The 56,316-nt window shown below is 58.4% G+C and carries 53 protein-coding genes, 2 tRNA genes, 2 riboswitches and 1 other annotated feature (2 of these 58 running past the window's edge); of the genes, 19 read left to right on the top strand and 36 right to left on the bottom strand.

The window, feature by feature from the left end:
* The 6 genes from rlmM to dinB form a co-directional block, all read right to left on the bottom strand.
* On the bottom strand, nt 1-842 hold the 5' portion of the coding sequence (gene rlmM, locus G5533_RS08950) for a 23S rRNA (cytidine(2498)-2'-O)-methyltransferase RlmM (protein WP_005338617.1). 253 nt of this gene lie to the left of the window's left edge; only the first 842 of its 1,095 coding nucleotides appear in the window; it begins with the start codon at nt 840-842; its stop codon lies off the left edge, out of view.
* A complete protein-coding gene (locus G5533_RS08945) occupies nt 835-1,221 on the bottom strand; it encodes a DUF423 domain-containing protein (protein WP_421255610.1) in 387 nt (128 codons plus the stop codon). The genes rlmM and G5533_RS08945 overlap by 8 nt, the downstream gene beginning before the upstream one ends.
* A 51-nt stretch (nt 1,222-1,272) precedes the next feature.
* Nucleotides 1,273-1,902 carry an alpha/beta family hydrolase gene (locus tag G5533_RS08940; RefSeq protein WP_421205917.1) on the bottom strand — a complete coding sequence of 210 codons (630 nt, stop codon included), beginning with the start codon at nt 1,900-1,902 and terminating at the stop codon, nt 1,273-1,275.
* Nucleotides 1,895-2,815, bottom strand: a complete 921-nt coding sequence (locus tag G5533_RS08935; protein WP_005338622.1) for a transcriptional regulator GcvA — start codon at nt 2,813-2,815, stop codon at nt 1,895-1,897. Before G5533_RS08935 ends, G5533_RS08940 begins: the two co-directional genes overlap by 8 nt.
* Before the next feature lie 284 nt (nt 2,816-3,099).
* Entirely contained in the window at nt 3,100-5,241 is a 2,142-nt protein-coding gene (locus G5533_RS08930) for a methyl-accepting chemotaxis protein (RefSeq protein WP_441254706.1), read from the bottom strand.
* Nucleotides 5,242-5,307: 66 nt separating this feature from the next.
* The gene (gene dinB, locus G5533_RS08925) at nt 5,308-6,363 is read right to left on the bottom strand and encodes a DNA polymerase IV (protein WP_227343092.1); all 1,056 of its coding nucleotides are present in this window, start codon (nt 6,361-6,363) and stop codon (nt 5,308-5,310) included.
* 131 nt (nt 6,364-6,494) lie between these two features.
* On the opposite strand from dinB, the gene G5533_RS08920 reads away from it, so the two are divergent.
* Nucleotides 6,495-6,701, top strand: a complete 207-nt coding sequence (locus tag G5533_RS08920; RefSeq protein WP_005338629.1) for a hypothetical protein — start codon at nt 6,495-6,497, stop codon at nt 6,699-6,701.
* A 111-nt stretch (nt 6,702-6,812) separates the two neighbouring features.
* Here the strand turns inward: G5533_RS08920 and G5533_RS08915 are convergent, their stop codons facing one another.
* Complete coding sequence (locus G5533_RS08915) at nt 6,813-7,373, bottom strand: DJ-1 family glyoxalase III (protein WP_227341200.1); 561 nt, start codon at nt 7,371-7,373, stop codon at nt 6,813-6,815.
* Nucleotides 7,374-7,404: 31 nt separating this feature from the next.
* Complete coding sequence (locus tag G5533_RS08910) at nt 7,405-8,358, bottom strand: ketopantoate reductase family protein (protein ID WP_441254705.1); 954 nt, start codon at nt 8,356-8,358, stop codon at nt 7,405-7,407.
* A gap of 201 nt (nt 8,359-8,559) precedes the next feature.
* Between G5533_RS08910 and G5533_RS08905 the strand changes: the two genes are divergently transcribed.
* Nucleotides 8,560-9,042 carry a YajQ family cyclic di-GMP-binding protein gene (locus tag G5533_RS08905; RefSeq protein ID WP_216951900.1) on the top strand — a complete coding sequence of 161 codons (483 nt, stop codon included), beginning with the start codon at nt 8,560-8,562 and terminating at the stop codon, nt 9,040-9,042.
* Nucleotides 9,043-9,139: 97 nt separating this feature from the next.
* Here G5533_RS08905 and G5533_RS08900 read toward each other — a convergent pair whose 3' ends face one another.
* From G5533_RS08900 to G5533_RS08880, 5 genes are all read right to left on the bottom strand, one after another.
* Nucleotides 9,140-9,982: a nucleoside-specific channel-forming Tsx family protein gene (locus tag G5533_RS08900; RefSeq protein WP_216951901.1), complete on the bottom strand. Its 843-nt coding sequence runs from the start codon at nt 9,980-9,982 to the stop codon at nt 9,140-9,142.
* A gap of 156 nt (nt 9,983-10,138) precedes the next feature.
* Nucleotides 10,139-11,518 carry an AmpG family muropeptide MFS transporter gene (locus G5533_RS08895; protein ID WP_421205914.1) on the bottom strand — a complete coding sequence of 460 codons (1,380 nt, stop codon included), beginning with the start codon at nt 11,516-11,518 and terminating at the stop codon, nt 10,139-10,141.
* Between the two features lie 174 nt (nt 11,519-11,692).
* Nucleotides 11,693-12,268: a peptidylprolyl isomerase gene (locus G5533_RS08890; RefSeq protein WP_216954445.1), complete on the bottom strand. Its 576-nt coding sequence runs from the start codon at nt 12,266-12,268 to the stop codon at nt 11,693-11,695.
* Between the two features lie 2 nt (nt 12,269-12,270).
* Nucleotides 12,271-12,855, bottom strand: a complete 585-nt coding sequence (locus tag G5533_RS08885) for a YajG family lipoprotein (protein WP_005349692.1) — start codon at nt 12,853-12,855, stop codon at nt 12,271-12,273.
* A gap of 17 nt (nt 12,856-12,872) precedes the next feature.
* Nucleotides 12,873-14,006: a methyltransferase gene (locus tag G5533_RS08880; protein ID WP_227341205.1), complete on the bottom strand. Its 1,134-nt coding sequence runs from the start codon at nt 14,004-14,006 to the stop codon at nt 12,873-12,875.
* A 203-nt stretch (nt 14,007-14,209) separates the two neighbouring features.
* Here G5533_RS08880 and G5533_RS08875 point away from each other — a divergent pair, with 203 nt between their 5' ends.
* From G5533_RS08875 to nqrM, 9 genes are all read left to right on the top strand, one after another.
* Entirely contained in the window at nt 14,210-14,524 is a 315-nt protein-coding gene (locus G5533_RS08875) for a BolA family protein (RefSeq protein ID WP_227341207.1), read from the top strand.
* Nucleotides 14,525-14,971: 447 nt separating this feature from the next.
* Entirely contained in the window at nt 14,972-16,315 is a 1,344-nt protein-coding gene (locus tag G5533_RS08870; protein ID WP_005349684.1) for a Na(+)-translocating NADH-quinone reductase subunit A, read from the top strand.
* A gap of 3 nt (nt 16,316-16,318) precedes the next feature.
* The gene (locus tag G5533_RS08865; protein WP_005338642.1) at nt 16,319-17,548 is read left to right on the top strand and encodes an NADH:ubiquinone reductase (Na(+)-transporting) subunit B; all 1,230 of its coding nucleotides are present in this window, start codon (nt 16,319-16,321) and stop codon (nt 17,546-17,548) included.
* Nucleotides 17,538-18,326: a Na(+)-translocating NADH-quinone reductase subunit C gene (locus tag G5533_RS08860; RefSeq protein WP_005358609.1), complete on the top strand. Its 789-nt coding sequence runs from the start codon at nt 17,538-17,540 to the stop codon at nt 18,324-18,326. Before G5533_RS08865 ends, G5533_RS08860 begins: the two co-directional genes overlap by 11 nt.
* Nucleotides 18,319-18,951: an NADH:ubiquinone reductase (Na(+)-transporting) subunit D gene (locus tag G5533_RS08855; RefSeq protein ID WP_005338644.1), complete on the top strand. Its 633-nt coding sequence runs from the start codon at nt 18,319-18,321 to the stop codon at nt 18,949-18,951. The genes G5533_RS08860 and G5533_RS08855 overlap by 8 nt, the downstream gene beginning before the upstream one ends.
* A 3-nt stretch (nt 18,952-18,954) precedes the next feature.
* A complete protein-coding gene (gene nqrE / locus G5533_RS08850) occupies nt 18,955-19,551 on the top strand; it encodes an NADH:ubiquinone reductase (Na(+)-transporting) subunit E (protein WP_005338645.1) in 597 nt (198 codons plus the stop codon).
* 32 nt (nt 19,552-19,583) lie between these two features.
* A complete protein-coding gene (gene nqrF, locus G5533_RS08845; protein WP_005338656.1) occupies nt 19,584-20,807 on the top strand; it encodes an NADH:ubiquinone reductase (Na(+)-transporting) subunit F in 1,224 nt (407 codons plus the stop codon).
* 3 nt (nt 20,808-20,810) lie between these two features.
* Nucleotides 20,811-21,848 (top strand): FAD:protein FMN transferase ApbE, encoded by a 1,038-nt coding sequence (locus G5533_RS08840; RefSeq protein WP_005338666.1) that lies wholly within the window; start codon nt 20,811-20,813, stop codon nt 21,846-21,848.
* Nucleotides 21,849-21,857: 9 nt separating this feature from the next.
* Nucleotides 21,858-22,082, top strand: a complete 225-nt coding sequence (gene nqrM, locus G5533_RS08835; protein WP_005338668.1) for a (Na+)-NQR maturation NqrM — start codon at nt 21,858-21,860, stop codon at nt 22,080-22,082.
* Between the two features lie 73 nt (nt 22,083-22,155).
* Here nqrM and G5533_RS08830 read toward each other — a convergent pair whose 3' ends face one another.
* From G5533_RS08830 to G5533_RS08750, 17 genes are all read right to left on the bottom strand, one after another.
* Complete coding sequence (locus G5533_RS08830) at nt 22,156-22,695, bottom strand: DUF3833 domain-containing protein (RefSeq protein ID WP_128816319.1); 540 nt, start codon at nt 22,693-22,695, stop codon at nt 22,156-22,158.
* A 14-nt stretch (nt 22,696-22,709) separates the two neighbouring features.
* Nucleotides 22,710-23,252, bottom strand: coding sequence for a chalcone isomerase family protein (locus G5533_RS08825; protein ID WP_421354496.1), 543 nt, complete (start codon nt 23,250-23,252; stop codon nt 22,710-22,712).
* Nucleotides 23,209-23,430 carry a TIGR02450 family Trp-rich protein gene (locus G5533_RS08820; RefSeq protein WP_019445887.1) on the bottom strand — a complete coding sequence of 74 codons (222 nt, stop codon included), beginning with the start codon at nt 23,428-23,430 and terminating at the stop codon, nt 23,209-23,211. Before G5533_RS08820 ends, G5533_RS08825 begins: the two co-directional genes overlap by 44 nt.
* A complete protein-coding gene (locus G5533_RS08815) occupies nt 23,427-23,903 on the bottom strand; it encodes a DUF2878 domain-containing protein (protein WP_021230328.1) in 477 nt (158 codons plus the stop codon). The genes G5533_RS08820 and G5533_RS08815 overlap by 4 nt, the downstream gene beginning before the upstream one ends.
* Nucleotides 23,904-23,905: 2 nt before the next feature.
* Nucleotides 23,906-25,162, bottom strand: a complete 1,257-nt coding sequence (locus G5533_RS08810; RefSeq protein WP_021230329.1) for an SAM-dependent methyltransferase — start codon at nt 25,160-25,162, stop codon at nt 23,906-23,908.
* Nucleotides 25,162-25,944: a DUF1365 domain-containing protein gene (locus G5533_RS08805; protein WP_441254704.1), complete on the bottom strand. Its 783-nt coding sequence runs from the start codon at nt 25,942-25,944 to the stop codon at nt 25,162-25,164. Before G5533_RS08805 ends, G5533_RS08810 begins: the two co-directional genes overlap by 1 nt.
* Nucleotides 25,941-27,200, bottom strand: a complete 1,260-nt coding sequence (locus G5533_RS08800) for an NAD(P)/FAD-dependent oxidoreductase (protein ID WP_441254703.1) — start codon at nt 27,198-27,200, stop codon at nt 25,941-25,943. Before G5533_RS08800 ends, G5533_RS08805 begins: the two co-directional genes overlap by 4 nt.
* Nucleotides 27,197-27,931: an SDR family NAD(P)-dependent oxidoreductase gene (locus tag G5533_RS08795; protein ID WP_441254702.1), complete on the bottom strand. Its 735-nt coding sequence runs from the start codon at nt 27,929-27,931 to the stop codon at nt 27,197-27,199. Before G5533_RS08795 ends, G5533_RS08800 begins: the two co-directional genes overlap by 4 nt.
* Nucleotides 27,928-28,356 carry a nuclear transport factor 2 family protein gene (locus G5533_RS08790; protein ID WP_441254701.1) on the bottom strand — a complete coding sequence of 143 codons (429 nt, stop codon included), beginning with the start codon at nt 28,354-28,356 and terminating at the stop codon, nt 27,928-27,930. Before G5533_RS08790 ends, G5533_RS08795 begins: the two co-directional genes overlap by 4 nt.
* 1 nt (nt 28,357) lies before the next feature.
* Nucleotides 28,358-29,779 (bottom strand): deoxyribodipyrimidine photo-lyase, encoded by a 1,422-nt coding sequence (gene phrB, locus G5533_RS08785; RefSeq protein ID WP_421255618.1) that lies wholly within the window; start codon nt 29,777-29,779, stop codon nt 28,358-28,360.
* Nucleotides 29,776-30,663, bottom strand: coding sequence for a MerR family transcriptional regulator (locus G5533_RS08780; RefSeq protein WP_216951917.1), 888 nt, complete (start codon nt 30,661-30,663; stop codon nt 29,776-29,778). Before G5533_RS08780 ends, phrB begins: the two co-directional genes overlap by 4 nt.
* A gap of 69 nt (nt 30,664-30,732) precedes the next feature.
* Entirely contained in the window at nt 30,733-31,680 is a 948-nt protein-coding gene (locus tag G5533_RS08775) for a YbgA family protein (protein WP_005343644.1), read from the bottom strand.
* 180 nt (nt 31,681-31,860) lie between these two features.
* Nucleotides 31,861-32,511 (bottom strand): outer membrane beta-barrel protein, encoded by a 651-nt coding sequence (locus tag G5533_RS08770; protein ID WP_216951918.1) that lies wholly within the window; start codon nt 32,509-32,511, stop codon nt 31,861-31,863.
* 188 nt (nt 32,512-32,699) lie between these two features.
* Nucleotides 32,700-33,272 carry a DUF3157 family protein gene (locus G5533_RS08765; RefSeq protein WP_216951919.1) on the bottom strand — a complete coding sequence of 191 codons (573 nt, stop codon included), beginning with the start codon at nt 33,270-33,272 and terminating at the stop codon, nt 32,700-32,702.
* A 106-nt stretch (nt 33,273-33,378) separates the two neighbouring features.
* Nucleotides 33,379-34,215, bottom strand: a complete 837-nt coding sequence (locus G5533_RS08760) for a hypothetical protein (protein WP_227341232.1) — start codon at nt 34,213-34,215, stop codon at nt 33,379-33,381.
* 79 nt (nt 34,216-34,294) lie between these two features.
* Entirely contained in the window at nt 34,295-34,573 is a 279-nt protein-coding gene (locus G5533_RS08755; protein ID WP_421172772.1) for a DUF6482 family protein, read from the bottom strand.
* An 18-nt stretch (nt 34,574-34,591) separates the two neighbouring features.
* Nucleotides 34,592-35,203 carry an HAD family hydrolase gene (locus tag G5533_RS08750; protein WP_421172771.1) on the bottom strand — a complete coding sequence of 204 codons (612 nt, stop codon included), beginning with the start codon at nt 35,201-35,203 and terminating at the stop codon, nt 34,592-34,594.
* Nucleotides 35,204-35,373: 170 nt separating this feature from the next.
* Nucleotides 35,374-35,496 (top strand) — a sequence feature (Phe leader region).
* 36 nt (nt 35,497-35,532) lie between these two features.
* Here G5533_RS08750 and pheA point away from each other — a divergent pair.
* Nucleotides 35,533-36,705: a prephenate dehydratase gene (pheA, locus tag G5533_RS08745; protein ID WP_005338715.1), complete on the top strand. Its 1,173-nt coding sequence runs from the start codon at nt 35,533-35,535 to the stop codon at nt 36,703-36,705.
* An 88-nt stretch (nt 36,706-36,793) separates the two neighbouring features.
* Here the strand turns inward: pheA and G5533_RS08740 are convergent, their stop codons facing one another.
* Together G5533_RS08740 and G5533_RS08735 are read right to left on the bottom strand one after the other, a co-directional pair.
* A complete protein-coding gene (locus tag G5533_RS08740; protein WP_005338717.1) occupies nt 36,794-37,219 on the bottom strand; it encodes an LPP20 family lipoprotein in 426 nt (141 codons plus the stop codon).
* Between the two features lie 10 nt (nt 37,220-37,229).
* On the bottom strand, nt 37,230-37,850 hold the full coding sequence (locus G5533_RS08735; RefSeq protein ID WP_005338718.1) for a FlgO family outer membrane protein: 621 nt from the start codon (nt 37,848-37,850) through the stop codon (nt 37,230-37,232).
* 206 nt (nt 37,851-38,056) lie between these two features.
* On the opposite strand from G5533_RS08735, the gene G5533_RS08730 reads away from it, so the two are divergent.
* Nucleotides 38,057-39,211 (top strand): flagellar assembly protein FlgT, encoded by a 1,155-nt coding sequence (locus G5533_RS08730; RefSeq protein WP_421231407.1) that lies wholly within the window; start codon nt 38,057-38,059, stop codon nt 39,209-39,211.
* Nucleotides 39,212-39,287: 76 nt separating this feature from the next.
* On the opposite strand, the gene G5533_RS08725 is transcribed toward G5533_RS08730, so the two are convergent.
* Together G5533_RS08725 and G5533_RS08720 are read right to left on the bottom strand one after the other, a co-directional pair.
* The gene (locus G5533_RS08725; RefSeq protein ID WP_421254402.1) at nt 39,288-40,232 is read right to left on the bottom strand and encodes a chemotaxis protein CheV; all 945 of its coding nucleotides are present in this window, start codon (nt 40,230-40,232) and stop codon (nt 39,288-39,290) included.
* 139 nt (nt 40,233-40,371) lie between these two features.
* A complete protein-coding gene (locus tag G5533_RS08720) occupies nt 40,372-43,368 on the bottom strand; it encodes a glycosyl hydrolase family 18 protein (RefSeq protein ID WP_441254721.1) in 2,997 nt (998 codons plus the stop codon).
* A 153-nt stretch (nt 43,369-43,521) separates the two neighbouring features.
* A riboswitch (cyclic di-GMP riboswitch) is annotated at nt 43,522-43,604 on the bottom strand.
* A 293-nt stretch (nt 43,605-43,897) separates the two neighbouring features.
* Here G5533_RS08720 and G5533_RS08715 point away from each other — a divergent pair.
* On the top strand, nt 43,898-46,081 hold the full coding sequence (locus G5533_RS08715) for an ExeM/NucH family extracellular endonuclease (protein ID WP_421209776.1): 2,184 nt from the start codon (nt 43,898-43,900) through the stop codon (nt 46,079-46,081).
* Between the two features lie 171 nt (nt 46,082-46,252).
* On the opposite strand, the gene G5533_RS08710 is transcribed toward G5533_RS08715, so the two are convergent.
* A tRNA-Ala gene (locus tag G5533_RS08710) sits at nt 46,253-46,328 on the bottom strand.
* Nucleotides 46,329-47,587: 1,259 nt separating this feature from the next.
* Complete coding sequence (locus G5533_RS08705; protein WP_421309857.1) at nt 47,588-50,185, bottom strand: glycosyl hydrolase family 18 protein; 2,598 nt, start codon at nt 50,183-50,185, stop codon at nt 47,588-47,590.
* Between the two features lie 98 nt (nt 50,186-50,283).
* A riboswitch (cyclic di-GMP riboswitch) is annotated at nt 50,284-50,371 on the bottom strand.
* Between the two features lie 456 nt (nt 50,372-50,827).
* Here G5533_RS08705 and G5533_RS08700 point away from each other — a divergent pair.
* From G5533_RS08700 to G5533_RS08680, 5 genes are all read left to right on the top strand, one after another.
* Nucleotides 50,828-50,904: transfer RNA gene (locus G5533_RS08700), tRNA-Arg, on the top strand.
* Between the two features lie 208 nt (nt 50,905-51,112).
* Entirely contained in the window at nt 51,113-51,997 is an 885-nt protein-coding gene (locus G5533_RS08695) for a DMT family transporter (protein ID WP_421309855.1), read from the top strand.
* A gap of 105 nt (nt 51,998-52,102) precedes the next feature.
* Nucleotides 52,103-54,040 carry a methyl-accepting chemotaxis protein gene (locus G5533_RS08690; RefSeq protein WP_441254700.1) on the top strand — a complete coding sequence of 646 codons (1,938 nt, stop codon included), beginning with the start codon at nt 52,103-52,105 and terminating at the stop codon, nt 54,038-54,040.
* 497 nt (nt 54,041-54,537) lie between these two features.
* Entirely contained in the window at nt 54,538-55,986 is a 1,449-nt protein-coding gene (locus tag G5533_RS08685; protein WP_204481162.1) for an OprD family outer membrane porin, read from the top strand.
* 141 nt (nt 55,987-56,127) lie between these two features.
* Nucleotides 56,128-56,316 carry the 5' end (the start) of an SDR family oxidoreductase gene (locus G5533_RS08680; RefSeq protein ID WP_236321246.1) on the top strand. It continues 639 nt past the right edge of the window, so the window shows 189 of its 828 coding nt (coding positions 1-189); it begins with the start codon at nt 56,128-56,130; its stop codon lies beyond the right edge, outside the window.

Below are 56,316 nucleotides of genomic sequence, written 5' to 3'. Positions count from 1 at the left end.
GGTTTATCGACCATGTCGCACACCAGCCAGTAGGTGTTCTTCTTGCTCGGACGCCAGACGAAACCGTCATCCCGGATATGCTTGACCTGACCGGTATCCATCAGGGATTGGGCCATCATGCCGTTGTCGACCGCCGTCACCATCATGCCACGACGCACCAGCTGATAGGTCCAGCCACCCGGGCAGGCGCCCAGATCCACCGCCTTCATGCCTGAGCAGAGACGCACATCCCACTCTTCCCGCGGCACGAACACGTAAAACGCCTCCTCCAGCTTGAGGCTGGAGCGGCTCGGCGCATCGGCCGGGAAGCGCAGGCGCGGGATCCCCATGTGGAATCCGGAGTTGTTGAACGAATAGGAGTAGCCCAGCAACACGTGATCATTGGCCATGAAGAAGGCGTGGAACACCGGACGGTTTGGCGTCTCCTTCTTGGTCAGGATCTCGTTGCTGCGCAGCGCCTGACGCAGCGGCACGGTGAACTTGCGGCAGAAGGCCGACAGCTCTTTCGCTTCGTTGGTATCCGCGGTTTCGACCCGCAGATCACCGCAAATGGTGTAGTCACTCACCGCCTCAAGGATGGGGGAGATCCTGTCCGCGACATCCAGATCCTTCAGCTCATGGGTGACCACCAGCATCTGGCGGATGAAGATGAGCTCCCGGAATGGCAGCTTGCGAGCCAGCAGGTCCGCCTGCTCCTCGTCATACAGTTCGAAGATCACATAACCGCTGTCGTCCTTGACCCGGGCGAAACCGTAGCACTGCATGTTACCGGCACGCTCGGTGATCTCTGCAGCCGCCTCTTTCTCAAAACCGGGGCGGCAATAAAGCAGCAGATTATTCATTTTTTCCTCCAAGACGACAGCCAGCCCAGATCAGGGCCGCCCATCCCAACATAAAACAGAGGCCACCGGCCGGAGTAATCAACCCCAGCCCCTTGCTGCCAAGCAGCACCATGGCGTAAATACTGCCGGAGAATCCGATGATCCCCAGCACAAAAGCGGTGCCAGCCAGCTGGATCACCTTGCTACGCACATCACACCAGCCCAGAACCAGCAGGGCCAATGCGTGAAAAAACTGATATTGCACGGCGGTATTGAATGCCGCCAGACGCTCGGGTGTAATGCCGGTCGCCGCCAATCCATGGGCGCCATAAGCCCCCAGCATGGTGGCCGTCAACCCGAAGAGACCGGCCAGTATCAGCCAATGTCGATGGATCTGCATCCTCACAATCCCTCTCTCATCACGGCTGGCAATAAAACCAACCCTATCGTGCTATCCATGCCGGGCCACAAAATGGCTGATGGCCGCAGCTGCATGCTGCATATTCTCCTGCTCACTCACGCCACTGGCTTTTCGCGGTTTGAAACCATGATCACCATCGGTCAACCAATGGACCGATACGGCGGGTGAGAAGGGGAAATCGGCCAGTTCGGCGCGACTACCGAAGGTATCGCGCTCCCCCTGCAACAGCAGAGTTGGCACTGCAATATGCTTGAGTACCTCGCCTCGCCAGCTGTCGGGCTTGGCCGGAGGGTGGAAAGGATACCCGAGAATGAGCAATCCTGCAGCATTCATCTCACCCTCGCCTTCACGATACAGTTCCGCCGCCATCCGCCCGCCCATCGACTTGCCCGCCAGAAACAGCCGTGGATGGGCAAACTCGCGGATCATGTCGCGCCAATGGGCGAGCAGCACAGGCACCCTGTCAGGTGGGCGGCGCTTGCCATCCTGGGCTCGCCTGGTCATGTAGGGAAAGTTGAAGCGCACCACTTCGCTGTCGGGGCCAGCCAGCAGGCGTGACAACTCGGTAAGAAAGGCATGATCCATCCCTGCACCTGCCCCGTGGGCCAGCAAAATGCGAACGGGGGCATCAATTGCCCCCTCGCGGATCACATCAGGCATCGGCGAGCCTTGCCCTGCGACGCGCCTCTTCCTGCTCCACCAGCTCCAGCATCCAGTCGCGGAAGGCAACGATCTTGCCCTGATCCGACTGTTGCTCCTGGCACACCAGATAGAAAGCATTTTTGCTCACCAGCACCTGCTCGAACGGGCAGATAAGGCGACCAGCCTCAATCTCGGGCTGAGCCAGCACGCTGTGGCCAAGCGCCACCCCCTGGCCGTGGATCGCCGCCTGGATCACCATGGTGGAGTGGCTGAAGATGGGCCCCTGATTGACGTTGGGGGCATCGATATCGAGCTGGCGGAACCAGGCCTTCCAGTCGCGGCGGGAGGTATCGTGCAGCAGGGTATGAAGAGTCAAATCTTGCGGCGTACGCAGCGGTTTGGGCCCGGTCAGCAGCAAGGGGGAGCAGACCGGGATCAGGTACTCGGTATGCAGCTTGTCCGAGCGCAGACCCGGCCAGTTGCCGCGCCCGTAATAGATGGCCACATCTACATCGTCGGTCAACGACCCTTCGTCGAGATCGACCGCCTTGATCCGCACATCGATATCGGGGTGGCGCTCGCTGAACTTGACCAGCCGCGGCACCAGCCACTGGATGGCGAAACTCGGCTGCAAACTGACAGTCAACGCCCCCTTGGCACTGCGGGCCAGCAGCTTGTCGGTCGCTTCCGAGATGGAGGCAAAGATGTCCTTGATATCCAGAAAATAGCCCTGCCCCTCTTCGGTCAGCAACAAGGAACGGTTTTTGCGGCGGAACAACTTGATGCCAAGATACTCCTCCAGCGCCTTGATCTGGTGACTGATGGCAGCCTGAGTCACAAACAACTCTTCTGCTGCGCGGGTAAAGCTTAAGTGACGAGCCGCTGCTTCAAAGGCCTTGAGGGCATTGAGCGGGGGTAAACGACGAGACATGACACCAGCCGACGATGAGTTTTTCTAATGGGGCGCATTATAATTTGTCGGTTGCGGGTCGACCAGTGAATAAACATAATTCGCCCAGCAATCAGTCGTCATATGGCTCACATTTTCTACTACGTGTTGGTTTACATGTGTTTTTAGTGAGTCTTTCGACTGTGATTGTGGTGTTGTGTTTCTTCCTCTGCGGGAAGAGGGGCTCAAATCTCACCGGTTTGACCCAGTCTGTCATCTGAATGTGTTTGGCGCCTCCAGCTGGATGGCGCCTTTTTTCATCCCTTCTATACCTTGAACTGCCCCACCAGCTGCTGCTGTTTATCCGCCAGCGCAGAGAGCTCGCGACCATTTTCGGCGGAGGTCGCCGCCTCGGCCCGGATGGTGTGGCTCACATCTCGAATGTTGCTGACGTTGCGGTTGATCTCGTCTGCTACCCGACTCTGCTCCTGCGCCGCCCGGGCAATCTGCTCGTTCATCTGATGGATGGTGGAGACCGACTGGATAATCTGCTCCAGCACCTGCACCGAGAGATCCACCTTGGCAAGCGTCTCGTCAGCCTGTCCATGACCATCGCGGATCGCCTTGACCACGGCGCCGGTACCGGATTGCAGTTGGCTGATCAGGGTCTGGATCTCGACGATGGCATTCTGGGTACGACCCGCCAGATTGCGCACCTCATCGGCCACCACGGCAAAGCCACGGCCCTGCTCACCGGCCCGCGCCGCTTCAATAGCCGCATTCAGCGCCAGCAAGTTGGTCTGCTCGGCAATTCCCTGGATCACGATAAGAATGTCATTGATGTTGTCGCTGTTGGCGGAGAGCCGCTCCACCACCGGCTGGGCATCGTTGATAATGGTCATCAGCTTGCGCATCGCCTCCTGGGTGTCGGCAACGACATATTTGCCCTCTTGCGCCGCGGCATCAGTGGTGTTGGCAGCCGCCACCGCCGAGCCGGCATTACCGGAGACCTGCAACGCGGTGGCGCTCAGCTCCTCAAATGCCGTCGCCACCAGATCGATCTCCTGATACTGGGCCTGCATGCCACTGCTGGTGCGCTCGGCCACTTGCGCGGCTCGCTCGGCACTGTTGCGCGTACCGGAGACGGTATCAATCACCTGACTGATGGTGGATTGCAACTTGTTGAGGAAGCTGTTGAACCACTTGGCCAGCTCGCCGATTTCGTCTTGCCGCTGGATCTCGATACGCTGGGTCAAATCCCCCTCACCGCTGGCGATATCCTTGAGGCGGGCAACCACGGCGCGGATGGGCGCCACAATCTGGCGCGCCATCAACCAGATAAAACTCAGGGCCACCAGCGAGATCAGCACCCCGATCGACAGTTGCGAGACCACGCTGCGATTGGCCTCACTGGCCAGCTCATCTTGCAGTTGCTGGGCCGAGGCCAGCACTACGGCCCGTGGCAGTTCAATGTAGATGCCCCATTTACGGTCGGTGCCACGCATGGAGACCGGGACAAAGGTCTGCAGCAGGGAACCGTCACGGCTCCAGCGAGTCAGCTCTTTACCCTGAGCAAGCCACCCTCGCAATTCACCAGCCAGCTCCTGATTGGTTTGAGCAAGTTTCTCGCCCGGCGTCACGGCGAACTCGTCCGCCCCGGTCACACGCCCATCGTGGCTGACCAACAATATCTTTCCCTTGCCGTCATAGAGCTCCTTGTCCATGGAAGAGACCAGATTCTGCAAGGTGGTCAGAGAGATATCGACACCGACCATCCCCAGCAAGTGCTCTTGCTCCAGCAAGGGCACTGTCACCGAGGTCATCAGTATCTTGTTGTCGCCAACATCATCGAGATAAGGTTCCAGCAGACAGAGGGCCCGGGTACGTATACTGCAGCGATACCATTCGTTTTCAACCCCACCGGCAGCGGTCGGGCTCTCGTCAGTCAGCACATCCTCATTCTGCACCTCGGGCACCAGCTGGCCATTGTCATAGGCCCAATAGCTGGAGAAGCGTCCTTCGTCATTTGAGCCCAGTTCCGTAGAGCCCTGATAGTTGCTGTCCTCCCCATCCAGCTGATCGGGCTCAAATACCGCATAGACGCCGAGCAGGTTGGTCGATGAGGCTGCCGCATCGTGCAATTGCTGATTGATAGCCCCGCGCAGCGCCTCCGAATGAACGAAGTTGTCGGCCGCATTCTTGCGCTGGAACAGCACGCTCTCGGCCAGCAGACTGGCACGAAAATAGGCTTCATCAAGATAGCTGGTCACCTTGGCGGCCTGCTCTGACCCCATCGCTTTCATCCTGTTTTCGGCTGACAGCTGTGCCTCATGCATGGTGGCTTGCCGCACCTGGGACTGCATCTTGCTCGCGTTATAAATAGAGGAGGTGACCAGCGCAGCGGCCGTGACCAACAGACAGCAACCGGCGATCAGGGTAATCCGTCCCTGGACAGAAAGAGCATTCATGCCAATATTCCTACTTCATGCAGATACAGGTAGATTATCGACTTTATAAACAAAAACTTAACTATCTCATAGCAAATCCAGCGAGAGTTGGTTTACTTCTCCCTCCTTCGGTAGCCCGACTACCAGTCCCAGCAGACGTATCGAACGCCCTTGCGCCCGCAGCAGCCCTTCCTTGAGCAGTGGTGTGAACAATGCGGCCTGATAGCCCCCCTGGCTGCGATAGACGGTAGTCTGATGGAAGTCGGCAAACTTGAGTTTAATCCCCTGCCCCATCACCTGCTCGGCAGGACACGCCAGCTGAAATCGCCGTTCCAGCTCAGGCAGCAGTTGCTGCAATACCTTCAGACAGGCCTCTTCGTCACAGAGATCGCTTGCCAGGGTGGTCTCCACCCCGATGGTTTTGCGGATCCGGTGCGCCTGCACCGGCTGTTCATCTAGCCCCCAGATACGGGTCGTCAGCATTTCGCCCAGCTTGCCAAAGCGACGGCACAACTCCTCTGCCGACAAGGCTCGGGCATCTTCGCAGGTGTATAGCCCCTGCGCCTCCAGCCGCTCGGCAGTCTTGCGCCCCACCCCGGGCAGTTTGCCGAGTGGCAGCTGACAGACAAATTCGGCCACTTCGTCGGGACGAATGACAAACAGACCATCAGGCTTGCGCTGCTCCGAGGCGAGCTTGGCGAGAAACTTGTTGGGGGCGACCCCGGCCGAAGCGGTCAATCCCAGTTCGGTGACGATGGCTTGCCGGATCTCTTGCGCCATCAGGGTGGCGCTGCCACCACAACAGCGACTATGGGTCACATCGAGGTAAGCCTCATCCAGCGACAGCGGTTCAACCTGATCGGTATAGCGCAGGAAAATGGCCCTGAGCTGACGGGAGATATCCTTGTACACCGCCATTCGCCCCGGGATCAGTACCAGCGGTGGGCAGAGTTTTTTCGCCAGCGCGCTCGGCATGGCGGAGCGCACCCCGAACCGGCGCGCCACATAGTTGCAGGTCGAGATGACACCGCGCAGCTCGGACGCCCCACCGATGGCAAGCGGAACTTCCCGCAATGCGGGGTTATCCCGCATCTCCACCGCGGCAAAAAAGCAGTCCATGTCGATATGGATGATCTTGCGCATACCACTGTATAAATAAACAGACATGGCATCATCTTACCCCAAGGATAACCGCAGCTCTATCTCTCTCGTTGCGGCTAAAATAGTAGACTCCAAGGAGACCTTTACTACCACAATGACAAGGAGCGTTCGGGATGAAATATCTTTGGTTGGGACTCTGTTTGCTACCGTTGACCGGCATCGGCAAGAACAACCCGACGGCAGAGTGCCGCTGGCTGTACGACCGGATTGAGATACTGGAACAGGCCATCAAGAAAGGAGACAAGCTCGGCACAGAGCAAGAATTGGCACGCTGGAAAACTGAGTACAACAAAAAACAGTGCTCACAGTACGACTACTGAGCCGGACAAGATGGCGTGACCGACAACGGCAGATAACAAACGGGCCCCGATCAAGATGATCGGGGCCCGTTTTTCAAAGCATGGCCAGCTTGATTCTGCAGCAGAGTGCGCTCAAGGCAGAACCATAGGGCCAGCGACAGTGGCCGCCACTTCATCCCCACGCAGCACCCGGACCAGTTCAAGCGCAAACTCGATGGCACTGCCCGGCCCCTGGCTGGTGATAAGGCGATGAGCCTCATCCCTGACTACCCGCTCATGTGACAGCTGCGATGTCGGTAGTCGGGGCTGAAAGCCGGGATGACAGGTGACGATGGCACCATCCAGCAGGCCGTGATGTTGCAACACCACCACAGGGGCGGCGCAGATGGCTGCACGCCAGCGGCCAAGAGCGGCCTGCTCTTTGAGCAGATCGATGGCCAGCGGGGTATCGCGGATCACTTCGCTGCCGGGCAAACCGCCAGGCACCACGATGGCTTCAAAGTCCCGATGGGTCAGCTCGCCGATATGACAATCGGCCACCAGCTGTACCCCGCGCGATGCCTTCACCTGCCGAGACCCGGCAGGGCAGCAAGAGGCCAGCACCACCTCGATGCTGGCGCGCACCAGGGTATCGACAATCGCAACAGTCTCTATCTCTTCCGACCCGGGGGCCACCAGCACCAGTACACTCACGTTCGCCTCCTTGCTGCTTGCTCGTAAAAGATCAGACGGCCTGACTCTTCTCTTTAATCGCCTGATAGAGACCCTGATTGACCGGTACGGCAATGCCATGCCGGGCAGCCTTGGCCAGCAGGAAGCCGGTGATGGCCTCAATCTCGGTCTCGCGTCCCAGCTCCATATCCTGATGCATGGAGGAGTAATTGTCAGCGGTCAGTTCCACCACTGTCATCACCCGACGCAGCAACTCCTCTGCCGTTGTTGCAACTCCTTCGGCGCACATCACATCCGCCACCTCCACGCAGATCTGCTGCAGGGCATCGGCAAAACGGGGGCCAGCCAGCTCGCCATTTTTCAGCTTGTAGAGGGCCGTCAGGAGATTGATGGCACAGTTGATGGCCAGCTTTTGCCACTGGCGTGCCACTATCTGCTCATCCCAACCCGCCTGACCCAATGCCTGCGCCAACTCATCTGCCAGTGATGCATGAGCCTTGGCCGCCTCGTTAAATGGCCCCAACCAGGTTTCCCCCTTGCCGGTATGACGAAACACGAAATGGCCCGCTTTCATGGCACCATGGCTGGTCACCCCGGCAATCACCGGGTTATGCGGGAACATCTGGACCACCTTCTCGGCAATCCCCATCCCGTTGTGCAGCAGTACGATCGGCACGCCAGCATCCAGATTGCCAGCCAGTGGAGCTAGGGCGCCAACCACCTGACTGGCCTTGGTCATCACCAACAGACGCTGGATTTTTCCCGGCTGGCTGGCAAATGCACGTTCGATATTGAGCAGCTGTACCTGCCCCTCCAGCGAAGTAAAGTCAAATCCGGGGTGCAGGGTAGATTGATGATGCTCACGCAACAAGACTCGAGTGGATTGACCACTGATGGTCAACAGGGAGGCAAAAACGCCGCCGAGAGCTCCGCACCCGAGCAGTGTCCACTTGGGCGCTGCAGGTGGCATAACGGGTTGTCGGGAATTTTTTAATCCGCTTGGCATGATGTGACTCTGTCAGGGTAAGGGTTGCAATCCTCTCAACCTGTTACCGGGAATAAATGAAAAATAGCGCGAACGGACACTAACGGGTCCAATCTTCCTGTGCGCAGGGGATTCTAGCAGAGCACTCCCATCAAAATCAGCAAATTTGCCGTATTTCTGGTAGATTTGGCCCCCGATAACGCAACATGAGGAGCTTCGGCTATGCCGTCATTCGATATTGTCTCTGAAGTCAAAATGAACGAGGTGTTGAACGCTGTCGACAACGCTAATCGTGAACTGGCCACCCGTTTCGATTTTCGTGGGGTAGAAGCCAGCTTCGAGTTGAACAAGGAAGAGGTAAAACTGGAAGCCGATGCCGATTTCCAGCTCAAGCAGATGGTTGAAATTCTGCGCGGCGCCCTGCTCAAGCGCAACATCGAAAACAGCTCCATGGAAGTGGGTGACTCCGTTCACTCCGGCAAACGCTTCCACCTGACCGTCAAGTTCAAACAGGGGATCGAGAAAGAGATCGCCAAGAAGCTGGTCAAGCTGATCAAGGACTCCAAGATCAAGGTACAGGTCGCCATCCAGGGTGATGAAGTACGTGTCACCGGCAAGAAGCGTGACGATCTGCAAGAGACCATGGCACTGGTCCGTGGCGCCGACCTGGGCCAACCGATGCAGTTTCAGAATTTCCGCGACTGATGATGGGAGAGAAGGGCTCTCCCTTCTCCTCTTCTTTAATCGTCCGAGCATAAAAAAACCGGAGCAAATGCTCCGGTTTTTTGTTCCCCAAGTTTTATTAGAACTTGTAGGTAACAGAGAAGTAGTGGCTGAAGCCGGTGCTCTTCCACGGGGTACCGTCGTAGGCTTTGGAGCCATCTTTGGTACCGTAGGCATCCATGAAATACTTCAGGCCATAACCAACCGCGTAGCGATCGGAGTGCCAGTAGATACCGTGGAAGGTGGCCAGGTTGTCGCTGGTACGGTCAGCACGGTCATGGGTATCCAGGCCGAATTGATAATCCAGATAACCCTGGTAGGAGACAAAGCTGCCATTGCCGAAGGTATAGAAAGGCTTGAACCAGTTCATGGAGAACTGATAACCGTTCCACTCACCTTCTTCTTCGGTGAAGAACTGGTTCTCGGTGGCGTGACGTGCATACAGGTTCATGCCAACCTTGCCAAACCAGGGAACCATCACATCGGCACCCAGACCCAGCTGGTTTTCCATCTGCTTGTCACCAACGTTGTTCAGGTTGGCAATGTAAAGCTCTTGCACAGGACCAAAGGAGAGATCTTTACCTGTCAGCGCATCCAGAGACATACGCGGTGCAAACTTCATGAACAGGTTCTGACCATGGTGTTTATTGCTGTGACGGGAGTCGAAAATATCGAATACGTCGACGTAACCGTACAGGTCAAACAGGCCGGAGCGACCACCGAACTCCATCTCAAAATAGGTATCGTTGTAGTCCTCTTCACCGGTAGTGAAAGGGCGCTGGTCGATGGTGTGCATGACGTTGAACTGCATCCACTTGTAGTCATTCTTGTGGATATCACCGCTGTAGTCAGCAGCAAAGGCTGGAGTTGCGGCAGCAGCCAGCAGACCGGTAGCGATCAGAGTCTTGGTAAATTTGGCCATTTTATTGGTCTCTTGTGCGTTAGTTGAGGTTTTCCGTAGCCTGCCCACAAGGAGCGAGAGGAATTCTAATCAAATAAAATTGGGGGTGAAACAACTTCTCGGGAACTTTATCCGGAAGTGTGAATCTAATCACCCCCGATTCTACGCAAACGCTTGCTATTTGTCAGCAACTGAGAACAACTCACCCCCTTTACGGGCGACCAGCACAATCAACAACAACACGGGCAAGCCCAACAAACTGGTGCCGACAAAGAAGGCGCTGTAGCCAATCTGCTCCACCACCTGCCCCGAAAAACCGGCCAACAACTTGGGCAGCAGCAACATCACCGAGCTGAACAGGGCGTATTGCGTCGCTGAAAACGCCACATTGGTCAGGCTGGAGAGATAGGTCACAAAAGCTGCGGTGGCGATGCCGGCGCTGAGGTTATCGAGCGAAATGATCAGGGTCAGCAGCTCCAGGTTGTGACCAACCTGATGGAGCAGGGCAAACAGCAGATTGGTGCTGGCGGTGAGCAGCGCCCCGAGAAACAGGATCCGCAGCGTGCCAAAGCGCATCACCAGCACGCCCCCCAGTGCCGCCCCCACCAGCGTCATGATAACGCCAAACACCTTGGTGATAGTGGCGACTTCGGTCTTGCTGAACTGCATATCCACATAGAAGCTGTTGGACATCACCCCCATCACCACATCCGCAATCCGGTAACAGGCGATAAGCAACAGGATAAGCAGCGCCGAGCGACCATAACGGCGAAAGAAGTCGGCAAACGGACTCCAGACCGCCTCATAACCCCAGGCTCCGGCACTTGCCAAGGGGGCGGGCCACCCCTTTTCCTGCAGCAGTGCCTTGCGCTCTGCCTGTTGTCTGCCCTGACCGGCCAGATCGATATCAGGTTCATGGCAGAACAGCGTGGTAATCACCCCGAGTGACATCAGACCGGCCATCACCAGATAGGTGATCTGCCAGCCACGATAGTCATAGCCGCTGTTGCTGCCAAACCAGGCTGCCAGCGCCAATGCGCCGGCACCGGCGATGATCATCGCCAACCGGTAGCCAGTCATGTAGGAGGCCGCCATCGCAGCCTGCAGTCGCTCGGGCGCGGATTCGATGCGATAGGCGTCGATCACGATATCCTGAGTCGCCGAGGCAAAGGCCACCAGCAGGGCGAACAAGGCCAAATGAGTCAACCCGCTCTTGGGATCACAAAGTGCCATACCGACCAGCGCACCAGCGATCAGCAGTTGGGAGAAGAGCATCCAGCTACGACGACGCCCCAGCAGTCTCGAAAGCAGTGGTAATGGCATGCGATCCACCAGCGGAGACCACATCCATTTAAAGCCGTAGGCGAGCGCCACCCAGCTCATGTAACCGATATCGGTCAGGCTGACATCGGCCTCGCGCAACCAGAATGAGAGGGTGCCAAATACCAGCAACAGCGGCAGACCCGATGAAAAGCCCATGGCAAAGAGAATGAGTACTCGGGCTTCGAGATAAACAGCGAGCGATTCCCGCCAACTCGGTGTGCGGATCATATTCAACTACCTGACGACTTTGGAAAAGTGCGTCATTTTGGCAGGTTGATGGCAGATAGCCAAGGCGGGTAAGGAGATAGACACAAGAAGCCCGGCCAGAGAAAAGGCCCATCCCGAACGGGATGAGCCTTGCATGGTGGCGCGACGGGATCACGGTGACATACCGCATCCGGCGATGGGTTACTTGCCGGCTTTCTTGTCCGCCGGGGTTTCCGCCAGCAACACTACCTTCTTCAGGATGACAGGGCTGGTCGGCACATCGTTGGCACGCAAAATGGGGCTGTAACCGGTCTGTACCTGAGCCAGTTTGTCCAGCACCTCCATCCCCTGAACCACCTGACCGAACACGGTATAACCCGCAGAGCCACCGGCGTTGAGGTTATTGTTGTCGACCAGATTGAAGTAGAACTGGCGAGTAGCGCTGTCGACCGCCTGGGTGCGAGCCATGGCGATGGAGCCACGCTTGTTGGGCAGACCGCCACGCGACTCGTTGACCACCGGCTCATAAGTTGGCAGTTGCTGGAACTGCTGGTTATACCCCCCCCCCTGCACCACAAAATCCTGGATCACCCGGTGGAAGATGCTGCCGTCATAGCTGCCATCAGCCACGTAGCGCAAAAAGTTTTTCACCGTCTGGGGCGCCTGCTTGGACGCCAGCTCCACCACGATATTGCCGTGGTTGGTCTCCATTCTCACTTTCGGGCCCGCGAACGCCAGCGGGGCGATCAACATGGCCAGCAACCAGAGTTTTTTCATCATCAGACACCTGCGCCGTTCGGTTGACCTTTAAGGTAACCGCGCAGCGCATCATCCGCCATGATCTGCTGCAGCACGCTACCCAGTTGCAGGTTCAGTGTAGACTCGAGATCGGCCATGCTTGGCTCGCTCGGGCTCTCCTTGCTGGAAGACATGTTGAACTGCTTGGTCAGACGGTTGCCCTGGAAATCGGCGATCACCTGCAGACTGACGCGGGACTTGGTGACATAGGTAAAGGTCTTCTCTTCCACATTGACTGCGGCGTTGGAGATCACCAGCGTCAGGTTGGTGGTGCCACTGTTGCCCACTTCGAGACCCTGACTACGCAGTCCTTCAGCCAGCCGTTCGGCCATCAGCAGATTGAGCGGACGCTCGCTGTTGACCAGCACGGGGGCTTTCTCTTTATGTTTGATGGAGAAGACGTAGGCAGCCTCACGCTTGTCTACCCCTTCCATGGTGATGCGATTGCCAGAGTAGTATTGCTGGTTGGCGGGGATCACCTGCGGATTGAGCAGCGCTGTCTCCGGCCAATGAGTGGCACACCCGCCCAGCATCAGGGCGGCCAGCAGCAAGAGTGACTTTTTCATCATGGTTTCCTTTGGCTTTAGCGTTTGATGGCTTTCAAAATAACGAATTTGCTGTTCGACGCAACGACTTGTGCGTTGGCAAACAAGCGCTTGAGTTTGTTGTGATAGTCCAGATGACGGTTGCCTACTATCCAGAGTTCACCCCCCTGAGGCAACACCCGGTGCGCATCGCTGAACATCTGCCAGGCGATATGATCGGTGATCGCCTGTAACTGATGGAAAGGAGGGTTGCAGAGGATCCGATCCGCCGAACCTACCGCCACCCCGTCGAGACAGTTATTGACCATAAAGCGGGCACGCGGCAGAGCATCGGGCAGATTGTGCTCGACGTTGAGCTGTGCCGAGGCGACCGCCATATAGGATTCATCGATAAAGGTCACCTCCACCTCGCTGTCTTTGGCGAGCAGCGATAACCCCAACACCCCGTTGCCACAGCCCAGATCGATCACCTTGCGGGCACTGTGGATGGGCAGGTTGTCCAGCATAAAGCGGGCACCGATATCGAGACTGGTGCGCGAGAAGACGTTGGCATGGTTGTGGATGAGCATGCCACTCCCCTCCAACGGCCAGACAGTCGGGAAGGGGTTGGCCAGCGCGGGGCGTTCTGCCTGCGGCTCGCAGTGAATGAGACGCGCCTTCTTCCAGGCCAACGAGGTACGGGTAGGCCCCAGATACTTCTCGAACAACTTGAGGGTGGAGGTATGAATATCCTTCGCCTTGCCGGCAGCGATAACGCGGGTTGCCGGTGTCACCACCTCCCGCAGCGCCAGCAGTTGCTGCTCCAGCAGTGCCTGATATTTGGAGACCTTGATCACCACCAGCGCAGGAGCATCGGGCAGCGGTGCCAGCGCATCCTGCAAGGTAATCCCGCTCGTATCCAGCCCATTTTCGGCCAAATTGGCCATGGTAGCCCGCTCACTGATGTAGGAGTCGGTGACACAGCAGGGGGAGTGCGGATGCAGATAGGCGGCAAGCGCGCCAAAACCGTCATTCATGATGATGACGTGGCCCGCCTGCTCGAGGGGGGACTCCGCCAGAGTGTTGATCAGATATTCGTCAGCCGCATCCCAGGCTTGCAGGGTCTCCTGACTCTGGCGCGGATAGCGGTAGAGCGTGAGCTGGCAATGGGGAGTGTCGAGAAGGGTTTGCATAGGAAGAGTCCAACCTCGGCTTGATTCATGGATACAGGCGCCAGGGGCGACGCAAAGTGGCGCTATTCTAGCGAGGAGCAGGAATTTCACCAGTTCGGAGCGTGCCAATGAACGGATAGCAGGCGATTTTCCTTTTGCGGGGGCTTATTCCACACCTAGACAGCCGATAGAATGGCCCGACATTCACTCTGGAAGCTGATCCTATGACCATCCAACAACTGATTGAAGCCAAGCTGACGGCAGCCCTCTCCCCCACTCTGCTGGAAGTGATCAACGAGAGCCACATGCACCGAGTGGAGCCGGGCTCTGAGAGCCACTTCAAGGTGGTGATCGTCAGCGAACAGTTTGCGGGTCAGCGCCTTCTCTCTCGCCATCGTCAGGTCAACGCCATCCTGGCCGATGAACTGGCCGGCGCTGTCCATGCACTTGCACTGCATACCTACACGGCAAGCGAGTGGCAGGAGAAGGGTAAGGCACCACGCACACCAGCTTGTGTTGGCAACCCCTCGCACTCCTGAACGGCTAGCTGTCACCCATTGCTCTGACCCACCACCCTATGGGTGACAAACAAAAATTAAACAAAAAGCCGCCAGCCTGCTAATCCTGACAACCATAAATAGGTATTTAATTCAGTTTTCCCTGGCGGCTTAGTCACAGCCTTACACAAGCATACCCCCATGGGGGTATTAAACTAAAAAAACCTTTAAAACCACAGCTTACAAGGAATTCAGGGGTTATTCATTGCAGGTTAATTTTGTGATGACGCAGGGATTTTGCCTATTTGGCATGGCAGAAAATGGGCCTTAAGTGGTAGACTCAAGCGCTTTTGAGTGACCTCGCATGTTGAATAATTGCTGAGCCTGACCACCCGGCGCAGCCACAACAGCGACTCATTCAACCACCCGTCGTGATGTATTTCTCGGCGCTAACCAACCTCTCTTCCCGTAACGGTAGTGCAATTAAGTATGATTACAATCAAAAGAGGACTGGACATCCCCGTGCTGGGTGCGCCAGAGCAAGTAATCTACGATGGCCCCGCCATCACCCGTGTTGCGACACTGGGCGAGGAGTTTGTGGGGATGCGACCTACTATGTTCGTCAAAGTAGGTGATCGCGTCATCAAAGGTCAGGATCTTTTTGAAGACAAGAAGAATCCGGGCGTTAAATTCACAGCTCCTGCCACCGGTGTGGTTTCAGAGATCAACCGTGGTGCCAAACGTGTTCTCCAGTCTGTGGTCATCGACCTCGACGGTTCCGATGAACAGGTGACGTTTGAGCATTTTGCCTCTGCCGAGCTGGCCAAGCTCGAGCGCAGCAAGGTGCAAGAGATCCTGGTCGCATCAGGTCAGTGGACTGCGTTGCGTACCCGTCCGTTCAGCAAAGTCCCCGCGGTAGCGTCTGCCCCGCGCGCCATCTTTGTGACTGCAATGGACACCAACCCGCTGGCAGCCGATGCCGAGCTGATTATCAAGGAACAGCCGCAGGCCTTCCTCGATGGTCTGGCCGTATTGACCCGCCTGACCGACGGCGCCGTCTACGTCTGTAAAGGCGAAGGCAGTCTGCCCCACTCTCCGCTGGCTCAGGTCAAAGAAGAGATCTTCGTTGGTCCGCACCCTGCCGGTCTGCCGGGTACCCATATCCACTTCCTGGATCCGGTCAGCAGCACCAAGGTGCAGTGGCACATCAACTATCAGGATGTGATTGCATTCGGCAAGCTGTTCACCACCGGTCAGATCTTCACTGACAAGGTGATCGCCCTGGCTGGCCCGAACGTGCTCAAGCCGCGTCTGCTGCGTACCCGTCTGGGCGCCTGCATCAGTCAGCTCACCAATAATGAGCTGCGTGCCGACGAAAACCGTATCATCTCCGGTTCTATCCTGAGTGGTGCCAAAGCCGAAGGTGTTCACGACTACCTGGGCCGCTACCACAATCAGGTTTGCGTGCTGGGTGAAGGTCGCGAGAAAGAGTTCCTGGGCTGGATCAACCCCAGCGCCAACAAGTTCTCTATCACCCGTACCACCCTCTCTCATCTGATGAAGGGCAAGCTGATCAACTTCACCACCACTACCAACGGTAGTGACCGTTCCATGGTGCCTATCGGCAACTATGAGCGGGTGATGCCACTCGACATCCTGCCGACCCTGCTGCTGCGGGACATGGTCTCCGGCGATACCGACGGTGCGCAAGCACTGGGCTGCCTGGAGCTGGATGAGGAAGATTTGGCGCTCTGTACCTTTGTCTGCCCTGGCAAGACAGAGTACGGCCCGATCTTGCGTGAGTGCCTGACCAAGATTGAACTGGAAGGTTAAGCGATGAGTTTCAAGCAACTTCTTGAAAATATGGAACACCACTTCGAACCGGGTGGAAAGTACGCCAAGTACTATGCCCTGTTCGAAGCGGCGTACACCCTGTTCTACACCCCGGGTAGCGTTACCCGCAACGCCTCCCACGTTCGTGATGCGCTCGATCTGAAGCGCATGATGATCATGGTGTGGCTGGCCGTGTTCCCGGCCATGTTCTGGGGCATGTACAACGTTGGTAACCAGGCGATTGCCGCCATTGCCCACATGGGCTCGGCTGCTGGTGCCAGCAGCTGGCAATATGCCCTGGCTACCATGCTGGGCGCCTCCCTCGATCCGGCTGTTGCCGGTATCGGCAGCAAGATGCTGATTGGCGCCACCCACTTCTTCCCGATCTACATCACCGTCTTCTTTGTCGGTGGTTTCTGGGAAGTGCTGTTCGCCATGGTGCGCAAACACGAGATCAACGAAGGCTTCTTCGTAACCTCCATCCTGTTTGCCCTGATCGTGCCGCCCGAGCTGCCACTGTGGCAAGCTGCGCTGGGTATCACCTTCGGTGTGGTGATGGCCAAAGAGGTGTTCGGTGGTACCGGCAAGAACTTCCTGAACCCGGCGCTGGCTGGTCGTGCGTTCCTGTTCTTCGCCTACCCGGGCCAGATCTCCGGTGACGCCGTGTGGGTTGCCGTTGACGGTTTCTCCGGCGCGACTGCCCTGAGCCAGTGGGCCCAAGGCGGCCAGATGGCGCTGATCAACGGTGCAACCGGCCAGGCTATCAGCTGGATGGACGCTTTCCTAGGTAACCTGCCGGGTTCCATCGGTGAAGTCTCTACCCTGATGATCCTGCTGGGTGCGGCCATGATCGTCTACATGCGCATCGCCTCCTGGCGCATCATCGCCGGCGTGATGATCGGTATGATCGCCACCTCCCTGCTGTTCAACGTCATCGGTTCCGATACCAACCCCATGTTCAACATGCCTTGGCACTGGCATCTGGTACTGGGTGGCTTCGCCTTCGGTATGGCCTTCATGGCGACCGACCCTGTCTCCGCAGCCTTTACCAACAAAGGCAAGTGGTGGTATGGCGCCCTGATCGGCGTAATGGTCGTGCTGGTTCGCGTGGTCAACCCTGCGTTCCCGGAAGGCATGATGCTGGCCATTCTGTTTGCGAACCTGTTTGCTCCCCTGTTTGACCACTTCGTCGCTCAGGCAAACATCAAGCGGAGGATTGCTCGTGGCGTTTAATAAAGATTCAACCCTCGGCACCGTCAGCGTGGTCACCGGCCTCTGTCTGGCCTGTTCCATCGTGGTATCCGTTGCCGCTGTGGGCCTGCGTTCTACCCAGCAGGAAAACAAGGCGCTGGACAAGCAGAGCAACATTCTCTCCGTAGCCGGTGTGGATGTGAGCGAAGTGGCCAAGCGCGACCTGGCCAAACTGTATGGCGAGAAGATCGAAGCCCGTCTGGTGGATCTGGCGACCGGTGACTTTGTTGACGGCGATGCCGACAACTTCGACACCAAGCAGGCAGCCAAAGATCCGGCCCGCAGCATCCGTCTTGCCGCCGCTGACGACAAGGCCAGCCTGCGTCAGATCTCCAAGCAGATCCCGGTATTCTTCGCCAAGGATGCCGAAGGCAAGATCGACAGCATCATCCTGCCCATCTACGGTCAGGGTCTGTGGTCGACCATGTATGCCTTCGTCGCCGTTGCCGCTGATGGCCAGACCATCAAGGGCATCACCTACTATGACCACGGTGAAACACCGGGTCTGGGTGGCGAGATCGAAAACCCGGCCTGGCAGGCGCTGTTCAAGGACAAGAAACTGTTCGACCAGAATGGCATGCCGGCGCTGCGCGTCATCAAGGGCCATGCTCCGGCGGGCTCCGAGCACGAGATCGATGGTCTCTCCGGTGCCACTCTGACCGGTAACGGCGTACAGCATACCTTCGACTTCTGGATGGGTCCCAAGGGCTTCGGTCCTTTCCTGGCCAAGGTTCGTGCAGGAGAAATCAACAATGGCTGACAAGAGCGAAATGAAGAAGTTGCTGTTGACGCCTGTGCTGGGCAACAACCCCATCGCCTTGCAGGTGCTGGGCGTCTGTTCTGCACTGGCGGTTACCAGCCAGATGAAAACTGCGTTTGTAATGACCCTCGCGGTCATGGCGGTCACCGCCTTCTCAAACCTGTTTATCTCCCTGATCCGCAACCAGATCCCGAACAGCGTCCGGATCATCGTGCAGATGGCGATCATCGCCTCACTGGTTATCGTGGTTGACCAGGTGCTCAAGGCGTACGCCTATGACATCTCCAAGCAACTGTCGGTCTTCGTGGGTCTGATCATCACCAACTGTATCGTAATGGGCCGCGCCGAAGCGTATGCCATGAAGAGTGCCCCGCTGCCCTCCTTCCTGGATGGTATCGGCAACGGTCTGGGCTATGGTGCCATTCTGCTGAGCGTCGCGACCGTGCGTGAACTGCTGGGCTCCGGCACCTGGTTCGGCATCGAGCTGCTGCCGCTGGTGAATAACGGTGGCTGGTACGTGCCCAACGGCCTGCTGCTGCTGCCGCCGAGTGCATTCTTCATCATTGGTCTGATCATTTGGGGCGTGCGCACCAAGGATCCCAAGCAGGTGGAGGCGAAGGATTAAGGTATGGAACACTATCTGAGTCTGTTGATTAAATCGATCTTCATCGAAAACCTGGCACTCTCCTTCTTCCTGGGGATGTGTACCTTCCTGGCGGTGTCCAAGAAGGTAAAGACCTCCATGGGTCTGGGTATTGCCGTTATTGTGGTGCAGACCATCGCGGTTCCTGCCAACAACCTGATCTACAACTACGTGCTTAAAGATGGCGCTCTGGTATCCGGTCTGGATCTGAGCTTCCTGAGCTTCATCACCTTCATCGGTGTGATTGCAGCACTGGTACAGATCCTGGAGATGGCGCTGGACAAGTACTTCCCGGCACTCTACAACGCGCTGGGTATCTTCCTGCCGCTCATCACCGTGAACTGCGCCATCTTCGGTGGCGTCTCCTTCATGGTGCAGCGTGACTACAACTTCATGGAGTCTGTGGTCTACGGTGTGGGTTCAGGGGCAGGCTGGATGCTGGCGATCGTTGCGCTGGCAGGTATCCGCGAGAAGATGAAGTATTCCGATGTTCCGGAAGGCCTGCGCGGTCTGGGCATCACCTTCATCACCGCCGGTCTGATGGCGCTGGGCTTCATGTCCTTCTCTGGTATCTCCCTGTAATCGGCTTTCCTGCAATCAGAAAGGAACGATAGATGGAAATTATTTTGGGTGTGGTCATGTTTACCGTGATCCTGCTGGCACTGGTGGCAGTCATTCTGTTCGCCAAGTCCAAGCTGGTGACCGCGGGCGACGTGACAATCAGCATCAATGGTGACCCGGCCAAGGCTGTGACCAGCCCGGCCGGTGGCAAGCTGCTCGGCGTGCTGGCTGGCAGCGGTATCTTCGTCTCCTCCGCCTGTGGCGGCGGTGGCTCCTGCGGCCAGTGCAAGGTACGGGTGAAATCCGGTGGCGGCGACATTCTGCCGACCGAACTGGATCACATCAGCAAGGGCGAAGCCCGTCATGGCGAGCGTCTGGCCTGTCAGGTTACCGTTCGCTCCGACATGGATATCGAACTGCCGGAAGAGATCTTCGGGGTGAAGAAGTGGGAATGTACTGTTATCTCCAACGATAACAAGGCCACCTTCATCAAGGAGCTCAAGCTGCAGATCCCCGATGGCGAGAGCGTGCCGTTCCGCGCCGGTGGTTATATCCAGATTGAAGCCCCGGCTCACCACGTGCACTACAAGAACTTCGATATTCCCGAGGAGTATCGCGGTGACTGGGATCGCTTCAAGATTTTTGAGCTGGAGTCCAAGGTCGATGAGCCGATCATCCGAGCCTACTCCATGGCCAACTATCCGGAAGAGTTCGGCATCATCATGCTGAACGTGCGTATCGCGACCCCGCCCCCGAGCAACTGGACTGCCCCTCCGGGACAGATGTCCTCCTACATCTTCAGCCTGAAGGCTGGCGACAAGGTGACCATCTCCGGTCCGTTCGGTGAGTTCTTCGCCAAGGACACCGATGCCGAAATGGTATTCATCGGTGGTGGTGCAGGTATGGCGCCGATGCGTTCCCATATCTTCGACCAGCTGCGTCGCCTGAAGTCCAAGCGCAAGATGAGCTTCTGGTACGGTGCCCGTTCCAAGCGCGAAATGTTCTATGTCGAAGACTTTGACATGCTCGCCGCCGAGAACGAGAACTTCACCTGGAACGTCGCCCTGTCTGATCCGCAACCGGAAGACAACTGGGACGGCTACACCGGCTTCATCCACAACGTGCTCTACGAGAACTATCTCAAGAACCACGAAGCACCGGAAGATTGCGAGTTCTACATGTGTGGACCTCCGGTGATGAACGCTGCCGTCATCAACATGCTCAAAGATTTGGGCGTTGAAGACGAAAACATCCTGTTGGATGACTTTGGTGGTTAATCCATGCACAGTGTTGTAAAGACCTGGCTAGCCTTCGGGCTAGCCTTTTTCTTGACTGGGTGCGGTCAGGAGACGGTCCAATCCAAACCGGAGATCCACATCACCGGCAGCACCATGGGCACTTACTACTCCATCAAGGTAGCGGACAGCGCCATCAGCGATCCGGCCAAGCTTCAAGCTGAGGTCGATGTCTTGCTGGAGCGGGTCAACGATCAGATGTCGACCTATCGCCCCGATTCCGAACTGTCGCGCTTCAACCAGAGCCGTGACAACAAACCGGTAGTGGTCTCCCGCGATACCGCACGGGTCGTCACAGAGGCTATTCACATTGGCCGTGAGAGCCAGGGGGCGCTGGACGTCACCGTTGGCCCCTTGGTCAATCTGTGGGGCTTTGGCCCGGACAAGAAGCCGACCAAGGTCCCCTCCGACGAGCTGATCACCCAGACTCGCCAGAAGACCGGTCTGGGCAACCTGCACGTCATCACCTCGGTAGATGCCGACACCCTGCAAAAAGACATTCCGGACCTCTACGTCGATCTCTCCGCCATCGCCAAGGGCTTTGGTGTGGACAAGGTAGCCGAGTATCTGGAGTCACTGGGTGCGCGCAACTATCTGGTGGAGATTGGCGGCGAGCTGCGGATCAATGGCGTCAACGGCAAGGGTCACCCCTGGCGCGTGGCCATCGAGAAGCCCACCGCAGGCACCGGCACGGTGCAAGAGGTGATCGTGCCCGGTGACAACGGGGTGGCCACCTCCGGCGATTACCGCAACTACTATGAACTGGATGGTCAGCGCTTCTCCCACACCATAGATCCGCGCAGCGGCAAGCCGATCCAGCACCGTCTGGTGTCGGTCACCGTGATCCACCCCTCCTGCATGACCGCAGACGGGCTGGCCACCGTGTTTATGGTGATGGGGACCGAGAAAAGCCTGGCCTATGCCAACGAGCGCGGCCTGGCGATCTTCGTGATCACCAAGACGGACAACGGCTTTGAAGAGGCTTACTCCGATGCCTTCAAGCCCTATCTGGTCAAGAAGTAAGAGGTAGAGATGCAGATTTTTCTGATCACCTTCGGGGTATTCATGCTGGTGATAGCCGCCATGGCTATCGGTTACATCTTCCAGAAGAAGACCATCTCCGGCTCCTGTGGCGGTCTGGGTAGCGTCGGCATCGAGAAAGAGTGCGATTGCCCGGAACCCTGCGACAACCGCAAGAAGAAGATGGCCAAGGAAGAGGCCCGTCGCAAGATGCTGGAAGAGAACCGCATCATCTGATGACTCTGGTTTTTCGGTAAACAAAAGCGCGCCATCGGCGCGCTTTTTACTGGCCGTTATCTTGCGTTAACGGTCAGGGCTGACGTTCGATATAGAGGATCACCTCGCCAAGATGGATACCGAACTTGCTGATCTCGGCACGATTGATCAGACGATCTTCGTCCAGCAGGTACATCCAGTCATCGAAGCTCACCCGCACCACCTCGCCATCCGGTAGCGCCAGATCGAGCTGATAACGCCAGTTGAGGGCGAACCCTTGGCTTTTACCCACCGCCTCTCCCACCACATCGGAAGCAGTACCTCGCCAGTGACCGTCAACCCCCTTGCTCAGATACCAGGTACGGGTCTGCTGGCGGCCATCATCAAAGTAAAACTGTTCGAACAGCTCTCCCTTGCCATCCTTCCAACGACCCACCATCTCGACCCGAAAGCGACTGGTCACTTCGCCGCTGCGGTCGGTCACCAGGCCGTGAGCCACCAGTTTGCCGTTGAAGAAACGGGCGAGATCCCAGTTTGGCCCCTGCCCCCGATAGTCATCGAGACTGGCACCACAGCCACTCAGCAGCAAAAAGGGGAGCAACAGCAACCAGCGGTATGCACGATAGAAAGACATCAGAGACTCCATGTTCAGGGTTGGCCACGCAGGCGGCGGGTCAGGGCGGGATCGCGGCTGTTGTCAGCCAGCCAGATGGCGAGAAAAGCGGCCGAGAATTGCGGATCGGCCAGAGTGCCAAGGGGTTTTTCCTGCCACCAGAAGTGGCCTGTCCCGCCCTTGTCGACATAGAAGGTGAGCTTGTCGCCTGCCTGTACATCGGGCCAGAGTGCAGCAAGCTGGCCGAGCCAGCGCTGACGCTCGGCGTCAGAGCCAAGACCGAGCCGCTGCCACTCGGATGAAGTAGCGCCGAGCAGATCGTCCCGCTCGATGGCTCTGGCATAGGTGAGGGTAAGCGCTTGTGGATAGTGGCCCGGCTGGTAGCGACCACTCTCGCTAAACAGAGTTGCGTCGTAGAGCTTGAACCAGAGCCAATGCATCTGCCCCTGCCCGACCGGGCGCAGCTTCTGCCAGGGGAGTGTTGTCGCATCGCTGGTAGTCGCAACCAGCAGGCTCAGGGCAGCAAGGTGGAGGCTAATTCCACCCCATATGCCAGTGATTGGGGTCTTCGAGTTCATGCCAGTCCATCTCCTGTTCCTGCAGGGTATTGATATCCTGCATCACCACCTGCACCAGCCGCCCCTGCGCATCCCGCTGGCAGGCAACCACCAGATAGAAACGATCTGTCAGCTCATGCTGGCTCTCTTTAGTCCATTTGGAAAAAAGCAACGAGTCGGTCGAAAAGGTGTTTGTCATGACTCACCCTCCAGCTTGACCATTACCCACAGGAGTACGGGTAACCACCACATCCAGATCACTGCCAGCAGCGCCGTGCTGATCCAGATGCCCCAGGGTAAGTTTACTGCCCCCATGGCGGCCCCCGCCACATAGGAGGAGGCACCGCCAAATACGCCAAACAGCGCCTGCTGCCAGCGAGGCAAGCGCAGCAGCCAGCGCATACCGTGGGCCAGCGTCAGGGCAAAACCGAGCCAGAGCAGCACCAGCCAGAGGGGAAAACCGGACGGGAACCGGAACAGGCCGAGCTGCCAGAGCAGCACATCCAGCAGACAGCCGGCGACCGCGATGGGGAGCAGCCGCCAGTCACGCTGGCGGCTGGGTGAGAAGAGAAAGTGCAGCAGCAACATTGCCAGCAGCGGGCCCGGCTGCTGCCACTTCACCGCCAGCAACCAGTAGAGGTTGAACCCCAGCAGGTGAGCCCACTGCCACATGGTCAGTGACCGCTTACTGGCACATCACCCGACCAGCCCGCAGGTCCGGGCTTGGCGGCCTCCAGCTGCACCAGACTGATGGTGCGCTCCCAGAATCCCCCCTCGCAATAGGCGAAGTAGAAGTGCCACAACCGGATGAAATCCTGGCTGTAACCGAGCTTGGGCAGCTCGGGCGCCAGCGCCAGAAAGCGATCGCACCAGTGAGCCAGGGTGCGGGCATAGTGATGGCCGTGATCGTGCAACCGCACCAGCTGCATGTCGGTCTCCCGCGCCAGCAAACCCGCCATCTGGGAGACACTCGGCAGGCAGCCACCGGGGAAGATGTAGCGCTGGATGAAATCAACCCCGCGCAGATACTGGGCATGGCGCTGATCGGCGATGGTGATGGCCTGGATGAGCAGGCGACCACCGGGCTTGAGCAGCCGTGACAACTGGCGGAAATAGTCGGGCAGGAAGGCGTGGCCCACCGCCTCGATCATCTCGATGGAGACCAGCTTGTCATAGGTCCCCTCCAGCTTGCGGTAATCCTCCAGCAGCAAGGTGATGCGATCCCCCAGCCCCTCCCGCGCAATCCACTCCTTGGCATAGTCATGTTGGGCCCGGGAGATGGTAGTGGTCGTCACCCGGCAGCCATAGTGGCGGGCGGCATAGACGGCGAGGCCGCCCCAGCCGGTACCGATCTCCAGCAGATGGTCGTCAGGCCCCAGCGCCAGCCGCTCGCAGATGGTGCGCAGCTTGGCCTGCTGCCCCTCTTCGAGAGTGGCCTCGGCGCTCGGATAGATGGCGCTCGAGTACTGCATATGGCTGTCGAGAAACCCCTGATAGAGGGTATTACCGAGATCGTAGTGGGCGGCGATGTTGGATCGCGAACCTGTCAGAGTATTGCGGTTGAGCCAGTGGCGCACCTTGTTGAAGGGGAAGCTGAGCCAGCCGAGGCGCCGCTCGAGGGAGTCGAGCAGGGTCAGGTTGCGGGCCAGCAGCCGCACCAGCGCCACCGGATCCGGGCTGGTCCAGAGCCCCTCCACCCAGGTTTCCCCGGCGGCAATGCTGCCCCCCAGCAACAGGCGACGATAGAAGGCAGGATCTTGCACCACCAGTTCGGCATGCAGATCGGTACCCGCGACGCCAAAGCTGTGGCGCTCACCGCCATCCCGCAGCAGCAGCTGGCCATGTTCGAGGCGACCCAGCAGATTGAGCAGCAGTTGTCTTGCCCCCTTGTCGATGAAAGAGGCAGAGAGGGTTGATTGAGCAAGTTCCATTAGCGGCTCTCCGGATGGGTAAAAATCGGGGTTCGTTTGATAAAAAGACGCAGGGCCTGCCAGTAGATCCCGAGCAGCACCTTCATGGTCATCCATGGCCAGCGGGCCAGCAGGGCCACCAGCCCCTTGCGCGACAAGGGTTCGCGAGTGAGCGCCAGGGTTGCGTCAAACAGCTTGGCTTCACCGGATACGGGATGACTCTCGATATGGATCAGTGTCTCCTGCTCGGGCGGCCTGATCCGCCAGTGATAACGCATCGCCAGCCCCATAAAGGGGGAGACGTGAAAATCCTTGTCATGGGGTGCCAGCGCCGCCAAATCCAGCAGGTAGTAGTGACGCTCGTTCCAGGGGGTGTTCGACACCTCTGCCAGCAGATAGCGCGCCTCGCCCTGCCGATAGCAGAAGTAGAAGTTGACCGGGCTGAAGTAGAACCCCAGACAGCGCACGTTGCCGAGCAGCAGCACCCGCCCCTCGGAGTCGGCATCGCCACCCAGCTCGATCACCTTCTGCCACACCGCCTGCTTGAGGCTTCCCTCACTCCCCTTGAGATAGTCATGGCGGTGAAACGAGAGCAGCCCCGAGCGCTCCACCCCGAACCAGCGCCCCTGATCTAGCTGTGGCAGCTCGTCGAGATCCAGTCCCAGCATAAAAAGGCTGTAGGAGAAGGTGTGAGCCCGCGGTGCAAAACGGCGGTGGCGCACCGAGCCTTGCCAGATGGCGCTGGTGACGCCAGCCAGTTCGTCGGCACGCTCATGTTCGGTGGCCACGGTGGCGCCGTTCATAGCTCGGCTCCGAAGCGCCTGGCGACATCCAGCGCGCTGCGCACCCCATCCTCATGGAAGCCGTTGTACCAGTAGGCGCCGCAGAAGTGGGTGTGCTGTTGGCCGCAGATCTCCGTGCGCCGCTGCTGGGCGGCGATGGAGGCCTGATTGAACACTGGATGGTGGTAGACGAAGCGGCGCAGTACCTTGCTCTCATCCACCTTGCCCCTGGGGTTGAGGCTGACGCAGAAGGGCTCCGGCGAGTTCACCCCCTGCAGGATGTTCATGTTGTAGCTCACCAGCGGCCGCGCCTCATCGTTGCCATCGAGCTGATAGTTCCAGCTGGCCCATGCCTTGCGGCGAGTGGGCAAGCAGCGAGCATCGGTATGGAGCCAGACATCGTTGGCCTGATAGGGCATGTCGCCGAGAATAGCCTGCTCCCGCTCGCCGGGATCCGCCAGCAGCGCCAGCGCCTGATCGCTGTGGCAGGCGAAGATCACCTCGTCAAACCGCTCCTCGCCGTAACTGCTCTGGATCACCACGCCATCCGCGTCCCGCCGCACGCTCTGCACCGGACAGGCGAGGCGGATCTGCGACTGCCAACCCGCGGTAAGGGGGCCGATATATTCCCGCGAGCCACCCGGGATCACGTACCACTGGGGGCGATTGGCCACATCCAGCAGGCCGTGGTTGGCAAAAAAGCGCAGGAAGAAGCCAAGGGGGAAGGCGCGCATATCGGCCAGGGTCGATGACCAGATTGCCGCCCCCATCGGCAAGATGTAGTGGCGGGCGAAGTAGTCGCTAAACTCCCCCGCCAGCAAAAAATCCCCCAGGGTCAGCTCGGGGCCAGCCCCCTGATGTTGCCCATCCGCCAGCCAGGCCCGCGCCTCCCGGTTGAATCGCAGGATCTCGGCAACAAAGCCGTAGAAACGGGGACTCAACAGATTGCTGCGCTGGGCAAACAGGGTATCGAGGTTATGGCCGTTATACTCCAGCCCCTCCGGGCTCTTTACCGAGAAGCTCATCTCGGCCGGTTGGCGCGCCATGCCGATCCGCGCCAGCAACTTCAAGAAGTTGGGATAGGTGCGATCATTGAAGACGATAAAGCCGGTGTCGATGGCATAGCTGCGGCCAGCCTGATTCACATCGACGGTCGCAGTATGGCCGCCCAGGGTCGGCGCTGCCTCGAACAGGGTGATGTCATGGAGTTTGTGGAGCAGAAAACCGGCGGTGAGCCCCGAGATCCCTGAACCGACGATGGCGATCTTTTTCTTCATGAATGGCTTCCTTTCGATACGAGTGCGCGGCCAAGGCGCAGCCAGAGCCCCACCGGCAGCGCACCAAGCAGCCGCAGCAACCAGATGAAACGGCGGGGAAAGTGGATCTGGTGACGACCAGCGGTCAGCCCGTCCATGATGGCGCGGGAGGCCTGCTCCACCGTCACCAGACAGGGCATGGGAAAATCATTTTTGGCGGTGAGCGGCGTCTGGACAAAGCCGGGGCGGATCAGGGTCACCCCGATCCCTTTGCTGGCCAAATCGAGGCGCAAGGTATCCGCCAGATAGTCGAGGGCCGCCTTGGAGGCGCCATACGCCTCGGCTCGTGGCAGCGGTAGCCAGCTCACCGACGAGCTGACGATGGCCAGCCGTGATCCCGCTCCTAACAGCGGCAAGAAGGCGGCCAAAGCATGGCCGGTAGCGGTCAGATTGGTATCGATGACACGGGCAAACAGCTCGCTGTCAAACCCATCGCCGACATCCATGTACTCGCAGTTGCCTGCGTTGAGGATCAGCAGATCGAGGGATGGCAGCGTAGCAGCCACCCCGCTCATTGCGGCCAGATCCCGGGCATCGAACTGCAGCGGCGTGACGCCGTGCAGCCCCAGCTCCTGCAGCCGTTCGCCATCGCGGCCACAACCCCACACCTGCCATCCTGCCAGCCGGTAATCCAGCGCCAACTGACGACCGATGCCGGAGGTCGCGCCTGTAATAAGCACTCGGCCGCTCATGCGCCGAGCCTCATCTTGATAGTACGCACCACGGGCCCGAGCAGCGGCAACTGCTCGTAGATCATGGCGCCCAGGTCAAAATAGTCCCTGTGCTGGCACACCTTGCCCGCCTCGTCGAATTCGAGGCGGGTGGCCCCCTCCACCGTCACCGGCTCACCACCACGCAATCTGGGGTGAGAGAAGGTCATGGTCCAGCCGAGCCAGGCCTGCGGCCCTTGCTGCTGCTGACTGGTGATGACGAAACGACAGTAGGCGAGGCGCTGATAGAGGGCGGCAAAATAGTCGCCAAGGGCCGCCAGCCCCTCGATACGGTGAGCCGGATCGATAAAGACCACCTGTTCGGCATAGACCTCGGGCAAGCGATGCAACTGCTGTTTGTCCAGTTGCTGATAGAGGCCAATAAAGCGGGCCAGCGGCTCGTTCATCCTATTTCTCCAGAGAGCGAAACATCTCGATGGCTCTCACCCGGGCAACGGCGTGATCCACCATGGGTGCCGGATAATCCTGTCGCCCCTTGAGTCGCAGCCAGTCGTGGGGCTGATGCACATAAGCGGCAGGAATATCGGCCAGTTCAGTTACCCAAGTACGGATAAACTCCCCTTGTGGATCAAATCGTTGCCCCTGAGTGGTGGGGTTGAAGACCCGAAAGTAGGGGGCCGCATCGGCACCGGTGCCTGCAGCCCACTGCCAGCCGCCATTGTTGGCTGCCAGATCCCCGTCGATGAGTCGACTCATGAAGTAATCCTCCCCGAGCCGCCAATGGATATGGAGATCCTTGGTGAGAAAGCTCGCCACTATCATTCGCAGCCGGTTGTGCATCCAGCCGGTGGCGTTGAGACAACGCATCGCCGCATCGACGATGGGGTAGCCGGTGCGCCCCTCGCACCAGGCGGCGAAGGCATCCGGATCCCAGCTCCACGGCAAGGCCGCCGTCTCGGGCTTGAAGGGGCGATTCATAGAAAGAGTCGGGATCAGCACCAGCAGGTGGCGATAGAACTCGCGCCAGATAAGTTCGTTTAGCCAGACAAAGCCGGGCTGAGCCTTGGACTGGGGCCGATAGCCGAGCCGCTGCTGGAGCGCCGCCACACACTGGCGCGGGCTGATGATGCCCGCCGCCAGATAGGGGGAGAGCACAGAGGTGCCCGCGATGGCAGGAAAATCGCGGGTCTCGCCATAGTCGAGCACCGCCTGCTCCAGAAAAATGTTCAAACGACGCTGAGCTTCCGCCTCCCCCACTGGCCAGCGGGGATCCGCCGTCAGCTCGCCGAGCGCCTCATCAACCCACGCACGTTCGGCCAGCGGCTGCCACGGCAACGACTCGCCACGGGGCGCTGGGGCGCGATGAATGACAAACCCCTCTTCATCGAGGGCCTTGAGCCAGGCACGGCTGAAGGGGGTGAACACCTTGAACATCTCACCCGAGCCGGTCAGCACCCGCCCCGGCGGCAATACGCAACAGCCGTTGAACCAGTGACAGCTCACCGCCTGATCAGCCAGCGCGGCGCTGACGGCGTGATCGCGACGCTGCTCATCGATCTCGATAGCCTGATTGGCATAGAGCTGGGTCACACCCTGCTCGCGGCAGAGGTTTGCCAACGCAGCGGGCACCTCGGCAAAGGTCTCCACTCGCAGCAGATGGAGCGGGATGCCGAGCGCCGCCAGCTCGCGGCCCAACTCATCCACCTGCGCCAACATAAAGCGCTGACGGATGGGGGCCATTTTGTGCTGCCGCCACTGGGTAGGAGAGATGATAAAGAGCGCGGCGACCGGTCCATCACCGGCGCAGGCATGCCGCAGCGCCGGGTTGTCGGCAAGACGCAGATCGTTGCGAAACCAGACCAGTTTCATGATTTTTTCCTCCCGCGTCCGCTGGCGCCAGCCGCAGCAGGTGCGTTCGCCATCAGCTCGGCAAGGCTCGCCTGCCAGCCGTGTGCTTTCAGCCACTCATCGTCGTAGAGACGACCCAGTTCGCCAAACAGGCGCGTGCCTGCGGGCCACTCGGCGGCCAGCTCCTGTTTGCCAAGCCCTGCCCCCAGCAATACCAGCCAGGGGGTAACGGCACGCCCCTCCAGCAAGCTGGCATGGCGCGGCTCGACCGCCCCCAGCAGTTGCACCTCATAACCCTGACCGATCAACTCGTAGGCGGCCCAGACCAGATCGAGGGGGCCGACTTGCCCCCAACTCGCCAGCGTGATCGGCACGCCCTTCTCCTGCTCGATCAGGTGGCGGGCGAAGCGGGTATGGAGCCAGCCCAGCCACACCTGTTGCAGCAACTCGCCATCGGGCCGCTCGCGCCACAGCCCCAGCAGCCGCTCCACAAGCGGTTGCAGTACCCGGCTGCGCACCAGCTCGAACGGGTAGCTCGCCAGCAGATCGTTGAGCTCAGCCTCCGCCTTGCGCTGGTTGAAGGCGAGCAACGCCTGACTGAACTGCTCCAGGGTCTGCTGCCAGTGATCGCTCACCGGATCGGAATGGGGTTCGCTCAGGAGCCCCTTCACCTGCCCGATACTCACTCCCCGCTCCAGCCAGCTCAGGATCTCGCCGATTTGGAGGATATCCTGCTCGCTGTAGAGGCGGTGGCCCTTTTCGGTGCGGGCCGGTTGCACCAGACCGTAGCGGCGCTGCCAGGCACGCAGGGTCACGGCGTTGACGCCGGTGAGACGGGAGACCTCGCGAATGGGGTAGATCCCCTCATCAGCGAGAGGAGCAACTTCTTGCGATAAATCAGACATGACAACGTCCATCAAACAGAGGGGTAAAGCACCCCGGCGCAAACCATGCGCCGGGGCAACAGAACGGATTCAGAGCCCGTAACGCAGCTTGAGCGTATCGGGGTGCGGATTGAGATAAACCTGCTCGGCGAGATAGGGATTGGGGTACTCGCGCAGGTAGTGACGGATCAAGGTGAGCGGCACCAGCAACGGGAAGATACCGGTGCGGTACTTGTCGATGGTATCGGCAAGCTCCTGCTTCTGGGCCGGGGTCAGCACCCGCTTGAAGTAGCCCTGCAGGTGCATCAGCACATTGGTGTGGCTGCGACGGTTGGCCCGCAGGGTCAGCGCCGTCATCAATCCCTTGATGTAGTTGTCGGCCACCTCCTGCAAATTGGTGGACTTGCCCAGATTGCCGAGCAGCTTGCCAAGCGCCCGGTAGTGGGTGGTGGCGTGGGAGAGCACCAGATACTTGTAGCGGGAGTGGAAGCGGATCAGCGCAGAGGCGGTGATGCCGCGGGCGCAGAGCTGCTGCCAGTCGTGGTAGGCAAAGACCCGCAGCACGAAGTTCTCGCGCAGGATGGGGTCGCACAGGCGGCCATCCTCTTCCACCGGCAGCAGGGGGTTGGCCTCCATCAATGCCTTGGCAAAGAGGCCGATCCCCTCCTTGGCGCTCCCCTCGTTGTTGGCGCCATAGACCTTGACCCGCTCCATACCGCAACTGGGTGATTTGGCACAGAGGATATAACCGGAGATGAAGTCAAGCTGGCGTGCCTTCTGCTCGCTGAAGGCGATCAGCTTTTCGGTGACATCGAAGCTACCGTTGCTCGCCTCGGCACGGATCTCGCCGTTGCGCTTGACCAGCCGGATGGCGGCACGGGGCGCCCCCAGACCGATAGCCATCTCGGGACAGACGGGGTGATAGTCAAAGTGAGCGCCAAGATCCCGTTCGCAGAAGCTGGAGCGCTTGTGGCCCCCATCGAAACGTACCTCTTGTCCCAGCAGGCAGGCACTGATACCGACTTTAATCTTGTACATGATGACGCCCCTTGTATAAGCATTGATTCAGTTATAGCAGTTATACAAAAAAATGAAAGTTGTATAACTATTTGCGACTGATACGACACAAGGAGAAAAAAGGGATCACCGGAAAAAGAAAAAACCCATGGCGAACGCCATGGGTAAAAGTCAAGACACTACGGACTACGGGAAGGGGGATTAGAAGCTGTACTTCACACCCAGGCTGGAGATGGAACCTTTTTGCAGATCCCAGTTGCGATAGGTGTAATCGGCAGTCAGCGCCCAGTTCTGGTTGAGCTTGTAGGCACCGCCCACCTTGAAGTCGTGCATATCGTCGGTCATGTTGGCGTAGCGATAAGCGGTAGAGAGCTCGATGTCGCCGATGTCGTAGCGCAAGCCCACTTCACCGTACATGCTGCCGCTATCCTTGCGAGCCACTTCGTCCCATCCCTTGTTGTTCTTGGCCAGCTCACGCTCAAGTTGATAGCCCATCAAACCGGTTTCGCCATAGAGATTGAGTCCTGTGCTCAGCGGGGTAAAGACACCGATACCCAGGCTGGAAATGGACATGCTGTCATTGCCGTCGTTGCGGGAGGTGAATTCGGTTCCGGCACGACCGTAGAAGTTGGAGCCAAAGCTCTTTGAGAGGTCCAGGCTCAGACCACCAAAATCACGGGTACCTTTGCTGGCAGCATCACGGGGAAATGCAGCGCTGTCTTGGCTAAGGTAATCAGACTTGGTGTGCGCCCAGGTCAAACCGCCCTTTGCGTAGCTGAACGCATCCTGTGCCAGAGCGGAAGTAGAGGCGAAACCGGCCAGAACCAGAAGAGATACAGTTGCTTTTTTCATGATGATAACTCCATGTGATTGGGCCCGTTGCTAGCGAGCTGGTATGGAGTCATTGTGCAGTCAGCATCCCGGCTTGCCGAGCGGCAAGCTATTGCAAAACCATGTCAGATGTAAGCAGATATTTCCCGAGATGTCAGGGGTAACAAATTGCCGGCCCAAGCGGTTTGCATGGGCCGGACAACACCAAATCAGCGGAAGACCACCTCATCAATTTCGACCCTGACCAAGGGCTGCCCGGTCAATCCGGCAGGACGGGGGATCTCGAGTGCCAGCGACGGACGGACTTGCCCCTTGCGCAGATAGGTCTCCGGCAAGCGATTCTCGGCGACCCAGAAACGGGCTTCCTGACGGCTCAGCTGCACTCCGTCAGCACTGAACAGAGTCACCATGCCGCGCACCCCGACCACATTGCGGCTGCCGGTATTGCTCACCATAAAGGTCAGCGCCAACGGATCAGACCCCTCGAGCTTGTCCAGCTTGACCACCACACCGTCGCGTGCCGCTTGTGACAGCAATTCGGGGTTGGCCTTGGCCTGCTCGGTCAGTACCGGTGCTGCAACCGCCACCACGGCCCCCGCTTTCCCATCAGCAGCCATACCCTGCACGGGTTCGGCCGGTTTGACCACCAGATACTCCCAGGTAAAGTCATCGTTGAGCTGAACCTGCCGACCATCGGGCAGCGTCACCTGAGAAAGAGGGGCAGCCTGCGCCAACACGGGGGAGAGGCACAGGGCAATCAGCAGACGGGAGAAGGGTTTCATAGGGCGAAGCTCGACAACAGGTGAAAGGGCGACAGTATAAACAGTCCCGCCACCCCTTGCCTATGACAGCACTCACGTTCTGGCTCCGGCGTCGCTTGCCCACGGGCTAGATGGCAAGATCGTGCCGCTCTTTGTGCGCCATATCCAGAGTCACCAGATCGAACTCGGTCCTCTTGAGGGCAGAGAGAATATCCGATTGCATATCAAAGGCCTGAGCACGCTGATGCTCGGGCAGACGCACCCGGGCCAGGGTGGTAGAGCAGTCGCACAGGGTATGGAAAAAGACCTGCGCCTCATCCAGCCCCATGTCGGCCAGCATCTGTTCGGCCTGATCCACCATTCGTAGATAACGTTGCTTCAACTGCCGTGGATTGGTGAAGCGATTGCTGAGGCAACCGTTGCTCCCTTTGCCCCAACGACCGAGCTGACGCTTGTTGAAGCCATAGCGAAAATCACGGCTCATCACCCCGTTATCGGCAAAAAACCAGATGGTGTTGGCAGGCAGTGAGCCGAACTGGGCAAGATAGTCATCACGCTCCTCCACCGCGGCCGGAACCAGCAACGGCAGATGAGCCCATTCCGGACGAGCCTGCACATACTCACCAATGCGGCGAACCGGATCGATCAACCCCTCCATATTCGGCAGGCGATCGCAAAAGATGATTTCGTCACTCTTGATGACCCAGTGATCGATGCCATAACGCTGGCAATAACGGCGGGCTCGGGCCACTTCGCTGCGGCTGCGGGTCGGATTATCGAGGGTGATGGCGCGGATCTTGATCCCGCTGGCACGACACAGATCGATGCTGTAACAGGATTCCAACCGCCCCGAAAAAGAGACTATCAGCTCGTCAAAATTTGCCAGTCGCTCAATCAGCTGCAGCTCCCTGGCTTGAAAAGAGTGATCATATCCCTGATTCAAGACAACAACATTGGCATCCATTAAACAGCTCCGGATGATAAACAGGTGGCTTATTGTGCGGGAAACAAGCTGAATAGGCCCTTACAGAGTCAGGTTAAAATTAAAACTTGATGATTATTTCCCGTGATTTATCCGTAAAATCAACATCTTGAGCGTCGTACACTCGCAATCTGGCCTGATGTACCCGATGGGCTCGCAAAAAGCCCTGCGCCTGATCCAGCGAGGTGAAGGTCAGGTGCTCCCCCTCGCTGTCTGTCAGACAGAGGTACTCCCCTTCCGCATCGATACAGAGCTGATAACCACTGCCATCCTTGCAGGCGATGATCAGGGTTGCCTCGGGATAGTGACTGAGCCAATTGCGAAACCGGCCATGCTCCATAGTACTCCTGGAGGGGCATCACCCCTTGTCGGTGACAGGCAAACTGTCCAGCTCACCCAGTTGCTGACGGCAACTCGCCACGTCGGTAAAGACGATCCCCCTGATGCCGAGGGCCTCGGCGGCCGCAATATTGGCGGGACTGTCATCAATAAAGATGCACTCTGCCGGTTTCAGATCGAACGACACCAGCAGATAGCGATAGATATCCGGCTCCGGCTTCATCATCCGTACCCGCGCCGACACCACCTTGCCGCTGAAAAAGCGCCAGAAATCCTGATGCTGCTCCAGCCAGTCGATGCTGGCGTGCCCCATGTTGGAGAGGGCATAGAGCGAATGGCCCGCTCCGTGCAGCTCGGCTATCAGGGTTAGCATAGCGGGATCTGGCAGCAGGGAAGCGGGAACTGCCTGTAAAATGGCCAGATTCTCCGCCGCAGAGAGGCCGGTGCGCGCTTGCGCTTCCCGGGCCATGTTGTGGAGCGACATGGTGCCTCTGTCTACCTCCAGCCAATCCGGGTGGTTAAAGAGCTGCTCGGCCAACTGTTCGGCCCCTTGCGGACCACGCACCGAACGCACTATACCTACCGGATCCCAGCTCACCACCACCCGTCCCAGATCGAAAATAATCGCCATCGTCTTTACCTCCCCCACTGGGTGTCAGTCATCAAAACAGAGTCAATAGAACATCGCTCATACACCATTTTCTTAACCGGATACCCTGCCCCCATCCCCGCCCGCGGGCAAGTTTTACTTGCATCAGACCGGCAAATCCCTTAATGGTTATGACGTTACTTCAAGGACACACCTATGCACGCACCATTCTTCTTTGCTTTCTCGTTTATCCGGCCCGCTTGAGGGAAGGCCTGTCGTCGTGTGAACAGAAAGCAAAGACGAATCAAGCCTCCCCTAGCGGAGGCTTTTTTTGCATTAATATCAATCGATTACTTGGATAGGGAACAATCATGGCAACGCTCGACGAGATCAGACAAGACATCACCCGGTTGGATCAGGAGCTGCTTGCCCTGCTGGCGAAACGCAAGACCCTCAGCATCGAGGTGGCCCGTGCCAAGCAAGCCAACCCGCGCCCCATTCGTGACCACCAGCGGGAGCAGGAGCTGCTGGTCGCCCTAATCCAAAAAGGGCGCGTGCTGGGACTGGACGCCCAGTACATCACCCGCATCTATCACACCATCATCGAAGACTCTGTGCTCTCCCAGCAGGCCTATCTGCAGAGCCTGCTCAACCCGGAGCAGCAGGAGCCGATGACCAGCGTCGCCTATCTGGGGCCGCGCGGTTCCTACTCCAGCCTGGCCGCCCGCAAATATCTGGCGCGCTACAAGGATCAGGTGATCGAAGTAAACTGCCAGAACTTCCGTGAAGTACTGGATGCGGTGGAGTCGGGTCGCGCCGCCTTTGGCGTGCTGCCCATCGAGAACACCAGCTCGGGCTCCATCAACGAAGTCTATGACGTGATGCAGCATACCAGCCTCTCCATCGTCGGTGAGCTCACCTACCCCATCGAGCACTGCATTCTCACCGCCGTACCGACCGAGCTTGGCCGTATCAAGACCTTCTATGCCCACCCGCAGGTGTTCCAGCAGTGCTCCCACTATCTGAGCAAGCTGGAAGGAGCCCGTCACGAGATCTGCGACTCCTCCTCCAGCGCCATGATGAAGGTGAAAGAACTGGCAAGCCCGGAGGCCGCCGCCATCGGCAGCGCCGCCGGTGGCGAACTGTATGGTCTGGATGTGCTGGCCGAGCAGCTTGCCAACCAGAAAGAGAACTACAGCCGCTTCATCGTGGTGGCGCGCAAGCCCATCGATGTGGCACCGCAGATCCCGGCCAAGACCACCCTCATCATGTCCACCTCCCAGAAGCCGGGCTCGCTGGTCGAGGCGTTGCTGGTACTGCGCAGCCACGAGATCAACATGACCAAACTGGAGTCCCGTCCGGTGCAGGGCAACCCGTGGGAAGAGATGTTCTATCTCGATGTCTCCGCCAACCTGCAAACCCCGGCGATGCAGGCCGCACTGGTGGAGCTGACCAAGATCACCCGCTATATCAAGGTGCTTGGCTGCTACCCGAGCGAGGATGTGAAACCCACCGCAGTGCCGCCGGTGCTGATGGGGAGCTAACCAGCCCACAACGACAAAAGGCGAGCACACTGCTCGCCTTTTGTTTTGATGCCTGTGTTGATGCCTGTTTTCAGGTCAGGCAATCAACTCAGAACTGACCCGCCATCAACTGATTGATGTTGTAGAGGGCGCGGGTATCGAGCTCCATCTCGGTGGCATAGGTATTGCCGCGCGGATAGGAGGCCACCACCCGGGCACCACGCACCACACCGGCGACCGACACATCCAGCGAGTTGGAGGTCTGGGTCAGGTCACGATAGCTGCTCTGGCCGCGCACCTGCTGACCATTGAGCTGCTCGGCCAGCTCGCGATAGGCATCCATCTTGGAAGCGCGAATGGCTTGCAGCATCTTCTCCGACTGGGAGGGACCGGGCTGGATGTCGATCACCGCATAGCCCACCGCCTTGAGCACCGGAAAATCATCGGGTTTGCCACCCTGGGTGTAATCCACCACCCGGTTGCCGCTGCAACCGGTGAGCAAGAGTGCCAACAGGCAACCAAACAGGATCTTCATGACTCGCTCCTCACGGGGTCAGGTTGACCAGATGACCGCCCGGCCGGGCCTGACTGTCACGCATCAGATAACCGCGATTGATCGATGCCCGACCAAACGAGTTGTTAGCACCGAACAGATATTTTTGCGGGATCAGGCTCTGGGCCGTGGTCTCAACCATCTTGGTGCGCATGTCGATAACGCGGGCATTGACCAGGATCCCCTTGCTGTTGCGGCTGAAGGTGCCGACCAGAATGCGGGAGATCGGCAAACGGGAAGAGAGCTCCTTATAGTTGCGGCTCAGCACGAAGTCCCCCTGCGGCGTCACCTTGATGCTACCGGTCAGCTTGAAGTCCACCACCACCTCGCCGCGACGATTGAGCTCGTAGATAAAGCTCTCCTCAATCTGCTGCCCCATCCAGTTGGTATCCTGCAGGGTATCGAGATCGACGAAAGAGGCCACTGCGATGGGTTCGGTCAGGGTGGTCAGCGATTTGCGCTCCATCAGCTGATCGGTCATACGCGCCACCAGCCAGTTGAGCTCCATCCCCTGCGCCGCCTGGCGAGGGTCACCCTGATCTCGATTGATAGGGTCGGAGCCGCACCCGGTCAATGCCAGGGCGAGCGCCAACGCCGTGATGAGTTTGTTCATGGATACCTTTCCTGTATCTGCACCTGACTTATTATCGGACGCGCCGGACAAAGCTTGAGCCGGTAATGAGGCATGATTCTTGCTTTTTAATGGACATCGTCAGCGCCAACGTGCGCTGCCACTTGGAACGTGTTGTGATCCATGTCGGCCAGCAGGCGCCATTTCCTCAAAATGGCTCGGCTGCCCGCCAACTCAAGGTATCTGCTATGAAATTACCGCTGCTGTTGACCCTGCTGCTGGCCAGCCTGAGCACCCGCGCCGAACTTATCGAAGCACAGGGCAGCGCCGCCATTCTGGGGGGCGATGAAGTCTATGCCCGCGAGCAGGCAACTCGCGACGCCCTGCGTCAGGCCCTGCTGGCAAGCGGCGCGGCAGTCTCCAGCGTCCAGCGTCTGGAAAATGGCAGCCTGCGATCCGAGCAGATCCAGATCCGCTCCGGCGGCGACATTCGCCAGTATCGGCTCAAGCGGGAAGAGGTGCGCAACGGCCGCATGTATATCACGCTAGTGGCCGACATTCAGGCCGAACGCCAGATCTGCCAGACCCAGCACTTCGCCAAGGATTTGACACTGGTCAGGCTGCGAATGCGCTATCCGGACCAAGCCAGCTACGGCGCCATGGACGACATGCCGGAAAACCTCTCGCGACGACTGTTCGAGACCCTCGCCAATGCGCCGCAAGGGGTCGCGGTGCGCCAGTGGCTGGATGAAAACCTGCGCATCGATCCGCTCCATCTGCAACAGGGGGATCGCAGCGCCCTCGAGGAGATCAAGGCGCTCAGCCTGCGTACCGACAGCCAGTATCTGGTGCTCGGCAGCATCGATGATCTCTCCATAGAGCCGCAGGGCAACCAGCTGACCAGCTGGTATGAGGATCCGGTGCGCAACTTTCGCATGCAGCTCTACCTGTTCGACGGCATCAACGGCAGTCTGATCAACCGCAAGGTCTACGAAGGACGTGCCACCTGGACCTTTGGCAAGCGGGAACAGGTGGGCAGCAGCAGCGGCCAGTTCTGGCAATCGAGCTATGGCCAGGAGGTCAACTACCAGTTGCAGCAGGCGGCTCAAGATCTGGTAGCCCAGCTCACCTGCGCCCCGGTCACCGCCCGGGTGGTAGGCCAGAACGAACGTGGCCCCTACATCAATCTGGGGCGGCGCAACGGCGTCAAGCTTGGCGATCAGTTCCGCATCCAGCACAACGCCGACTTCATCGACCCCTACGGCAAGTCCCGCATGATGCGCAATCCGGCCGACGGCCTGTTCGAAGTGGTGCAGGTATTCGACGATGGCGCCATCATCAGCAGCCAGAACAAATATTCGCCGTTTAACATCCAGAATGGGGATTTGGCAGTATTGGAATAGGTGCCAGAGAGTTACCGGCGCTTACGGCATCTCCCGAGCTTCCCGTTGTTATGGTTCACCAGTGGATTGGTATCGGTCAGTTTCCCAACACCTGACGCAACCTCTCCTGCGCAACGCCCACCAGCAGGTCGGGCTGGAACTTGGAGATAAAGCGATCACAACCCACCTTCTTGACCATGGCTTCGTTGAAGTTGCCGCTCAGGGAGGTATTGAGGGTGATAAAGAGATCGGACATGCGCGGATCACTGCGCACCTCGTGGGTCAGCCGGTAGCCGTCCATCTCAGGCATCTCGGCATCGGTGATCATCAGCAGGATCTCGTTGGTCACCTTCTTGCCAGCATCGCACCACCCCTTGAGCAGGGTCAGCGCCTGCAAGCCATCCTGACACTCGATAACCTCGAGTCCCAGCTGGCCAAGAGTCTCACGCACCTGGGTACGGGCGGTGCTGGAATCATCGACGATCAGCACTTTGCGTCCATGCATCTCGGGCAGGATCTCCCGGTCCAGCACCTCCTCGGAGATGCGGATGTCATAGGTGATGATCTCCGCCAGCACCTTCTCCACATCGATGATCTCGACGATCTGCTCCACTCCATCTTCGGGAATGCGGGTGATGGCGGTGAGGTAGTTGGCGCGCCCGGCGGAGCGCGGCGGCGGCAGTATATCCTTCCAGGTCATGTTGACGATGTTGGCCACCTGCCCCACCAGAAAGCCCTGAATGGTACGGTTGTACTCGGTGATGATGAGGTTGGATTCACTGTCGATGGGCATGGGACGCATGCCGATGGCGCTGCGCAGGTTGATCACCGGGATCGAGGTACCGCGGATATTGGCCACCCCGCTGATATTGTGATGGGAGCCCGGCATCTTGCTCAGATGGGGCAACTTGACCACTTCCCGTACCTTGAAGACGTTGATGGCGAACATCTGACGGGTGCCGAGACGAAACATCAACAACTCGAGGCGGTTTTCCCCCACCAGTTGAGTTCGTTGATCAACGGAATCCAATATACTCGCCATACGCTGATATCCATCTGATTATTAATCGACTCTATTATAGAGGCTGCCCGCCAGGAAAGGCAGGCGCATTTTCAACCAGAGCGACCAACCAGACAAAAAAAGTGAGGCCGAAGCCTCACTTATCTCATTGATTTTAAAATCAATAGCTACAGACAGACTTCCAGCTGCCATCGGTTGCCTTGGGCTCGCTGCTGGTCCACCAGTTTGCTTGCCACACTACCTTGTTATGGGTAATGCGATCTCCGCCATTGGCATGATCCCCCTGCGGCCAGCTCGGATAGGCCTTGTAGGCCGCCGGATTGACGTTCTGGCTGCTGCAGCTGGTGCCCGGATTCTCGCCACCACCCGAGCCCAGCACGGCCTCCGGCAGGGTAGGGAACTCGGCCTTGAGACCAATGGTCTGGCTGCCGCTGATGATGCGCATACCGCTTGGCACGCCAGCGGCGGGCAGGTAGTAGGTCATGGCGACTTCAATCTCGGCCCCCGGTGCCAGGGTCTGCCATCCCGGCAGGTTCATGGCGACCTTGTGGAAGTCCTTCTCATTGGCAATGCCTTCCGAGTTGTCGTTGCCACCGCTCTCCACCACTTTCAGGCCCATGCCACTCTGATCCGTGATGGTGTCAGAGGTAGAGGTGGGCACCAGAAACTCGATGCGCGCGCCGCCCGGAATGGTCTGGGTCGACTTGTTGACCAGCTTGAGTTTCGGGTTGATCGGATAGTTGGAGTCCCCTTCCTTGAAGCCGGAGAGGCTGACCTGGATGTCGAGCTGGGCGCTCGGCGCGGCCAGATCGTTTTGCTTGGTGTTGTACGGAGTTGCCTTGGCAAACTTCTCATAAGCCAGGGTGGTCAGGGTACTGCCCATGCCGTACTCGTTCTTGGCCGGATCGAAGGCGTAATCACCCGCCATCTCCCAGAACATCACGCCACCCAGACCGCGCTTGATGATGTAGTCGAGCTTGTGGCCCATGGACTCTTCATCTTCGGTTGAGAGGAACACCTTCTTCTCTTCGTTCCACAGCCAGGGCGCGTGGGCCTTGTCATCGTAGTAACGCACATACTTGCCCTGCATCACGTGAGCCGGATTGTTGGGATCCAGACCCCAGGCAGTGCCATAACTTGGCAATGTGGTGATGCCGAGGCTGGCCGCATGCTCCAGGTTCTTGGCATGCCACATGGGCACGGCGCCACCGCCGATCTCTTTGCCGTTCTTGTCGAGATCATGCCAGATGTTGTCGATGCCGACCGCCCCGTTGCCGCACGGAATGGTGCTGCCACCTGTGCCCGGCTGGCACTCGTTCTGGCTCGGCAGGGCTGCCTTGCCACCCAGCCCATGACTGCCACCGCTCACCCCCTGCCAACCGCGGGTGTAATAGGGCACGCCAACGTTGATCTTGCCAGCCGCCAGCGCACCGCGGAAGTAGTGGGCAGACCAGGCCGCGTTGAGGTAACCGATACCGCCAAACTGGGTCTGGGTATAGACGCCCCAGTGGGAGAGCTCGGGGTCGGCATTGTTGTCGAACAGGGCCGCGTTGTGACCGACAAAGTGGTTCCAGGCACCGTGGAAGTCATAGGTCATCAGGTTGACGTAATCGAGGTACTGGGTGACCTGGAAGTTCTCCATCCCGCGCAGCAGATAGGCCGAGGCCGGTGAGGCGATGGTCAGCATATACTTGCGGCCATCTTCGTTACCGGCGTTGTCGAGCCGCGCCCGCAAGGTCTTCATCAACACCTCGTAATTGGCAAACAGCTTGGCCCGGCACTGGTTGGAGAGCGGGAAATCGTTGGGGTTGCCCGCATCTTTCATCGAGGTGGGGTATTCGTAGTCGATATCGACCCCGTCAAAACCGTACTGGCGGATAAAACTCACCGCCGAGTCAGCCAGGGTGTTGATACCGGCAGTATTGACCGAGCAGTCGCCTTTGGTAGTGGCGGTGTAGAAGCCGCGGGTATCGGCCCAGCCGCCGACCGAGATCAGGGTCTTCACGTCCGGATACTGCTTCTTGTACTTCGACAGCAGGTTGAAGTGGCCCTTGTAGGCGAATTCAGGATCCATCTCGGCACCCGGCACGCCATCCCAGGTCATCTTGGTGGCTGCATCGTCCACCTTGATGGTGTGGCTCTGCTCATCCACCGCCGCGAAGGCGTAGTTGATGTGGGTGATCTTGTTCCATGGAATATCGCTCACCAGATAGGCGGGCAAGCCGTTCTTGCCGGTGCGCCAGGAGGTGAAGTAGCCGATGACCCGGCGGGCATGGTCATCCCCCATGCACTCGTAACCATCCGGACGATAGATCTGGCGAATGTCACAAGAGAGGTTGCCACCGGTGGGCGGCAGCGCGGCCTCCTCGACATTGACGGTCACCGCCGCCGACTCGCCGCTCAGATTGGTCTTGTCAGTGGCCACCAGCTTGAGGGCGGCACTCCCTTTGGCATCCGGCGTCCAGTTCACCTGCCAGGGGGCAGTGGTATCTTCGCCCACCTTCTTGCCGTCGACATAGAGCTCGACTTTGGCCACATCGTTGTTGGCATCGGTGACGTTGCCACTCACCGCCACACTGCGACCCAGCGTCACCTTGGCGCCGCTGGCCGGGCTGCTAATGCTCACCTTGGGCGCCTCTGGCGCCACCACGGCGGCGACGTTGAAGCTCGAATCCGCCTCACTCAGCACCTTGCCATCTTTATCCAGCGCGCGAGCTTTGAGGGTATGGGCCCCCACTCCGGCGGCGCTCCAGCTGGCACTCCAGGGCGAGGCGCTCGCCGTGGCGACCAGCTTGCCGTCGACAAGATATTCCACCTTGGCCAAGGCCGTTACCGGGCCACTCAGGGTCACTGCCAGCGCCACGCTGGCTCCTTCGTTGAAGCTGGCGCCAGCAGCTGGCGAGCTGACGGCTACGCCGAGTGCAGGAGGGGGCACCTCGCCACCATAGGGCTTCCAGGCATCTGCCCAGACTACACCTACCCCCGGCTCATAGTGATAGGGGGATGCCCCGCACCAGCCTGAATAGGGAAATTCTTTGCATTCATAGAGGGCACCGACGTTGCTGACGATATCGCCAGCCTTGTAGGCAGTACCGGATTTATAGGCGGGATAAGCGGCCTGAGCCCAGGCGGGCGCAGCCGCAAGGGCGACCAGCATGGCAAGCCTGCTGGGTCTGAAGAGCTGTTGCATATTGTTATCTTCCTTGTTTTGTTTTGTCTTGGCTTGGTCACCAAGGCAAAGAACAATCGCAACCTGCATGATGGGCGCAGACAACTGGCAATGGACCTGCCACAAAAACCACCCCTCACCCAGGGAAACCCCGCTATCTGGATCCACGATCGAGACCGGAAGCATTGCGCCCCGGCATCACTGCCGGTTTGCCCTTTACCTGGGTTCCGTGAGGAACGAACCCAGTATAGGAAGGCGACAAGATCCCCTCAATCTTTATTCTCAAAGAGAATTATCCCCTGCCACAAAAGCGTCATGATCACAGGGTTAGAATTGATTGAATTATCAAAAAAATCATACTGTTACTGGGATCATAAAAACGCTTTTCCTCATCTTCCCAGATTCGTTTAATGTGCGTTGGCTCACTGGTATGACATGCCAGAAATGTGACAATGCGCGCCCTTGGTCAACGAGCCAAGGCTATGGAATCACTGGCAAAAATAAAAAAGGAACACCTATGAAAGGTACTCGTACCCTGCTGTCGCTGGCCGTGGGGCTGGCACTTGCATCCTCAGGTGCCCATGCGGCATTTGTCTGCCCGTCCGATCCGGCTCAACTCACCCCCATCCCGACCATTCAGGGCACAGGCTCCGCCAGCGCGCTGGCCACCCAGACCGTGACCGACAAGAACGGCAATGTGACCGGTAAAATCAGCACGGGCACCTTCAACGTTCGCGGTATCGTGACAACGCTGGGCCAAAGTCTGACCAAGGGTTTCTATCTGACCGACCCGGTGGGTGATGGCAATCCGGCCACCTCTGATGGCATCTTTGTCTATCTGAACGACAAGGAGTTTGCGACCAACTATGCCGACATCAAACCGGGGGCAGAACTCTGCCTTGAAGCCAAGGTCGAGGAGTATTACGGCGGCACCCAGCTCAAACCCACCTTCGAATCCAGCAAAGCCCGCCTGCAGGTCACAGCGCAAGGACTGGCGGTGCCGACCAGCGTACTGCAGGTCAATGAAGGGGAGACGCTGGCTCAAGCGCTCAATCGCCACGAAGGGATGCGGGTACGTCTCGACAGCAGCAGTGACCTGCACCTGACCCGCAACTATGGCTTCGACTACAAGGTCTATCGCAACAACGTAGAGTTGGCCCACAAAACCCCGCTGATCAAACCGACCCAACTTCATGTTGCCAACAGTGCGGACGCTGTCGCACTGGCCACCCAAAATGGCAGCAACCGTCTGGTGGTTGAGTCTGATTACAAAGCACCGGATGGCGTACTGCCCTGGTTCCCGAGCTGGGATGCCGATCAGGGATATCTGCGCATCGGTGATCAACTGACCGGGCTGGAGGGGGTCATCGTATACAACAAGGATGCCTTCCGTCTGGTAGTACCGAGCGATATCACCCTGACTGCCGGTGCTCTGCTGCGTAGCCCTGAAGAGGATCGTCAAGACGCGCCAGCTCGCCTCGCTGGCAGCGATCTGCGGATCGGCAGCTTCAACGTACTCAACTACTTCACCAGTCACTCCAGCATTGGCGGCGCACTCAATATCCTGTGCAAGGATCAGGCGGATGCCGACAACGCCAAAGGTTGCAACCGGGGTGCCAAGAGCCAGCCCGAGTTCGAGAAGCAGCGCACCAAGATCGTCAATGCCATTACCGCAATGGATGTCGATCTGCTCGGCCTGATGGAGATGGAGAACAACGGCTTCGAGGATAACTCGGCCCTCAACAATCTGGTGACCCGCCTCAACGAACAGCAGAAGGATGCGAGCAAACACTACGCCTATGTGCGTCTGCCGGTCACTACCCTTACCGATGGCAAGTTCTTCGGCGGAGACGCCATCATGGTGGCGATGATCTACCGTCCTGCCCTGCTCACCCCCAGCGGAGATGCCAGCGTCATCAAGCTGCCGGAGCAGCGCTACACCACAGGTGGTGTGGCCAAGACAGCCGGTCAGCGCGATTCTCTGGTTCAGACCTTCACCCTCGCCAAGAGCAAGGAGCCGCTGACGCTGGTGGTCAACCACCTCAAATCCAAGGGGTCAGGCTGCTACGAAAATGGCGATGGCAAGACAGAACCGGCCGACCTGCAGGGCAAGTGCACCGAGTTCCGGGTCTCTGCCGCCAAGGTGCTGGGTGAGGCGGTCAGCAAACTGCCGGGCCAGGTGCTGCTGGTGGGCGACTTCAACTCCTACGCCAAGGAAGATCCGATCCGGGTGCTGACCGACTACAACCCGGCCACCAGCGAGCGGAAGATCGTATCGGCCTCCCACACCTTTATCGGTGAGCAGCCCTATGAACAGCTCGGTCGCGAAGTGACTCGCAGCTACGGCCTGATCGATCTCAACGTCAAATTCAACAAGGAGAAAGCCATCTCCTACAGCTACGACGGGGAGCTGGGCACCCTGGACTACGCCCTCGCCAACCCGGCGCTGGCCAGCAAGGTGGCAGGTGTCGCCGACTGGCACATCAACTCCTTCGAGAGCTCCCTGTTCGAATACGGCAGCCAGTACACCGGCACATTGCTCAAGTCTGACAACCCCTTCAGTGCCTCCGACCATGATCCCATCATCGTCGACCTGAGACTGGAGAGCGATGCCACCAAACCGGACACCTCCTCAGGCGGTGGTGCGCTGGGACTCGGCCTGCTAGCCCTGTTGCCACTGGCCTGGCGACGTCGCCGTTAACCACAGGCGCATTTGAATAGTGCAAGCAAAGCCCGCGACTCTCGCGGGCTTTTTCATTCAGGTCATTGGATTTACAAATGAAAGGCGCGGACGTATGGAGAAAATAAATGATGGAGAAAACAAAAAGGCCACCGCGATGCGGTGGCCTTATTGCTTCTTGTAACAAGAATTTGGTGGAGCTACGCGGGATCGAACCGCGGACCTCTTGCATGCCATGCAAGCGCTCTCCCAGCTGAGCTATAACCCCAACTCACCTCGGTGCTGACGAAGTTATCTCCGGCAACGGAGGCGCATGATAGGCATCACCCGCTTTGCTGTCAACCCTAAAATAACCGCGACTGATTCGTTTAGTCAAAATTGCAGCAGTTCGCTGTTTTTACCAGCAAGGCACGTGCTATCTCTCTGTTTTATGTCACAAATTGGCTCATGCACCTATAAAGGAGAGGCCGTGCAGCGAGCCTCTTTCCCCTTGCAACGCCCCCCGCTCTCAGACCTCTCTATGGTGGCTGGTAATCAGCTTCTCCCCCGTCACCTCGGGAAAGCCTTTCCATAAAGGGCATTGCATTTGAAAACCCTTTCCATGATTTTTGTAAATTTACAACATAGAAAGTTGATCTGGCTCACAAATGACCATAGGATCAAACCGTGACCTAGGTCACATACCATAACCATAAATGACAGAGCGATGAGGTAAACCATGTTTGAGAATCTGGCAGTCCTGTTCCACCTGCGCGGTGCAACCACCAAGAACGGCGTTGTAGAGAAAGATGCCTATGCCCCCTCCACCCGTGAATACTACTTCCGCTACGGCAAATAATTGCTGAAAGCCTTTCACGGAAAATGTAATAAAACAACAACACACATCATCACACAGCCCTTTCGAGGCGCTGTCCTGTCCGGGCCAGATGTTCCACGGCCAAACCTGAACTCCACCAAACAAGAATGGGGCCCGCAGGCCCCATCTTTTATTGCATCGGCTCATTGCAGGATCTCGGCCTGATCCAGGTATGACACCATGAAATCCCCTTGCCGGGAGCGCTGGCTTGGATAACACCAGCATCCGGGAAGCTGGCTATGATGCTTGCCATCCTTGTTCAACAGCCAAATGCCGTCGATTAGGTACTGCATGAAGGGACAGCATGACGACGGACAGAGATTTAAAAAGAGCAAGCGAAGTTGAGCAAGCCCTCATCCTGGCGATACCGACCCGCTGGCCTGTCTCGCCAACAGCGGGATGCTCGCCTCTTGGGCAACCTGAAAATATTCGGCCGCAGACTTTCCAGCAGTGTAATTACAACAGCGGAAAGGTTACCACGAATCAGGTTCACACCTTATCAGAGAGCAGTGCAGCCATCACTTGGGGAGAGCCTTCATGCCGGCACCACAAGTCGGCCTGACCGGATACAAGACAGAGCAGAAAAAGAGGGATTGGCAGAGCAACCAATGTTCAGCGCCGCGGGTTGCAAAAGCGGGGCATGACCAGCATGCCCCGCCACAACTCAAGCCTTATTTACAGCTGGCGGCCCCCACATCCTGCCAGACGTCGTGTTTGCCGGGCTCGTTGCCCTTGGTCCAGTATTGCGCTTTCCATTGACGGCCATTATGGGTGGTGATCTCGCCACCGTTGTAAGCTACATTGGCATCCCAACCCAGTTGCACCTTGCTCACCAGCAACCACTGATCCGCGGTACGGCTCGGTTCGTTGCCCTGAGTCCAGTACTTGGCCTGCCACACCAGCTGGTTGTGGCTCACCTTGTCACCGCCGTTGTAGACCTTGCTCGCCTGCCAGGCAGGCCAGTTGGCGGCATCCGGATCAGTGGCCGAGCAACCGCCACCACCGCTGACCGGCTTGACCGTCAGACGGGTGGCGGCACTGGCATCCAGCGCGCCGTCGGAGACGGTGAGGCTCAGGTCATAGGCGGTATCGCTGGTAACGTTCGGACCGGTGACCACCAGGGTGGCACTGTTCTGACCGCTGGCGGTGAGGCCGGCCGGTACCGTCCACTGATAGGTGAGCGGATCACCGTTCGGGTCAGATGCGGTCGCCTTGAGGGTCACCTGCTTGCCGGATTCCACGGAAGCGGTAGCCGGCAGGCTAACCAGTGGCGGCAGGTTGGGCTGCGGCGCCTTGTTGGTGACCACCACCTGATCGCGGGCGGTGAGGTTGTGGTCGTCGGTCACTGCCAGCTCGAACACCAGATTGATGTCGGCGGTCACCGCATCGAGTACAACCCGGGCCTTGGCCTGAGTGGCATCCAGCAAGGTGGCCTGCGGGCCGGAGACCTGCTTCCAGCTATAGGTGAGGGCGCCATTTTCCGGGTCGTGGGACGCGGAGCCGTTCAGCGTCACCTCGGTCGGGCCGGTGACACTCAGATCGCTGCCCGCGTTGGCCACCGGCGGCTTGTTGGCTGGCGGAGTGGTTCCCTCGCCGTGACCCAGACCCTCGTGCATGGCATTGAGGATGTCGCCGTTGTCGGCATCAATCTCCCAGGAGAAGAGGCCACCCAGCTTGTTGGCCAGCACATACTGCCCCTTGGCCTTGACCGAGCGGTCGTTGTCATAGGTGATGAGATCGCCGGTCGAAGCCTTGAACAGATAGGGAGCCTCGGCCACCTCGTCGTAGCTCTTCTCCCAGCCACTGCCCATACGGTTGTTGACGATGTCGCGGTAATCGACCACGCCATCCTCCCAGGTGCCTTTCACCTTGCCGGTCGCCTTGCCGGTGAAGGGGTTGTTGCCCTGATAGCCGCTCACGCCAGTCCAGCCACGGCCATACATGGCGGCACCAACCACCAGCTTGCCGGGGTCAACCCCCTGCGCCAGCATCAGGTTGACCGCCTTGTCGGTGGTGTACTTGGTGTTGGGATCCCAGCTCGCCGCGTAGAGGTTGGTCTGGTGACCCAGCTCGGTATTGCTCCATGCGCCGTTGTAGTCGTAGGTCATCATAAAGATGTGGCTCATGTACTGCTGGGCCGCGCGGTAATCGACATCTTCAATCTTGTCGTAACCGGCGCCGACAGCGGAGGTGAGCTCATACTTGCGACCAGTCTGCGACTCCAGCTCATCGAGCATGGCGCGCAGCTCCTTCATCAGGGTCACATAGGTTGCGCCATCGCTCGGGCTGCCCAGTTTCGGGTTGGCGCCCTGTCCACCCGGATATTCCCAGTCGATATCAACGCCATCGAAGAATTTCCAGGTCTGCAGGAACTCTTTGACTGAGGCGACGAAGGTATCGCGCTTGCTCTTGTCGCCGAGGAAGTAGAAGGGGTCGGAGAGGGTCCAGCCGCCGACGGAGGGGAGGATCTTGAGGTCAGGGTAAGCCTGTTTGAGCGCCATCAGGGCACCGAAGTTACCCTTGTAAGGCTCGTCATAGGCAGTCAGGCCACTTTGCGGCATCTGAACGGCGGCCCAAGGATCGTGGATCGCAACCTTGAAGTCGGCACGACCGGCACACGCACGTTGCAACGCCTGGAAGCTCCCTTCGATCTCCTTGAGGCTATCGTTGAGGCCATCCCCGCCACAGATGGGGGTGAAACCATAGAGGATATGGGTCAGGTTCTGGGCCGGGATCTTGTCCACTGTGAACTTGCGACCATAGACGCCCCACTCCACGTAGTAGGTACCGACCACCTTGCCGGACTTGTTGGCGTAGGGCTTGTTGTTCTCCTGCAACGCGGCCTTTAGCGGCGCCAGGTGGCTGCCATCGGTATCGGCGACCACGATCTCCTTGGCATCAGAGAGAGTACAGCCATCGGCATTGCAGAGGGCCACCTGCATCTGGTAGCGCCCACCTTTGTTCACCTTGAATTTGGCCGTGCCTGCAGCAGCAGAGGGGCCAGACCACACCTCCTTGCCATCAAGCAGCACCCCAGCAGTCTGGCCGACGTCACCGCTCCAGAGGTTCCAGCTCACCTCCACATCGGCGGCATCCTTGACCTTGACCAGATTGTTGTAGGAGGTTGCCGCCTGATCCACTTCAACAATGGCGAACTTGATGGGACCCCAGCCGATGGTGGGCTTGCCCGGCGCAGCCGCATAAACGGCAGATGAGGCAAGCAGGGAGCCGACCATCATGGCCAGCAATGCGGGTTTTGGACTTAGCATATTGTTTTCCTTTACGTTATGGACAAACGAAAGGGCAACACAACACGACAGGCAACACAAACACGACTACCCCTTGGCAAAGGCAGCCAGCATAACACTGTGGTGGCCCCGCTATCCCAGCTCAACAACGCCTTTAGACCGGAGGCTTTGCGTCCCGACTTTTCAATCGGTTTGCCCTTGTCACAACTTTATTTTCGGCGATAACTAATCGCGAATTAACTCTATGGCAATTTATATAACTAAGCAAACAAGACCATTCCAAACCCGCTACTGGCCGTACCTGACGCTGAGCCATAGCTTCATGATTCATCTTTAAAATACAAGGGAGCATTGGCCATGATTAATAGCTACCAAACTGATTAAGCTAAATATTTCACTAAAACAAAATAAAACGACAAAAGCTCAATACCTGTGGCACAACACAACAAGAGGTAGCCATACCTCACGGCAACAAGTGAATTAAAAGTCAATTTATTGCATACCAGTATCTTCCTCCCCCCACCCCTTCTTATTCAGACACCACAAACTTGTTTATCTGCCCCCCAGAGCACAAACGTACAATCCGGCCAGAATGTAAGCAACTGGATAAACAGACATACGCAGTTGTTTATTTTTATTGGCATTTTTATATAATGCCCGCACGTCCCAGTGGCACAGCTGGATAGCGCGCGCCCCTCCTAAGGGCGAGGTCGCAGGTTCGAATCCTGCCTGGGACGCCACCCATCATCCCCTTTTCGCATTCACTCATCTCTTTGGCGATTAGTTCGACGTCCAGCAGCACTCAGCTTGCACCATCAAAATCCTCACCAAGTCACAAGCAATTGTATTCACGCAGCATTCGGCATCTATCCTCTCTCTGATAGACTGCTTCTTTTTGGCTGAGCCCTGCGGCAAAGCCAGCAGCTTCATCTTGCAAAGGAGTGTTGGATGTCCGGATGTTCCTGGTGGGATAGATCCACCGGTTTTGCCTTGCTGACCATTGTGCTGTGGGCCTCGCTGGCGGCGCTGACGTCACGGGTTACCAGCGTGTCACCGCTGGTACTGGTCGGGCTGGTGCTGTTTTTCTGCGGGGTCGGGGCCTTGCCGTTCTGGCGCCAGTGGCATGCTCGTCCGATTACCTGGCTGGTGACGGTTGCGGCATTGCTACTCTACCATCTGCTGCTCTTTATGAGCTTTCACCATGCCCCGGTGCTGGAAGCAAACCTCATCAACTACCTCTGGCCGCTCTGCATCATTCTGTTCACCCCACTGTTGTTGCCCGGCCATCCACTCCATGCCCGTCACCTGCTGGCTGGCGCCTTTGGTCTGGCGGGTTCCATGCTGGTGATGGTCAACGGCGAGCTGCAACTGCAGCAGGCCTATCTGCCGGGATACCTGCTGGCACTGGGCGCGGCAGTCGTCTGGGGAGCCTACTCGGTATTATCACGCCGTCTGCCGCCAGCCCCCGCCGTGGTCACTGCGGCAGCCTGTCTGCCCGCAGGTTTGTTGGCGCTGCTGCTTGCCCGTCTGCTCGAAGGGCCTCTGCCGCTCGCGCAGCTCCCCACCAGTGACTGGTGGCTGATCATCGGGCTGGCGCTGGGCCCGATGGGGGCGGCCTTCGTTACCTGGTATCTGGCACTGCGAGACGGCGATCCACGCCGGATCGGAGCCCTTGCCTACCTGACCCCTCTGCTGAGTACTTTGCTGTTAGTAACATTGAACGGAGAGGAGCTAACCTCGCGCCATCTGCTGGCCGGTGCACTTATCATGGGGGGCGCCCTGCTCGGTATGTTGGGCCAACGCAACAGCGCGCAGGTATCCCCAGCCAGTTAAATCGGCAAAATGGGGCCACCTGACCCGCGCTGTCATAAAAACGCCACCATCCCTGTTTAGGCTCGGCCATGCTCCCCCATGGTCTGTGCTGACAGGAATTACCCAGTGAAAATCGCCCATTACGCCACCCTCTCCTCCCTGGTTCTGTTACTGGTCGCGGGAGGACAGGCGCTGGCCCTCTACCACGGCTGGCAACAGCTTGCCCGCACCAATCAGGCCCAGCATCAGCACGAGACGCTGCAACAACTGGTGACGGTGACCCTGCAAAACAGCCTGCGTGACTACCTCAACAGCGGCGATCCACAGCAACTGACCGCTGCGGAGAAAGTCCGCCAGCAAGCGCTCTCCTCGCTGGCCGCTCAGGATGATGCCGTGGCGGCACCGCTCAGACAGCAACTCGAACAGATGGCGCAGCGCATCGCGCACGACTATCAGGCCGCAGGCAAGCTCTCGGGCAACAGCCAGCTGCTGCTGCAAAATGCGGAGAGTGAGCTGGGCAGCCAGGCTATGGCGCTGATCCGCTATGGGGAGCAAGGTGCCAGCACGGAACAATCTGCCGCAGCACAGCAATATCGCCGCGGTGCAACCGAGATCCTGGCGGGCCTGCCGCGCCTCGCCCATTTGCGCCAAAGCTATATGGAACAGGGCAATGAGAAGCTGCTCGAAGGGATCCGCTTCGAGCTGGAGGCACTGCAAAAACAGGCCCAAGCGCTGCAAGCCTTGCCGCTGCTCGGCCTGTATGAAGATGCGCCCGCCGATGAGTTCACCCTGGGGGAGCCGGTACGCAAGGAGCTGGGAGATCAACCGCGCAGCGAATTACGCTCGCTGCTGGGCCGCTATCCGCAGGAGCTGGCCAACAGCCGCACGGCGCTACAACAGCAACAGGCTGGCCGCCAGACCGTGCAGCAAGACATCATGGCCATGTTGCAAGCGACCAGACAGATGGGGGAACAACTTGCCCGCGAGCGGCAAGCCGTCAATCAGGAGCTGGCCACCATCCTCGGCACGCTGGCGCTCTGTCTGGTGGTAGTCGCCCTGCTGTTTGCACTGGTGCAACGACGCTGGCTGCTCGCTCCCTTGTTGCGACTGCGCGGAGCCTTTCTGCAGCTCGATCAGACTGGGCAGGCCGAGCCGTTATCTGCCGGGCGTGATCGCAACGAGCTGGCCGATATCGTTGCCAGCTACAATCGGCTGATCGGTCGCCTGCAGCAGGATCAACAACAGAAAGAGGGGCAGCTGTCTGCGGTATCCCTCAGTCTGAAAGGAATGGTCAGCCAGGTTGACGAGATCCACCACAGCACCCGCACCACCGAGCTGGTAGTCGACGAGAGCGGTCAGATGATGGATGAGCTGAACCAGCTGGCCGGAGAGGTCCATCAGGTCGCCGCCGACATCGCCCGGCATGCCCACCATAACGAACAGGCGATGAGCCAGAGCGAAGATCTGGTGGGCAGCATGCTGCACGCTACTCGTCAGACCGGGCTGGCAATTGACGAGAGCGATGAGGCGCTGGAAGCCCTCACCCGCTCGGTTGCCGATGTGACGGACATTGTCGATGTCATCAGTCATATCGCCCAGCAGACCAACTTGCTGGCCCTCAACGCCGCCATCGAAGCGGCCCGTGCAGGGGAACAGGGGCGCGGCTTTGCGGTGGTCGCCGATGAAGTTCGCCACCTCTCGGCCAATACCCAGCAATCCCTCAACCAGATCACCGAGATTCTGCGGCGTCTGACCCAATCTGGTGAACAGCTTGGCACCGTGCTGAACCGGATCACCAGCGAGTCAAGCCGCCAACGGGCACAAGCCGAGCAGTTGCGCCAGACCACCCAGGCGGTGCGGGAGATCGCCCGCAACACCGCAGTGATCGCCCTGCAGGGCGCCGACAATGCCAAAAGTCAGGAGCACAAGCTGGCCAGTTTTGCCGATTTGATCGCCCGTATTCGTCAGCAGGCCTGTCAGGTAAGCCAACTCTCGGTGCAGGTCTCGTCCCATATCCACCATCAGGCGCAACAGATCCCCCGCATCCTCGGCCAGCAAGGCTGACCCTATTCGCCCCACATCCCCACCAATTCACTTTCCCTCGACCAGAGGGAAAGTTTTTTTGTAGCACAAAATTATATGTTGCCTGCAGGTTAACAGCTTCCCTTCCCCCGTATCTGATGAAAACCCGCACCGGCGCTGGCCACACCTCCAAGAAAACGCTCTCATTACCGTGATACCGGCCATGAGGCTGTTTACGACCTTGCCCATGATTATTTGCACTCGGTCATACTTTTGAAACGTTGAGGGAACTTTTCATTGATATTTCGCACCGCGAACGTACTCTTGGAGTTGTCCGATAGCCAAGAATCGGAACAAAAAAAACAACATGTGATGATCAGGACTGCCAACTACAGATGTGCCAAGACATCCGGGTTTGCAGATAACCAAGAGAAGATTTTTTGCCCTTCGGGGTTTTGATTGCAATGCCAATACCGAGCGGTAGGCCCGATGCCAGCTGCCGGAAAAAAGCTAAGTCCATAAAATCAGGAGCAATAAAAATGGAAAAAGTGATCTTCAAGCGCGCCGCTTTGAGTGCCGCTGTGGTAGCCGCTCTGGTCGCCCCCGGCATGGCGTTGGCAGCCCAGGATATGATGAGCCCGGAATATGGCCAGTCCTATGAAACCTTCGTAAAAGACTCCAAACTGACCGGTGGCCTGTTCTACTTCCAGCGTGATCGTCAGCGCATCGATGGTGACCCGACTGCCGCCAAGAAAGAAGGCAAGTACCAGTCCAACCTGAGCCATTCCACCGTCCAGGCAGCTCTCAACTTCAACTCCGGTTATGCCTGGGACACTGTTGGTCTGGATCTGGGCGGCTTCGGTGCCTATGACCTGGCCGTTACCGAAAACCATCCGGTCAACCAGGAGAACGAATTCTCCTTCGCAGGCAACTCCTGGGGCAACAACTACAAAGATGGCTCTCCCGAGGGTGGCTTCAGCCTCTCCAACGCAGCTCTGAAGCTGAAATTCCTGGACGGCGGTGTGACTGCCAAGGGTGGTTACACCCAGCTGTATGTCCCTGGCCAAATCGGTGTTAACTGGTCCTATCAGCCGGGTACCTATCGTGGTGGTCAAGTCGAAGGCAACTTTGGCGGTCTCTACCTGACCTACGCCATCGCTGACGAGTACAAGGCCCCTTGGTACAAAGAGACTCAGGTCTTCTCTCGCGCCAAAGCGTGGATGGATCCGTTCGCTGATGAAAACGTCATCGACTATATCCACGGTATCGCGGCTCGTTACACCTTTGAAAATGGCACTGCCGTGACCGGTTCTTTCGGTCAGTCCGAAGGCTACATGGACAGCTACCACTTCAAACTGGCTCACAAGTTTGACGTACTGGGCGGCCTCGCCACCAGCTACCAGTTCTACGGTTCCGAGACCGAGACCTACACCAAGGGCGGCTCCCAGATTGAAACTTACGACGGCCTGGCATGGCAACAAGCACTGACTGCTGCCTGGAACTACGCCCAATACGGCTTCCGTCTGGAAGGTCTGTGGACCAAGGCTGAAGGTGCGGAAGGCAACTACCTGCCCCGTCTGACCCGTGGCTACGCCAACTCCCAGGGCGCCAACGAAATTTGGTGGGATTCCCGCTCTGACTGGAACGCCAACAACGAAAAAGCACTGTTCTTCGGCGTGACCCGTTCTCTGGATGATCTGGTTGGTGCGCCGGGCTGGGCTGTCGGTGTATCCGGCGCCTACGGTTGGGATATCGAAAATGGCCAAGGCAAGAAAGCAGCCAACGGCGAGGATACCGAGTGGGCCGTCAACTTCGATGTCAGCTATACCGTGCAGGATGGCAAGCTGAAAGGCACCCTGTTCAAACTGCACTACACCGACTACAACAACGACATCAGCCAGGGCGGCGGTTGGACCGATTACCCCAACATCTTCGCCTCCGAGCACGACGTCAAGTTCCACATCATCATGCCGCTTACCTTCATGTAATCAGGCAATACGATGTCAGCAAACCGGGCCACTTGGCCCGGTTTTCTTTTTGCCGGTTGACAGGCTAACATGCGAGCCGGATAGGGATTTTATCCACTCACCAGCCCTCACGCTTTTGTCAGCAGTCACAAGGACGCCATCATGCCCCGTTTTGTTTTGATCACCGGTTGTTCCAGCGGTATTGGCCTCGCCGCCGCACAGGCGCTCGGGCAGCACGGTTTTACCGTGATCGCTTCGGCGCGCAAGGCGGAAGATGTGGCCCGTCTGCAGCAACAGGGATTGCTGGCAGTACAGCTGGATCTGGCGGACCCAGCTTCCATAGAACTGGGG

This window comes from Aeromonas sp. A600620 (assembly GCF_029479985.1).
GTDB classification, from domain to species: Bacteria; Pseudomonadota; Gammaproteobacteria; order Enterobacterales; family Aeromonadaceae; genus Aeromonas; species Aeromonas veronii_A.
The sequence above is the reverse complement of the archived record's forward strand: the minus strand, read 5'-3'. Positions and strand labels throughout refer to the sequence as shown.

Excerpts from the sequence above, each read along its gene's own strand:
- G5533_RS08945 (WP_421255610.1), bottom strand. The coding sequence starts at position 1,221 with ATGCAGATCCATCGACATTGGCTGATACTGGCCGGTCTCTTCGGGTTG.
- G5533_RS08940 (WP_421205917.1), bottom strand. The coding sequence starts at position 1,902 with ATGCCTGATGTGATCCGCGAGGGGGCAATTGATGCCCCCGTTCGCATT.
- G5533_RS08935 (WP_005338622.1), bottom strand. The coding sequence starts at position 2,815 with ATGTCTCGTCGTTTACCCCCGCTCAATGCCCTCAAGGCCTTTGAAGCA.
- G5533_RS08930 (WP_441254706.1), bottom strand. The coding sequence starts at position 5,241 with ATGAATGCTCTTTCTGTCCAGGGACGGATTACCCTGATCGCCGGTTGC.
- dinB (WP_227343092.1), bottom strand. The coding sequence starts at position 6,363 with ATGCGCAAGATCATCCATATCGACATGGACTGCTTTTTTGCCGCGGTG.
- G5533_RS08920 (WP_005338629.1), top strand. The coding sequence starts at position 6,495 with ATGAAATATCTTTGGTTGGGACTCTGTTTGCTACCGTTGACCGGCATC.
- G5533_RS08910 (WP_441254705.1), bottom strand. The coding sequence starts at position 8,358 with ATGCCAAGCGGATTAAAAAATTCCCGACAACCCGTTATGCCACCTGCA.
- G5533_RS08905 (WP_216951900.1), top strand. The coding sequence starts at position 8,560 with ATGCCGTCATTCGATATTGTCTCTGAAGTCAAAATGAACGAGGTGTTG.
- G5533_RS08900 (WP_216951901.1), bottom strand. The coding sequence starts at position 9,982 with ATGGCCAAATTTACCAAGACTCTGATCGCTACCGGTCTGCTGGCTGCT.
- G5533_RS08890 (WP_216954445.1), bottom strand. The coding sequence starts at position 12,268 with ATGAAAAAACTCTGGTTGCTGGCCATGTTGATCGCCCCGCTGGCGTTC.
- G5533_RS08885 (WP_005349692.1), bottom strand. The coding sequence starts at position 12,855 with ATGAAAAAGTCACTCTTGCTGCTGGCCGCCCTGATGCTGGGCGGGTGT.
- G5533_RS08880 (WP_227341205.1), bottom strand. The coding sequence starts at position 14,006 with ATGCAAACCCTTCTCGACACTCCCCATTGCCAGCTCACGCTCTACCGC.
- G5533_RS08875 (WP_227341207.1), top strand. The coding sequence starts at position 14,210 with ATGACCATCCAACAACTGATTGAAGCCAAGCTGACGGCAGCCCTCTCC.
- G5533_RS08870 (WP_005349684.1), top strand. The coding sequence starts at position 14,972 with ATGATTACAATCAAAAGAGGACTGGACATCCCCGTGCTGGGTGCGCCA.
- G5533_RS08865 (WP_005338642.1), top strand. The coding sequence starts at position 16,319 with ATGAGTTTCAAGCAACTTCTTGAAAATATGGAACACCACTTCGAACCG.
- G5533_RS08855 (WP_005338644.1), top strand. The coding sequence starts at position 18,319 with ATGGCTGACAAGAGCGAAATGAAGAAGTTGCTGTTGACGCCTGTGCTG.
- nqrE (WP_005338645.1), top strand. The coding sequence starts at position 18,955 with ATGGAACACTATCTGAGTCTGTTGATTAAATCGATCTTCATCGAAAAC.
- nqrF (WP_005338656.1), top strand. The coding sequence starts at position 19,584 with ATGGAAATTATTTTGGGTGTGGTCATGTTTACCGTGATCCTGCTGGCA.
- G5533_RS08840 (WP_005338666.1), top strand. The coding sequence starts at position 20,811 with ATGCACAGTGTTGTAAAGACCTGGCTAGCCTTCGGGCTAGCCTTTTTC.
- nqrM (WP_005338668.1), top strand. The coding sequence starts at position 21,858 with ATGCAGATTTTTCTGATCACCTTCGGGGTATTCATGCTGGTGATAGCC.
- G5533_RS08830 (WP_128816319.1), bottom strand. The coding sequence starts at position 22,695 with ATGTCTTTCTATCGTGCATACCGCTGGTTGCTGTTGCTCCCCTTTTTG.
- G5533_RS08825 (WP_421354496.1), bottom strand. The coding sequence starts at position 23,252 with ATGAACTCGAAGACCCCAATCACTGGCATATGGGGTGGAATTAGCCTC.
- G5533_RS08820 (WP_019445887.1), bottom strand. The coding sequence starts at position 23,430 with ATGACAAACACCTTTTCGACCGACTCGTTGCTTTTTTCCAAATGGACT.
- G5533_RS08815 (WP_021230328.1), bottom strand. The coding sequence starts at position 23,903 with ATGTGGCAGTGGGCTCACCTGCTGGGGTTCAACCTCTACTGGTTGCTG.
- G5533_RS08810 (WP_021230329.1), bottom strand. The coding sequence starts at position 25,162 with ATGGAACTTGCTCAATCAACCCTCTCTGCCTCTTTCATCGACAAGGGG.
- G5533_RS08805 (WP_441254704.1), bottom strand. The coding sequence starts at position 25,944 with ATGAACGGCGCCACCGTGGCCACCGAACATGAGCGTGCCGACGAACTG.
- G5533_RS08800 (WP_441254703.1), bottom strand. The coding sequence starts at position 27,200 with ATGAAGAAAAAGATCGCCATCGTCGGTTCAGGGATCTCGGGGCTCACC.
- G5533_RS08795 (WP_441254702.1), bottom strand. The coding sequence starts at position 27,931 with ATGAGCGGCCGAGTGCTTATTACAGGCGCGACCTCCGGCATCGGTCGT.
- G5533_RS08790 (WP_441254701.1), bottom strand. The coding sequence starts at position 28,356 with ATGAACGAGCCGCTGGCCCGCTTTATTGGCCTCTATCAGCAACTGGAC.
- phrB (WP_421255618.1), bottom strand. The coding sequence starts at position 29,779 with ATGAAACTGGTCTGGTTTCGCAACGATCTGCGTCTTGCCGACAACCCG.
- G5533_RS08780 (WP_216951917.1), bottom strand. The coding sequence starts at position 30,663 with ATGTCTGATTTATCGCAAGAAGTTGCTCCTCTCGCTGATGAGGGGATC.
- G5533_RS08775 (WP_005343644.1), bottom strand. The coding sequence starts at position 31,680 with ATGTACAAGATTAAAGTCGGTATCAGTGCCTGCCTGCTGGGACAAGAG.
- G5533_RS08770 (WP_216951918.1), bottom strand. The coding sequence starts at position 32,511 with ATGAAAAAAGCAACTGTATCTCTTCTGGTTCTGGCCGGTTTCGCCTCT.
- G5533_RS08765 (WP_216951919.1), bottom strand. The coding sequence starts at position 33,272 with ATGAAACCCTTCTCCCGTCTGCTGATTGCCCTGTGCCTCTCCCCCGTG.
- G5533_RS08760 (WP_227341232.1), bottom strand. The coding sequence starts at position 34,215 with ATGGATGCCAATGTTGTTGTCTTGAATCAGGGATATGATCACTCTTTT.
- G5533_RS08755 (WP_421172772.1), bottom strand. The coding sequence starts at position 34,573 with ATGGAGCATGGCCGGTTTCGCAATTGGCTCAGTCACTATCCCGAGGCA.
- G5533_RS08750 (WP_421172771.1), bottom strand. The coding sequence starts at position 35,203 with ATGGCGATTATTTTCGATCTGGGACGGGTGGTGGTGAGCTGGGATCCG.
- pheA (WP_005338715.1), top strand. The coding sequence starts at position 35,533 with ATGGCAACGCTCGACGAGATCAGACAAGACATCACCCGGTTGGATCAG.
- G5533_RS08740 (WP_005338717.1), bottom strand. The coding sequence starts at position 37,219 with ATGAAGATCCTGTTTGGTTGCCTGTTGGCACTCTTGCTCACCGGTTGC.
- G5533_RS08735 (WP_005338718.1), bottom strand. The coding sequence starts at position 37,850 with ATGAACAAACTCATCACGGCGTTGGCGCTCGCCCTGGCATTGACCGGG.
- G5533_RS08730 (WP_421231407.1), top strand. The coding sequence starts at position 38,057 with ATGAAATTACCGCTGCTGTTGACCCTGCTGCTGGCCAGCCTGAGCACC.
- G5533_RS08725 (WP_421254402.1), bottom strand. The coding sequence starts at position 40,232 with ATGGCGAGTATATTGGATTCCGTTGATCAACGAACTCAACTGGTGGGG.
- G5533_RS08720 (WP_441254721.1), bottom strand. The coding sequence starts at position 43,368 with ATGCTGGTCGCCCTTGCGGCTGCGCCCGCCTGGGCTCAGGCCGCTTAT.
- G5533_RS08715 (WP_421209776.1), top strand. The coding sequence starts at position 43,898 with ATGAAAGGTACTCGTACCCTGCTGTCGCTGGCCGTGGGGCTGGCACTT.
- G5533_RS08705 (WP_421309857.1), bottom strand. The coding sequence starts at position 50,185 with ATGCTAAGTCCAAAACCCGCATTGCTGGCCATGATGGTCGGCTCCCTG.
- G5533_RS08695 (WP_421309855.1), top strand. The coding sequence starts at position 51,113 with ATGTCCGGATGTTCCTGGTGGGATAGATCCACCGGTTTTGCCTTGCTG.
- G5533_RS08685 (WP_204481162.1), top strand. The coding sequence starts at position 54,538 with ATGGAAAAAGTGATCTTCAAGCGCGCCGCTTTGAGTGCCGCTGTGGTA.